Origin of the sequence: Brevibacillus parabrevis, assembly GCF_003710905.1 — a bacterium.
GTDB lineage: Bacteria > Bacillota > Bacilli > Brevibacillales > Brevibacillaceae > Brevibacillus > Brevibacillus parabrevis.
In genome coordinates, this window is sequence record NZ_RHHV01000008.1 from 172,479 (window position 1) to 230,149 (window position 57,671).

The following is a 57,671-nucleotide window of genomic DNA, read 5'->3' on the forward strand; positions in this document are numbered from 1 at the left end:
CAGCAGATCAAGGCGACTTTCTTTTTGCCTGGCATGCGTGTAGCCGAGGAGCCGAATCTGGCAAAAGAAATCGCTGCGCGCGGTCATGAGGTCGAGAACAATACACTGAATCTGCTCGATCTGAGCAAGCTTCCCTATGACAAGATCAGCTCCGAGATCAAGCTGGCCAAAGATGTCATTGAGAAGAAGGCAGGGATTAAAACACGTTACGTGCGAACAAAATCGGCGACCTATACCGATGACATTTTGTTGGCCGCAGCGGGCGCAGGCCATGAAGCTGTTATCTCCACCAGCCTGTTTTTGCATAACTGGGAAAAAGAGACAGAAGAACAAAAAATGCGCTACGTCAGAAAATACATCAATCGTGGCGGGATCATAACCATGGACACCGTTGAGAGCAAGCAACTCGCCGAGAATGTTGCTCTTTTGGCGCGGGCAGCAAACGATGCCGGATATCGCTTTGTTCCTTTGAAAGACTTGATTGCAGGCAGCCAAGAGAGAAAGCCAGCTGAGCAAATTGAAGGCTATGACGCTGCGAAAATCAATTTGGATGTTCAAAATGTTACTTATCGATATGTACAAAGAGACGAGTCAGACAAGCCGCAGATCGCCCTGTCTTTTGACGACTGGGGAAGCGATGCTACTGTCACAAAAATTTTGGACACATTGGACAAGTACCAGATTAAAGCTTCGTTCTTCTTGCGGGCCGACGGGGTGGCAAAAAATCCGAACCTCGCCAGAGCGATATATGAAGCAGGACACGATGTGGCGAACCACACGTACTCTCATCCCGTTTTGACCAAAATCACAGTGGCTCAGATGCAGGAAGAAATCGTCAAAGCGCATCAGATCATTACAGGCGCGATTCAGCAAAAGCCGACCATGTACTTCCGACCACCGACCGGAGCCATTAATGACAATACATTAAAAGCTATTTCAGCGACTGGTTACCATACCATTACGAACTTTGATGTAGATCCTTCCGATTACATGAAAACAAAGACGGCGGACGAAATTGCAAACATCGTCATCGAGAAAACAAAAAATGGCAGTGTGATCCTGCTGCACATGCTCGATGACATAAAAACCGTAGACGCGTTGCCAACCATCATTGAGAAGCTGCAAGAGAAAGGCTATACGTTTGTGAAAATGTCAGAAATGTTTGGTTCGTAATCGACAATGAGAGAGGAAGAAACATCATGGATCTGTTTGACGCAATTGTAGAGCGCCAGGAAAAAATTGCTGTCGTCGGACTCGGATATGTAGGGTTACCAGTAGCAGTTGCGTTGGCAGAAAAAGTGTCTGTAATCGGTTTTGATGTCAATCGTGCAAAAGTGGATAATTACCAAAACGGGCTATGCCCGGATGGAAGCATGGACGAGGAGCGGCTGCGAGCCAGTACGATTGACTTTACGTCAGATGAAACAAGACTGTCGGAAGCGCGGTTTTTCATCGTCGCCGTGCCCACGCCGATCAAGAGCGGCAATGTGCCTGATCTGCACTACGTACAGGCGGCGACGCGGACGGTAGCGAAACACATGCCGAAAGGATCGGTTGTCGTCTTCGAATCGACCGTGTATCCGGGAGTGACCGAGGAAATATGCATCCCGATACTGGAAAGCGAATCGAACATGCGTTGTGGAGAGGATTTCACAGTCGGCTATTCGCCGGAGCGCATCAATCCGGGCGATGACGTGCACCGTTTTGAATCGATCGTGAAGATTGTATCAGGCATGGACGAACAAACATTGGATACGGTGGCACGGGTGTACGGGCTGGTTGTGGAGGCGGGCGTGTATCGGGCGGAGAGCATCAAGGTCGCCGAAGCAGCCAAGGTCATTGAAAATGCCCAGCGCGACATCAATATTGCGTTCATGAATGAGCTTGCGATGCTGTTTCATCAGATGGGCATCGATACGAAGGCTGTGCTGCAGGCTGCCCGGACGAAGTGGAACTTTTTGCCGTTCACACCCGGTCTGGTAGGAGGGCACTGTATCGGCATCGATCCGTATTACTTGACCTACAAGGCAGAAGACAGCGGGTACCATTCCAAAATCATTTTGGCGGGTCGCCACATCAATGACGGGATGGGCAAATACATCGCGGAACAAATCATCAAGTCGGTTGTACGGATGAAGCTGGACGTCAAAAACGTGAAAATCGGCATCATGGGCTTGGCCTACAAGGAAAACTGCCCGGATATTCGCAACTCGAAAGTAGTGGACATTGTTTCCGAGCTTCACGAGTACGGGATTGTGCCGCTTGTCGTCGATCCGCTGGCTGATCCCAGACTGGCGTACGAGGAATACCGGATCGAGCTTTCCCACCCGGATGCGCTGAAAGAATTGGACGTGGTGATCGTAGCGGTTCCGCACGCCTTTTTTGCCAGCATGAGCGTGGACGACTTCGATGCCATGTACGGAAGCGGTCAGACAAAAATGATTTTCGATATCAAAGGAGTTTATCAAAAAGCCGATTTTGTGAATAAGGGTTACCATTACTGGAGCTTGTAAGAGGGAGTGGAGAAGCGACAGTGATATTCAAAAAGAAAAAGAAAAATACAGATGAAGTGCTGACGGTTTCTCGAGCGGATCGGCGACTCCTCTCCAATGTTCCAGACCCAGAAAATATTCGGACACAGGCAGATCGAAGAGGACAGGCTGCGGATGTGGCTCAGGATGATCCAGCTTACCTGGACAGGTTGCGGATGCTGAGCCTGCGTTACATGGCCAATTTTGATGTCGTGGTCTACACGCGCAAGAAACAGAAAAAAAGCGCGTTCAAGGGGCGCGCAGTCGATATTTCCACAACAGGTCTTTTGTGCGAATTTGGGCCAGCTGCCCAAGAGCGGCTGTTTGTGGGAAAAACGGTTTCGATTCATTGCGATATTCCTCCAGGCACGATGCCGGAAGGATTTGAATCATCCGTCAAGTTAGAGGCGAAGGTCGTCCGAAACTTTACGAAGACCGAGGATGAGCAGGAGAAGCTGATGGTGGCGTTTGAATTTGCCAAGCCGCTGACAGAATATCTGCAAAGAAAACGATGGGGCTACGCCATTTACGGCTCCAGCGCCATGCTGTTGTTCTCGACGATTTTCATCATGCTCATGCGCGCGGAGAGCGTGATTTACTTCCAGTACAACATTCTTTTGTACATGTACAGCTTGATCGCGGCGGCCTTTTTGCTGACCCGCTACTTTTTTGGCGCCCTGTACCGGGATGTGCCGATCAATCCGGACTTTACGCCGGGAGTCTCGATCATCATCCCGTGCTTTAACGAAGAGGAATGGATTCATCGCACGATTTTGAGTTGTGTCAATCAAAACTATCCGATCGACAAACTGGAAGTAATCGTGGTCGATGATCGCTCGACGGACCGCTCGGTGGAGCAGATCGAGAAGGTCATCGAGATGATCCATAACGAGGCCGACCGCTTCATGACGAGAGAAAGGGTGCGCATGCATGTCCTGCCCGAAAATGGCGGGAAGCGCGTCGCTCTCGTCAAAGGCGTGGAGATGGCGAAGCACGATCTGGTCGTGTTTGTGGACTCGGACAGCTTCCTGGAGCCGACCGCGATCCGCCATCTGGTTCAGCCTTTTCAGGACCCGAAAATGGGCGGCGTAGCCGGGCGGACAGACGTGGAGAACAAATACACGAACTCGATTACGAAGCTGCAAACGGTTCGGTATTATATCGCTTTTCGCATCATGAAAGCGGCAGAAGCCTGGTTTGACAGCGTGACGTGCTTGTCCGGGCCGCTGTCGTGCTATCGCAAAGATTTGATCACCAAGCATTCCGATGCCTGGCTGAGTCAGAAGTTTCTCGGTCAGCCTGCGACTTTTGGCGACGACCGAAGCATGACCAACTACATTTTGCAGACACATCGAACCTCTTACCAGGATTCGGCCATCTGTTCGACGATTGTGCCGTCGAAGATGAGCGTGTTCTTGAAGCAGCAAATGCGCTGGAAGCGTTCGTGGCTGCGTGAATCGCTGCGGGCCAGCATGTTCATCTGGAAAAAAGAGCCGTTCATGGCGCTGTTCTTTTACATTGGCCTGATTGTTCCGATTGCAGCACCTGTCATCGTGTTGTACAACCTCGGATACGTTCCGCTCGTCCATCACGTGTTCCCCGGAACGTTTTTGATGGGGCTTTTGCTGATGGCGATGCTGATGAGTCTGGCTCATTTGCTGTTCCGCAGGAGCAAGCTGTGGGTGTTCGGGTTTGTTTTTTGCGTGTTCTACGAATTTGTCTTGCTTTGGCAAATGCCTGTCGCCTGGGTGACGTTCTGGAAATCGACCTGGGGCACACGGGAGACACCGCAAGACATTGAGGCGAAATTGAAAAAAGAAGCCCGAAAGCAAAAAGGCAAAAAAGGATTCAGCTTGCCGTTTTAAACACAGTTGCTGCGTGGGAGATTTCGAGAGCAAGGGGGGGATGAGATGAGAGGAAAGCGTAGTGCCGCCCTGGATTACAAAAAGAAGGATCGCCGAAAAAAGATTCGCACTGTCTGGCAATTTGCGATTTTGCTGCTTGTCGGCATGATTGTCTATCAAGCCGTTTTCGATACGAAACAATACGTGCAGGCAGATACGACACAGTGGCAAAATCAAAAAGGATTCATTGCCCTTTCCTACTTTGGCGTCGGGCGCAACGGCACACCGAAGCTGATTGCCAAAGAGCTGCTGGATGAACATCTGAAGGCGCTCCGCAAGCAAGGCTACGTGACGATTTCGCAACAAGATGTTCTGGATTTTTACCAAAAAAACAAGCCGCTGCCAGACAAAGCTTTGTTTCTCGCTTTTGAAGATGGGCGAAACGACTCTCATTTGTTTGCTCAGCCGCTTCTGGAAAAGTACAACTACAAGGCAACTGCGCTGACGTACGCCAACAAGATGGGCAACAGCGACAACAAGTTTCTCCAGCCCAAAGATTTGCTGCGCATGCAGGAAAAAGGCTTCTGGGAAATGGGCACAAACGGTTATCGGCTGACCTACATCAATATTTTTGACCGGGACGGCACGTTTATCGGCGTGAGAGACGAAAACCAGCTGCCTACGAAAAACCACGTGGAGTATTACAACCATTTTTTGATGGACTTCATCCGCGATCAGGACATGATTCCGGTGGAAAATCGGACGCAGATGGAAGAACGGATTACCCACGACTATCAGTTGATGAAAGATATTTACACCGAGCAGCTCGGGTCTGTCCCGCGCGTGTACATGATCATGCACGCCAATACGCTCTATCAAGGGATGAACCGGCTCGTTTCCGATGTCAATGATGCGAACATCCGCAAGCTGTTCGCGATGCATTTCAACCGGGAAGGCAACGTGTACAATTCGCGTGACGAGAGCTTGTACAACTTGACTCGCGTGCAGCCTGCCCCTTATTGGTCGACCAATCATTTGCTGATGAAAATTCAGAAGGATACGCAGCAAAAGATGAAATTCGTGCTGGGAGACGAGAACCAGGCGAAGCAATGGGAGCGCATGAGCGGGGCGGAGGAATTTAAGGACAACCGACTGATTTTGACTTCCCCGCCGAGCGAGAACGGCCAGATTTATTTGCGCGACAGCGAAAACTACAAAGATGTGGGCTTTACAGCAAAGCTCGAAGGCAACGTCGTCGGCAAGCAAGCGATTTATTTGCGCTATGACCGCAAGAAAAACGCGTTCATTCGCCTGACTTTGGAAAACAATGAACTCAAGCTCGAAGAGAAAAAGCCCGGCAGCGCTGTAAAAGAGCTGTCCAAGACCAAGCTCGGCGAGGTACAATGGAAGCCGGAAGATTTGGCGTACGACAAGGCGACCGTCTACAGCAAGGCCCAGACGGAAGCGGGTGCTCCCAAGGAAGACGAGGGATACCCGATCAATATTCAACAATCTAGGCTGCTTGACATCACTCTCCGGGACAATCAGTTATCTGTGGCTGTGGACAAACAGGTGCTGATAGACAAACAGCAAATAGATGCTACCATGGAGAAAGGCGGCTTGGCACTGGAAGCCCAGTACAGCAAGCAAAACAAAAAAGATGACATTTACGATGCGATTTTTACGGACATGAGCGTGTTTGTTCCGACCAATGGCGAGGCGAGCGATGCTATCCTGTTCAAAAATTCGTATTCGGGCTGGGATGAAGTGGTGCACGTATCGGAGAAAGCGTTCCATGCTGCCATCGACTGGGTCATCGAAACGTTCTAACATAGAAGGAAAAGGGGAACCAGGTCAGGTGACGATGAAGAAGCGGTTCAAAAAACAGACGATTGTTCTCGCAGTATGCCTCAGTGCTATTGGGACGTTACTCGGGGGCTGCGATATCTTGGGAAGCACTTCCGATTCGTGGAAAAGTGTGGAGGCGGCAGAACAGCCGATGGAGAAGACAGCCTGGGTCACGGACTGGCAATGGATGGACGGCTCCGCGGATTTGCAAGGCATGACGAACGGTTTGACCAGTGTGCAGATGTTTGCCGCCTATTTTGACGAAGCGGATCAACTGCTGTTTACCGATATGTTCAAAGAGGGGTTGCCCAAAGTCCAGGAAATCTCGCGAAAAAGCAGTCTCGTCCATGTGGATTTGACGATCGTGAACGATCAGAAGCGCAAGAATGGCACGGACAGCCAAAAGGACCCGGCGATCGTAACGCGGCTGATGGCGACGCCGCAAAGCCGGACGAAGCACATCGACCAGATCATGGAGGCGGTAACGACGTACCAGTTCCATGGGGTGGAGATCGACTACGAACGGGTTGCGGACAAAGACTGGCAGAACATGCTGCTGTTTATCCAGGAACTGCATAAGCGCCTTCAGGCAAAAGAAAAGACCCTCCGGGTGGTGCTGGAGCCGCGGACGCCGATTGAAACACTCGCGCTGCCCAAAGGCCCCGTCTATGTGATGATGGCGTACAACCTGTACGGAACCTCGACCGGGCCAGGACCGAAAGCGGACCGGGCGTTCATCAAAGAACTGGCAACCCGCATGAAGGCCGTGCCGGGAGAAAAGGTAATTGCTATTGCGTCTGGCGGGTTTGACTGGACAGCTTCGGGCAAGGCGGTCCAGGTAACGGAGCAGCAAGCCGTGTATTTGGCGAAAGTCAATATGGCGCAACCGCAGCGTGACGAGGCGAGTGGCAGCCTTTATTTCCAGTACGTAGACGAGCAAAAACAGAAGCACACGGTTTGGTATGCCGACGAGACGACATTGCAAACCTGGTCGCAAGTCATTGCCAGTGAAGGCTACCACAAGCTCGCTTTGTGGCGCCTGGGTGATTTGAGTCCGGCAAGTGTTTCGTTCATGAATGAATAAGAAGAAGCCCCCTTCCTTTGCGGCCATTACTTCTAGGCCAGAGGGAAGGGGGCTTTTCTCTTTTCTATTAGGTCGTGCGCATACTAGATTTTCAGGATGCCGCCCATGCTCGCATTCGTTACCATCTTGGAGTAGCGTGCCAGGTAGCCTGTTTTCACTTTCGGCTCAAATTCTTTCCAGCCTTCGCGACGGCGGGCCAGTTCAGCCTCGTCAACGTTCAGGTGAATCGTGCGCTCTTCGAGATCGATCGAGATGATGTCGCCGTCTTGGACGAACGCGATAAGGCCGCCTTCAGCCGCTTCCGGGGAGACGTGCCCGATGCTGATGCCGCGGGAAGCGCCGGAGAAACGGCCGTCTGTGACGAGAGCCACTTCCTTGCCGAGTCCCATCCCGACGATTTGCGAAGTAGGAGCCAGCATTTCTGGCATGCCCGGACCGCCTTTTGGTCCCTCGTAACGGATGATGACGACGTGACCGGACTTGATTTTGCCTGCCGCGATGCCCGCCAGCGCTTCTTCCTGGGAGTCGAAGCAGATCGCTGGTCCTTCGTGCTTTTTAATAGAAGGATCGACACCGCCCGTTTTGATGATCGAGCCTTGCTCGGCGAGGTTGCCGAACAGGACGGCCAGACCGCCGGAGGCACTGTACGGGTTCTCCAGACGGCGGATCACCTGGTCGTTTTTGATTTCCGCTTCCGCGATGTTTTCCGCGAGCGTTTTGCCTGTCACGGTGATGCGGTTCGGATGGATCGCGCCTTCTTTTCGCGCAATTTCCTTGAGAACAGCGGAGACGCCGCCTGCTTCGTGGCAATCCTCGATGTGGTAGTCGGACGATGGCGCCAGTTTGCAAATGTGCGGAATGCGCTTCGCCACTTCGTTGATGCGCTCGATTGGATACTCGATGCCTGCTTCCTGAGCGATCGCCAATGTGTGCAAAACGGTATTCGTCGAGCCGCCCATCGCCATATCGAGCGCGAAGGCGTCGTCGATCGCTTCGAGGGTAACGATATCGCGCGGTTTGATATCACGCTCGATCAAATTTTTCAGTTTTTCTGCGGAGGCTTGTACCAGTTCGCGGCGCTCCGGAGAGACGGCGAGGACGGTGCCGTTGCCTGGCAGCGCCAGACCGATCGCTTCGAGCAGACAGTTCATCGAGTTGGCGGTAAACATACCGGAACAGGAACCGCAAGTCGGACATCCGTATTGCTCCAGCTCTTCCAGCTGCTTGTTGTCGATCAGACCTGCCTGGTACGCCCCGACTCCTTCGAATACGGAGGAAAGCGAGATGGAGCGGCCGTCGCTTGTCTTGCCTGCTTTCATCGGTCCGCCTGTCACGAAGACAGTCGGAATGTTGACGCGCAGAGCGCCCATGATCATTCCCGGAGTGATCTTGTCACAGTTCGGGATGCAAATCATGCCGTCGAACCAGTGCGCGGCTACGACCGTTTCCAGGCTGTCTGCGATGATCTCGCGGCTTGGGAGGGAATAGCGCATCCCGATATGGCCCATGGCGATCCCGTCATCAACCCCGATGGTATTAAACTCAAATGGAACCATGCCTGCGGCGCGAACAGCTTCTTTGACCAGCTTGCCAAACTCCTGCAAGTGCACATGGCCTGGGATAATATCAATGTAAGAGTTGCAGATGGCGATAAACGGTTTGTCGAAATCCTCGTCTTTTACGCCTGCCGCCCGGAGCAAGCTGCGGTGCGGTGCGCGGTCGAAACCTTTTTTAATCATGTCACTGCGTTGTCTAGCCAATGTATAGCTCTCCCTTCCTGCTTGAAAATGACCTGTCTTATGTTTTGCACTATCTTATCAATTTTTATTAGTAGAAACAACCGTAAAAGTCTGAACATTTGCTCAGTCTGACGCTTGCAGGCAGCTTGCCATGCCGCTTGCAGCATGGCGAAAACAAGCTTTATCAGCTACAATAAGAGAACGAATTTTAATTTTGTTGGAGTGAACAAAATGATAGAGGAATTGAAAAGTATTTGCGAGGAAGGCAGCGATGAGGAGCGCAAAATACTGGAGTTGGCGATGCAGGCTATCCGGCAAAAGCGCGAGCGCAAAAGTGCCTATCTTTCAGGCTTTCTCGGCTTGAAGGGAGAGTTTATCGACGAAAAGAAGCAGTCGTATCGCTTCGAACTGCCGCTCACGGTGTTCATGCACAATTCGGGAGGCGCGGTACATGGAGGGATTCTCGCCACGCTGATCGACTCGGCCATGGGCTCGTTGATCAACCGTTCCCTGCCCCCGGAGCAGTACGCGGTCACGACCGAGTTGAAGCTCAACTACTTGCGTCCGGGAATAGGGGAACGGCTGCGCGCTGAAGCGACATTTTTGCATCGGGGACAGACGCTGGTCGTTATGGAAGGCAGCGTTTACGACGAGCGTAACCATCGGATCGCGCACGGCACGGGTTCGTTTATCGTTTTAAATCGAAAATTTTTTACCTGAACTTCACCGGATCACAACAAGTCCGCTGTATTGTGAAATATAGGTCAGCATCTTGCCGGAGAGGGGCACGATAAATTCCATGTTTTCTTTCTCCACGATGCCGGAACGAGAGACGATCCGCGCCCATTTGACGCCGATTTTGTAGTATTGGGAGCCAAAGGTCGTGTGGACGGTTTCTCTGTTCAGCCGAAACGACATCGGCGCCGTATCGAGCGTATGCGGCACCATGCTGACGATATCGTGCAAAAACAGGTGGTAGGTCAGGTGCGGCTTGAAAAACACGAGTTCTTTTGTCGTGACCGTAAAGCCGTAGCTATTGTTCATCTGGGTGAATTTCAGCTCACCCTCCATATTTTTCAGACGAATGAAGTCGCTGTTCATGTTTTTCCCCTCCTAAAAAGCGTCGGGCTGTATGCGCCAAAGCCTGGCTTTGCGCCCGCTCGCCTGCGCTGCGTCTTTTGTCTTTTTCGCGATGGGTGTCATTCTATCATAGTGATGTGCGCATGAGGAATGCAAGGGAAAACAATGGACAAACGACCCAATGAAGGAGCGAAAAGCCGATGCTGGAAATTGCCAAGGAAGCAGCAAGTGTGGCAGGAGCCTTTTTGAAGGAGCGTTTTCTGGAGCAGCTCACCCCTGACGAGGAGCTGCATAACGATGTGAAACTGCCGGAGGACAAAGGCAGCGAGCAGCGCATCATTGAAGTGCTGCACCGTCACTTCCCGACGCATACGATTTTTTCCGAAGAGATCGGGATGGTCAGCCGCGACGAGGAGTATTTGTGGATTGTCGATCCGCTGGACGGCACGAACAATTATTTTATCGGCCATCCGTATTTTAGTATATCGATTGCCTTGCAGCACAAAGGCGAACTCGCCCTTGGCGTCGTGTACAATCCGGTAGCAGGTCAAATGTTCTGGGCGGAAAAAGGGCAAGGAGCGTTCCTGAACGGCAAACGCATCTCGATCAACAACCGGACAGACTTGACGCGGGCAGCAGGGACGTACATTCGCGGACGCGAAACCGTGACCAGGCAGGAGGAGCTTGCTGTTACAGAGCCGTTCATGCTCCAGACGAAGCGTCTGTTGCGCAACGTGGCTCCGGCACTCGATTGGTGCCTGCTCGCCAATGGCTGGCTCGACTACATCGTCATGCAGCGTTCGGGGATCATGGACGTGGCTGCCGGAATCGTGATCGCGAGTGAAGCGGGCGCTACCATAACCGATTGGCAAGGTGAGCCTTACCGACACGAGCCGTTTTTCCAGGATCAGACGCGTTCGCTCGTAGCGACAAACGGTCAGCTGCACGATACGATCCGCGCGATGACAGTGGAGCAGCACGTGGCGAATGTGCAGCGGTAGGCTTGGAAGCCACATACAAACAGCGCGACCATTTTCACAAACGCTCTTTTCTAAGAAATTGTTGCTTTTAGAAAAGCCGTGAGTTGCTTGATATTTATAGTACCAAGCGAAGCGTGCATTCACGGTAAATGGAAATCCTATAGACTTCCTGATTTTCATTATAGAACACACGTTTCCACAACAGCAATAGCAACAAAATTTGCGAAAAGAGCCTTCACAAAAATGGCCAAGGCTGGGGCAGGAGGCAGGACTCTTGCACCAGCTTTTCCCTTTTTAGCCGAATTTCGTGTTTTTTCGGCAACCATTTGTTCCGCGATGCGTATAAATTGGTGCTATCTTGAAAAGGGCATCATTTTACTGAGAAATGGGGTGACAGCATGGCTAGACTGGAATATCGTCTGCTGGACGAGGCGAACGGGTACCCTGTCCTGTTTTATTACGATCGCATCGACAAGGACGAGGTGTCGCTGCGCTTTGCCTGCGACTATTTGGTGAAGGGGCATGTCGTCTACGAGAAGACTTCTTGCGCCATCGAGGGCGGGACATATGTGATCTACGTCCGCCACTCGTCCGAGGAGACGGCGGTGGACTATGCCGAAAGACCGTCCGTGCGCTGGGGGAGCATCCAGATCGAGATGCGCGAATACAGGGAGAACACACGTCTCTACCCGCTCGTGCACACGTTTTCGTTCAAAGATGACGACGATGCTCTCCTGCATTTGCAAAGCGACTATTTGTATTTGAATGGCCGCGAATGGGAAAAAACCTCGGCTGAGGTGGATGAGGATCGTCAGGTGTACATTTACTACGCACAGCCGGCAGGGTAGGAGGGAAAAAGCATGGCACTGACAAAATCGGCAAAGGTGGTCGGTCTGTTTGTGGCGGCAACGCTGGCTATCAGCGGATGCTCGTCTGATTATGATGACGATTGCTACGACGATGACAATGACGGATATTGCGACGACGGCGGGAGCAGTTCGCGCGGATCGTCCGGCTACTACGGCGGCAGTTCGTCCAAAAGCAAGTCGTCAGGAGTATCCAGCGGCATTAGCCCCAGCAGCTCCAAAGGTGGAATCGGCAGCTCGGGCGTGTCCAGCTCGGGGTGATGGAAGTGGATAACAAGAACCGAAGAGAAGCGCTGTACGGCCCTTTGCGCGAGGAAGGAATTTTCCTGTGGGATTGGATGTACGGGGAAGAGTACGCGCTGGCGGATATCCACCTCATCTCCGAATCGTTTCGGGAGGAGCTTGCGACAGCAACGGCAAAGCTCGGCAGCATTTTTACGAAAGTGACGCCTGTCTTGCAACGCGCGGACGATGCGCTTCTGCTTGAGTTGGGCGTTCCGGCGCAAGCGTTGCAAACCGTGCGAACCGCTGTCCTGCAAGATTTGCCTACAGCGATCGGCCGCTTTGACTTCGCCAGCACGAGCGAAGGGCTGAAGATGCTGGAATGCAACAGCGATACCCCGACAGGGATTGTGGAAGCTTTTCACGTCAACGAACACGCGTGTCGCTACTTCGGGGTGAAAAACCCGAATGCCGGGATGGACGCGCAGCTGCAACGCGCTTTTGCCAGGCTGATGCAAGCTTACAGCGACAAGGGCTATCCGGTTGAGCACGTCTGGTTCAGCTCGCTGGACTGGCACGAGGAAGACAAGGGAACGACCTTGTATCTGATGGAAAAGTCGGGAATCGACGCCCGATTTGCGCCGCTGGAAAAGCTTCGCGTCTGGGAAGACGGACTGTACGTCGAAGCAGAGGGCAGCTTGCTTCCCGTCGATGTGCTGTATCGGCTGCACGCCTTGGAAAAGCTGGCCGAAGAGCGGGACGAAGACGGCTATCCCACAGGGGAGCACGTGCTTTCCCTGATCGCTGCGAAAAAACTGGCGATTATCAATCCGCCGTCTGCGTTTTTGATCCAGACGAAAGCGCTCCAGGCGCTGATCTGGAACTTGCACGAGGCAGGCGAATTTTTCCAGGAAGAAGAACACGCGATCATCGAGACGTACATGCTTCCAACGTACTTCGAAAATCGGTTTGCAGGAGCGAATGACTATGTCACCAAGCCGATTTTCGGCAGAGAGGGTGGCGGTGTCGCGCTGTTTGCAGCCGATGGGACACTGGTCGAAAAAGATCAGGAGGAATTTTACTGGGAGCAGCCGATGATTTATCAAAAGCGGGTGGAATTGCCCGAGATTACGGTACAGACGCTGTCAGGCCCGTATCAAGGCAGGCTGTTGTGGGGCTCCTTCTGGATTGGCGGAGAAGCGTCTGCGGTCGTGGCCCGTGTCGGCGGCCCGATCACCAACAACTTGTCCTATTACTTGCCGGTCGGCATGAAAGGGTAACGAAAAGGAGAGGAGTGCGGCATGATTACACAATGGAGTTACATACTCAATTTTTTGGCCTATTTGGCCGTGACTATTCCGATATTGGCAGTCGGCATTTTCGTTTTTACGTTTACGACTCCGTATAAGGAATTTGCGTTGATCAAAGACGGGGCACAGACAGACGACCCGAAAAAAATGGCGGCGGCGAAAGCAGCGGCACACGATTTGGGCGGAAAAATTATCGGTCTGGCGATCGTGCTTGCATCCGCTGTCTATCACTCCGTCAACCTGTTGGATCTGGTCGTGTGGGGATTGGTTGGCATGGTGTTTCAAGTCGTTATTTTTTATTTGTTCGAGTGGATCACGCCGTTCAAAGTGGTGTCGGAAATCCCGAACGGCAACGTTTCTGTCGGCATTTTCGCCTCCCGGCTGAGCATTGCGGCAGGCTTGCTGATGGCGGCTCTCATCAGCTACTAAGATATAGAAAAGCGGGATCGGTCCTCGGGAGGAGTCCTTCGTGTTTTGGCGCGTCATGTATGAGATATTCGTCATCATGCTAGTAATTACGTATGCAATTTTGCTTTTTGCTGATTTCTCGAACCACCCGCTGCTGACAGACGAATTGATGCATTGGGTCGACAACGGGCTTATCGTCATGCTCATCGCAGAATATATGGTTCGCTTGTGGAAGGCAAAAAACAAGCGGCAGTTTGTCATCTCCAACTGGTTCGATCTGGTGGCGATGATTCCCTTGGACCAGTATTTGTATTTGGCCCGGTTCATGCGTGTCCTGCGTTTGGTGCGCATTGTGCGGGCTTCTCCGTTTTTGCTTGGCGTCATCCGCTCCGGCCCTATGCGGCAAGTTCTCGGGGTCGTTACGATTATCATGCTCTGGAGCTCGACAGCGATTTATTTGCTGGAATACGGCGTGAACGAAAATATCAAGAGCTTCACCGATGCGCTTTGGTGGTCGATCGTGACGACGACGACGGTAGGGTACGGGGATATTTCCCCTGTGACGTCAGGCGGGCGGATCATGGCGACGATTTTGATGGTGACAGGGATTGGCATGATCGGTGCGCTGACAGCCAACTTTGCGACCCATTGGACGGAGACGCACGATGCCAAAAGCGACTCCGAAACCGACCGACTGACAGAAGAAATCCGGAAGCAGACGATTTCCTACATCCAGCAAATCGAGAGCTTGCGGGAAGAAGAGTACGAGACGTTAAAAGAAAGTCTGGACTTATTGTATCGTCGAACGAGAAAGAAACACGAAGAAGAGTGAGCTGTCGGTGCGCCGGCAGCTTTTTTTCATGACTTTTCGGGGGAAAATACAGAAAAGAAGCTATTTTCGTGAAGATTATACCGAAGAAATACGAATTGATTGTTGACGCGGAAAAGCAACCCATTTATAATTCCGAGTAAACACATATGATTTACTAAATAAGTTTGGATGAGGGGTATATCCGATGGCAAAAACTGCGGCTTTGGTAATCGCTCACGGTTCTCCCGATCCCGACTGGCTGAATCTGGTTGAATCAGCAGTCAGGCAGTGCCAGAGCGAGCTGCCGACCCGGGTCGCCTATCTGGGGGGAGTAGAAGGGCGCAGCATCAGCGACGAGTGGAAGCGTCTGGAGGCATCCGGAGCGAAGCGGATTGTCGTGGTTCCTCTGTTTGCCTCGGCGGGCAGCAATCATGTGACAGAGATACGGGCGATGCTGGGGCTTACGCCTTGGCCCACCTGGGAGACGGAGCAGGTGCGCATTCCTGTTCGGGCGAGGATTTTATGGTGTCCGCCGTTGGAAGATCATTCGCTGGTGGAGCAGATCGTCGGACAGCGCGCCATGGAGCTGGCAAAAGATCCTCGCAAGGAAGCGTTGTTGCTCGTCGGTCACGGCAGCGACTGGCCGGGATGCCAGGAGCGGTGGGAAAAGCTGCTGCGCCGCATGACGTTTCGCCTGCAAAACCGCTATGCCTTTGCTGCAGCCGGATATGCGACGCTTCGGCCAGACACGCTGCGGGAACAAGTCGTGGCGCTCTCGGAAAAAGGGGAGGTCATCGTGCTCCCTCTGTTTGTCAGTCAAGGGTATTTCACCCGCAAGGCGATTCCGGCACGGCTGGCAGAGTTGTCGTATCGGTATAACGGCAGCGCGTATTTGCCCCATCCGCTGATTGCTGATTGGATTGCCCAATCGATTCGCATGGCACTTGTAACAGACCTTTTTACGCAAAGGAGCGTGTATGAGCATGGCAGAGAGAAAACAGTGGAAGTGGGCAGATGATCCGTCCCTGAACAAAATGGAATTTACCAAGCTGGAAAAGGACGGACTGGATGTCATCGAGACAATCGTCAACACTTATTCCAAAGAAGGCTTCGAATCGATCGAATCTTCTGATATGGACCGCTTCAAGTGGGCCGGTGTCTATCAGCAACGCCCGAAAGACGGCCACTTCATGATGCGTGTGCGCATACCTGGCGGGATCATGAGCAGCGAGCAAGCGAGAGTGCTTGCCAAAATCGCCCAGGATTACGGCCGCGATCTGGTCGACGTAACGACGCGCCAGGCTGTCCAGTTTCACTGGCTGACCGTAGAGTCGCTCGCAGACATTTTTGATCGGCTCGGTGCCGCTGGCATGTCGTCCTTCGAAGCTTGCGGAGACTGTCCGCGGCAGATCATGGGCAATCCGCTCGCAGGAATCGATCCGCATGAAGTGCTGGATACGCGCCCGATCGTAGCCGAGCTGGAGCAGTTTTTCCTGCTTAACCGCGACTTCTCCAACCTGCCGCGCAAATACAAAATGTCCGTATCTGCGAACATTTACAACGCTGCCCATGCGCAAATCAACGATCTCGCCTTTACTCCGGCAAAAAAAGTCATCGCTGGCGAAGAAGTCATCGGCTTTCACGTCTGGGTGGGCGGAGGCTTGTCGGCAAAGCCGTATTTGGCGAAAAAGCTCGATATTTTCGTCCGTCCGGAAGAAGTCGTCAAAGTGGCGGCAGGCGTCACGACGCTGTTCCGCGACTTCGGCTATCGGCAAAAGCGCACGCATGCCCGCCTGAAATTTTTGGTGGCGGACTGGGGACCGGAGAAGTTCAAGGAAGAGCTTGTCCAACTGGTAGGCGAGCTGGAAGCTGGCGGAGAGGATTTGACGAAAGGCTGGAACGGCGGTTACTTCTACGGTCTGCACGAGCAGCGCCAGCCAGGATTGTACTACGCAGGGCTGTCTGTCCCCGTCGGGCGCATGAACGCGGAGGAGCTGATCGAACTGGCTCGTCTGGCAGACGAATACGGGGATGGCACGATCGGAGCCTGCAACACGCAAAATATCCTGATCCGCAATATTGCGAAAGAAAAAGTGGCGGCGTTCCGCCAAGAACCGCTGATTGTCAACCGTTTCAAACTAAAGCCGAATACGTTTGTCGGATATGCCGTCTCCTGCACAGGCATCGAGTATTGCAATCTGGCTATCGTCGAGACAAAAGAAAGAATGCGCGGGCTGGCGCAATATTTGGATGATGCGGTTTCGCTCGACACACCGCTGCGCATCCACATGATCGGCTGCCCGAACTCGTGCGGACAACGCCAGATTGCCGACATCGGTCTGCAAGGCGCGCTGGTGAAGACGCCAGCCGGGATGGTCGAAGCTTTTGATGTCCACGTAGGCGGAACGCTGGAAGAGCCGCAATTCAACCGCAAGCTGAACGCGCGCGTCACCGTAGACAGGCTGGGGGCTTTCCTGGCGCAGCTGATCGCGCTTTACAAGGAAGAGCGGCTGGAGGGCGAGGAATACTGGCGCTACGTCGAACGGGTCGGGCTTGCCCGGATTCAGGAGCAAGTCGACAGCATTTTGCAAACCGCATAACCAAGCCGAGCGAAAAACGCAATCTGAGGAAATGAGGGAGTGCCATGGCAGAGGAACAAGCCGAGAGCTATTTGTACAAATTGGAGGCTGTGCTGGAAGAAGGCCAGTTGCTGACCGTGGTCGTGATTGCGAAATCGGATGAGCGTGCCTTTTCCACTGCGGAAAACAACCTGCTTCGGCACACGATTGTCCCGCCGAAGGTCAAGGAGCTGAGCCTGGTCGAGAAAAAGCCGCTCGGCCGTCAGGGAGTCGGCTACGTCGTGGAGACATCCCGGTTCAGCTAACCGGATGTGAAACAGGCAGCTTTGCTTTTCATGCTAGGAAGGCGTCAAGGAGGAGTGATCAACAATGAATGCTGGCAGAGTCGTCTTTGTAGGGGCAGGCCCCGGCGATCCGAAACTGCTTACCATCCGCGGGATGGAGGCGCTGCAAAATGCGGATGTCGTCGTCTACGACCGTCTGGCTAGTCCGTTGCTCCTCTCCCATGTCAAAAGGGAAGCCAGACTCATTTACTGCGGCAAGGAAAGAGACAGCCATACGCTGCCGCAGGAAGAGATCAACCTCCTGCTGATACGAGAAGCCAAACAGGGGAATAACGTCGTGCGCCTGAAAGGCGGGGACCCGAGCATGTTCGGCCGGGTCGGCGAAGAGGCGCAAATGTGCGTGGAGCATGGCGTGGCGTATGAGATCGTGCCGGGGATTACCTCCGGCATGGCTGCGCCGCTCTATGCGGGCATTCCGTTGACCCATCGCCAGTTCAGCTCCTCCGTCGCTTTTGTCACCGGACATCTCTGCGAGCAAAATGCCGACAAGCAAGCGGATTGGCAGGCATTGTCCCGAGTGGAGACGCTCGTGATTTACATGGGCGTGAAAAATTTGCCGCACATTCAAGAGCAACTGCTTGCGTGCGGAAAAGCGGGAAATACCCCAGTCGCCCTGGTCAGATGGGGCACGGTTGGCGAGCAGCAAACATTGGTCGGCAGGCTTGCGACGATCGATCAGGATGTAGCCAAAGCAGGTTTTGCGGCACCTGCGATCATCATTGTCGGCGAAGTGGTGCAGCTTCGCGAGCAATTGAACTGGTACGAGTCTCGGCCACTGTTCGGACAGCGGGTGGCCGTGGCAACCGGGACAGGATCAGGCAGCCAACTGCTGGCGAACCGCCTGGAGCAGCTCGGGGCAGAAGTGGTCCCCCTGCCGCTTGCGGAGCGACCCTTGCTGGCAGCGGAATGCTTGGGCGTGCCAAAAGACATGGCGGCATACAGCTGGGTGCTGCTCGACGACGAGCGGCAAGCGAGGGCGTTTCTCGCGGAGCTTGGCAGGCGCCGCTTTGACCTGCGAAAGCTGACGTGCAAGCTCGCCGTGCGCGGGGAGCGTACAGCCCTGTTTCTGGCGGACAGAGGATTGTATCCGGAGCGGGTCTTTGCCGAGTCGCTCGCTTCGTCGGCTTTGATCGAGGAGCTTGTGCAAAAGAACGGGGAACAGCGGGTTTTGCATCTGCGCTCAAAAGGCGTGGCAGCGCTTGCCCATCCGGCGGCAGATGTCATCCATCTCACAGCAGGGGGAGTCCTGGAGTGGGAGGAGACGCATCCGATTGTTTCCTGGATAAAAAAGCGGCCGTTTGACTGGTTTGCAGCCGATGACGGCGAGGTTTTGCCTGCCTTGGCGGATTTTGCAGGGGCTGGCTGGGAGAATGTGCCACTCTTTTGCGCCAACCAGCGTACACAGCAGGTGGCGAAAAAAATGGGGTGGCGCATCGTCATCGACGATAGCCTGGAAAGCTTTGCCCAAGGAATCCATCCGCATGAGCAAATCGCCAGTGTAACGAATCCGGCGCCCCTGCTTTTTTGGAAAAACAGATTGGCATGACAGGAGGTAGGGCTGCTCGTGGATTGGAGTTACGTCGCCATCGCCATCGCTTTGTTTTTTGCAATGAATATCGGCGCAAGCGGGACTGCTGCTTCGATGGGTGCAGCATACGGCAGCGGAGCGGTTAAAAGCAAGCTGCTTGCGATGATTCTCGTCGCCATCGCGGCTCTGCTTGGAGCTGTGCTTGGCGGCGGCGAGGTCGTCAAGACGATTAGCGGAGGAATTATTCCGACGAATTTGCTCAGCATCGAGGTCGTCGTGATCATCCTTGCTTCCGCCACACTGACGCTTTTCGGCGCCAACCTGCTCGGGATTCCGCTCTCGACCAGCGAAGTGACGGTGGGCTCGATTGTCGGGGTAGGGCTTGCTTATCAGTCGCTGTTTGTGGGGCACATTCTCGTCATTCTGTTCTTTTGGATCGTGGTGCCAATCGCGGCTTTTATCGGAGCCTACGTCGCCGGGAGGGTCATTTCCCGTGTGGAGCGGCGCTGGCCAGACTTGCAAAAACCAGGCTCCAAAGGAGAGCGCTGGCTGACGATCTTGCTCGTTTTGTGTGGGGTATACGAAGCGTTTTCAGCCGGAATGAACAACGTAGCGAATGCGGTTGGCCCGTTAGTGGGAGCAGGCTTGATGTCGACCGACTCCGGCGTGTGGCTCGGCGGTTTGGCCGTCGCTGCCGGGTGCCTGTTGCTGGGCGGAAAAGTGCTGGAAACGAACGGCAAGAAAATTACGTCGCTGTCGCTTTTACAAGGGAGTGCCGTATCGGCAACGGGTGGGACATTGGTGATCGTCGCGTCTTTGTTCGGGATTCCCGTGCCTCTGACGCAGGCGACTACTTGCGCGATTTTGGGTGTCGGGACGTCTGAGCGAGGTTTTGTTTTGTGGCAAAAAGGGATTATCAAGCAAATTCTCATGGTCTGGATTGTCTCGCCTGTTTCCTCGCTGGTCGTTTCCTTCGCGTTTGTCCATCTCTTTTTGCGCTCGGATTTGTACACGCTCGTCGTGCTCGTGAGCGTATTCGTAGCGACATTGGGCTTCGTAGGACTGATCCGGCTGATTCGCAGGGAAAACAGTTCCATCAACGATCAAGGAGGGGGCATATGAGCCGTTTACATTACGACACGGCAACAGCCGAGCAGCTTGCCGCGATCAACAAAACGCTGGCAAAGGGAGATACCGTCGATGTCATCAAGTGGGCCTACGAGACGTTTGGCGATGATCTGATCTATTCATGCAGCTTCGGGGCAGAAGCCATGGTGCTCATCGACATGATCAGCGATGTGAAAAAAGACGCCCGCGTCACGTTTTTGGATACCCATCTGCACTTTGCCCAGACGTATGAGCTGATTGAAAAAGTGCGCGCCCGCTATCCTGCGCTGCAATTGACGATCAAGGAGCCGCAGCTGTCGCTTGCCCAGCAGGCAGCAGAGCACGGCGACGAACTGTGGATTGCGAAGCCGGATCTGTGTTGCCACTTGCGCAAAGTGCAGCCGATGGAAAGCGTGTTGAAGGGCACTGTGGCCTGGATGTCAGGACTGCGCCGCGAACAGTCTGCGACAAGAGCAGACGTCCAGTTTGTCAATCGCGACGAGAAGTTTCAGTCGCTGAAAATTTGCCCGCTGATTCACTGGAAGGCAGAAGAGGTGTGGCAGTACATTCGTGTGTTCGAGCTGCCGTACAATGCTTTGCACGACCAAAGCTATCCGAGCATCGGCTGCGCGCCATGCACGCGTCCGGTCAGAGCGGGCGAAGACGAACGCGCTGGTCGCTGGTCGCATCTGGGCAAGACAGAGTGCGGGCTGCATCTCGCCAAGTGAGTGTGAAGATAGAGAAAACGGATATGGATGAGGAGGGCTTGAAAGTGAGTGGTAGCATTCCGCATGGCAACGTACTGGTAAACCGTTTTGATCCGACCGCGGACCTGTCCCGTGCGACAGCAGAGGTCGAACTGGATGCTTTTGCCCTGTCAGATTTGGAGCTGATCGCGATCGGAGGATACAGTCCGATTGCCGGATTTTTGGATCGGCACGACTATACATCTGTCGTGGAACGCATGAGGCTGGCCGATGGATCGGTCTGGAGCATTCCGATCACGCTTCCCGTTTCAGCAGCTGTGGCAGGAAGTCTGCAAGCAGGAGACGCGGTGCGCCTGGTCTATCAGGGCGAGGTGTACGGCCTGTTGGAAATTTCCGACATTTATTCCCCGGATAAGCGGCAGGAAGCGCGCCTCATATACGGCACGGACGACGAGAACCATCCCGGCGTGAAAAAGCTGCTGGAACGTCCTGATGTGTATCTCGGCGGGCCGATTACGTTGGTGCGGCGAGCTGATAAAGGGGCGTTTGCCGCTCACCATTTCGACCCGGTGGAAACGAGAGCGGCGTTTGCCGCCAAAGGCTGGAAAACGGTCGTCGGCTTCCAGACGCGCAACCCTGTGCATCGGGCGCATGAGTACATCCAGAAATCGGCATTGGAAACCGTCGATGGCCTGTTTCTCAATCCGCTCGTGGGCGAGACGAAATCCGATGATATTCCGGCCGAAGTGCGGATGAAAAGCTATCGGGTGCTCCTGGACAAATACTACCCGGCTGAGCGGGTCGAACTGGCCGTGTTTCCTGCCGCGATGCGCTACGCCGGGCCGCGCGAAGCCATTTTCCACGCGCTGGTGCGCAAAAACTACGGCTGCACTCATTTTATCGTAGGCAGGGACCATGCGGGTGTCGGCAACTACTACGGTACATATGACGCCCAGCATATTTTCCGCCAGTTCCAGCCTGAGGAACTGGGCATCACGCCTCTGTTTTTCGAGAACAGCTTCTACTGCAAGACATGCGGCAATATGGCATCTGCGAAGACGTGCCCGCACAGCGCTGAACACCATGTCGCCTTGTCGGGAACGAAGGTGCGGGAAATGCTGTCTCGCGGCGAAGCTCCGCCAGCGGAATTTAGCCGTCCGGAAGTGGCGCAAGTGCTGATCGAGGGGTTGCGGCCGATCTCCGTATGACCAGGCAAGCAGCTTTTTGGCAAGGAAGGGAAGAAAGGGGAACGACTATGGCGAACGACAGTGCTGCGAATATTGTGTGGCACCCGACAACGGTGACGAAAGAACAGCGGCAGCAGCGCGCTGGACATAAAAGCGCTGTTCTCTGGTTCACGGGCTTGTCCGGGGCGGGCAAGTCGACATTGGCCAACGCGGTCGAGCACGAGCTGAATCAGCGCGGCTTGGCGAGCTATGTGCTGGATGGCGACAATATCCGTCACGGCTTGAACAAGGGACTGGGATTCGGGGAAGAGGACCGAAAAGAGAACATTCGCCGCATCGGCGAGGTTGCCAAATTGTTTGTGGATGCAGGCGTGATTGTCCTGACCGCGTTTATTTCGCCGTATCGCTCGGATCGCGAGCTGGCGCGCAGTTTGGTAGCGGCAGGGGAATTTATCGAAGTCTACGTCCAATGTCCGCTGGAAGAATGCGAACGGCGAGACGTGAAAGGGCTATATCAAAAGGCGCGGCGCGGGGAGATCGGCCAGTTCACCGGAATTTCTGCGCCCTACGAGGAGCCGGATCAGCCAGAGCTTGTCGTCGCCAGCAGCGAGCAGTCGATTGAGGAGTCGGTTGCTGCGGTCCTGGCCTATCTGGAGCAGGCGGGCATCCTCGCCTACGAAAAAAAGCACGACGCGTAAATGCGCCGTGCTTTTTTTGTACAAGTGCAGCTAAGGCTGCTGTTAAGGAGTAGCCGGAGTTACTTCTTCAGCCCACTCCGCTTCCAGTTCTTTTTGCCATTTCAGATCGTCCACCAGGCTTTGTGCAAAGTGGCGCATGAAGCCTTTGTCGCTGAAGTTGTTGATCGCTTTTTCGTCTTTGTAAAGGTCTTCCGCTGTCAGGTAAGCGTCTTTTGCAGGGATTTCGAACTTGGTTGCTTTTCCGAAGTTGAACGCGTATTGATCAGCAAACAGACCGACTGTCAAAGGCTCTTTCATTTCTGGCGCCTGGAACGTTACGCTCAGGTCGCTCTTTTGGTGAACAGGCATTTTGTTTTTGTCTACGTAGAAGTCGAGGTTCCAAGCCAGCTTGTGGAAGCCTTCTTTTTTCATTTCTTCTACGATTTTTTCAGGTGTGTATGTTTTGCCTGTCTCTTCCAGCCATTGTTTTGCTTCTTTCAAGCCTTCGTTGATGGTAGCTTCGGCATTGGCACGTTTTTCTGCCTCTGTCGTTTTGCCCATTTCCGGATACATTTCTTCTGTCAGGGAATTGGTCAGCACCAGCATGTCGATTGCGAACGTTTTGACGTCTTGGCTTGCTACCGCATCGTTAGCAGTGAAGAAGAACATTTTTACCAGTTCTTTGGCATCGATCTTCACGTTTACGTGAGTCGCTTCCACTTTTTCGCCGTTTGGCAAGGTTACGGTTTCTGTGCCGAGGTTTTTCGCATCAGCCAGTTTGTAGCCGTATTTGCCTACGTATTTTTTGATGAAGTCAAGCGTCAGCTTGTTCATTTTGTCTTGGTATTCTTTGAGTTTCGCCGGGTTTGCCTTGTCGTTTCCGCTTACGCCAGTGAAAGCGCCGGAAGTGTTTGCATCCACAGCCAAGTATTTGTTGTCGAGCGGAGATTTCACGAATACTTTGTCGTCGCTTACGAGCAGCTCAACAGACGCTTTTTTGTCGCCAGTCCAGAGCTTGTTGTCGCGCAGCAGTTTGTCGTCGTTTACTTCCAGTTGAACTTTTGCGTTTTTCAAGTCAAGCTGGGAGCCTTTTACTGTTACCCCTGCTTTCAAAGCGGACAAAATGGCTTGTCCTTCTTTGTCAGGATTGGTTTCCCCAAATGCCTGAGGCAATTTGTCTACGTCTCCGGTCAATTTCACAGTGCCTTGGAAGTCGTAGTTTGGTTTATCGATGGATGCCACGATCGAATCGCGCACCAGTGAAGCCTCACCAGCACATCCAGTGAGTACCAGCATACCTGCGAGCAGTAGGGCACTTCCTTTTTTCCACATGCTGTGTTCCTCCCCTATGTATTTGTATTTTTGTTCCTCTATGTATTACGTTTTAGTAAAGAAAAGGTTTCGCAAATACGGAAAAAAATCACAATCGGTCTAATTCGGTGCCGATTTCATGGTAAGATGAAAGGGAATAGATGGTTAGCAAAGAAAGGACGTTGCAGCATGTGGTTGTGGCTTCAAAAGCTGATGAAATTTTTTCAGGGCGAAGAGGAGCAAGATGAAGTAGTGGAAGGGCGTCCGGCAGCGAGTCCTCCTCCTGCAAGCCCGGCTCCCCGCCAGCCCCAAGCGAAGACGAAAAGCATTTACCCGAAAGAGCGGGTAAGTAGCCGGAATATAGAGGATGCGCGTCCACGCAGGGATCGTCAGTTTCGTTTTCCTGTCGTGCCAGACGATTATTTGGAGAACAAGCGAAAAGAGAGAATGAAGCAGCAGGCGACAGAAGAGGCCCAGCGAGTTCAGCCGCCCGTGCGTGAACGGCGGGAGCCAAGCGTCAGGGAGTCTTCCCGCGAGTCTTTTCGTGCTGCTCGCGAAGAATACATACCGGACAAGCCTATAGAGACGGGCGCAGACAAAAAGCCGTCTGCTACCACCGAGTACAAACGCGAGACACCGAGAAGGGAGCCTGTCAAACAGCCGGACAGCGCAGGGCGCGCGCCTTCGATTGCGGAAGGAAAGAAGGCGTACCAGCCATCGGAGATTGTGTCGCCCGTGTATGGCAAAATCACCCCAGCTACCCGTGAGGCTGAGCATCGCATCCATACGACAGGCGGTATCGTGTACCCGCGTCTGGAGCAGGAGGAGCATCTCCAGCAGCTCAAGCAGTGGGAGCAGGAAATTAGCGAGCGTTATTTCCCGGATGAGACGTGGGAGCATGTGCATTCAGCGAGCGATGCGGGTTCAGCAAGCGACCCCGCAAACGATTTTGCGAGCGATTCAACCATTGATGCCGCAAGCGCGACGAAGGCGGACAGCTGGGTCAGCGAGCAAGGTGGGGAAAAAGCTGTTCCGCTTGAGCAGGCAGCAGAGGAAATCGCGGATGCACAGGACCAGGCAGCAGCAGCGGCCTTTGTGGCTTCGCAGGCGGAAGCAGCGGTTTCGGAGCCTGGACGTATTGTTGTGGAGCCGCCAGAAATGGTTGGCGGTGAACACGGAGACGGCGAGAAGACAGAAGTCGGGCAGCTAACTGAATGGACGACTGAACCAGGGCAGACAGAGCAGCTGGACGGGGCGTATGAGTCAGGTCCAGGTCCAGAAAACATGCAAGAATGGCAGCAAAGGGCAGCGAGCGGCGCGGTTCATCAGGAAGGCGAGGCGCAAGCGGTTGTGCTCTCGACCGATCATGCGACGGCAACCGAAGCAGATGGCGAGTTGGCGGATGCGGAACGTGGCGGCGCAAGCGCAGGATTGGAGCGAGAGTCAGCGTTTGCAGCGGGACAAGCCGAGACAGAGGGAGAACTTCACGAAGCCGCGGCAACTGAGGAGATCGCGGAGGGGCAGGCACAGCCTGACGTGGAGCTTGTGGTCGTGCGAGAACAAGCGGGTGCAGGTGAAGCGGTCGAAAGCGCGGAAGCAGCGGGGGCGACGTTAACAGCGCAGGGGCGTTCGGTGACCGACGAGAGCGATATGCAGGCGCAGCAAAAGCTGATCGCAGCGCTAGGCGACGCCGTGCGCACAGGAATCGAGGAGGGCTTCGCGGCTGTTCACGGACAAGGGCAAATAGTCGATAGCGCCAAGCCTGCTGTTACGGGAAGCAACAATCATTTTGATGCGGATGTCAACCGTCTTTTGGCGCGTGCGATGCCGGAGTCGGGTGGTGAAGCTTCGTCTGTGGCGAGCGTGAAGCAGCCGGAGTCGGGTGAAGCAACGTTGACCGTGACAGGAGTGAAGCCAGAGTCGAATGAAGCAACGCTGACCGTGGCGGGAGCGAAGTCGGGGTCGGATGAAGCAACGCTGACCGTGGCGGGAGCGAAGTCAGGGGCGGATGAAGCGACAATGACCGTGGCGGGAGCGAAGTCAGGGTCGGATGAAGCAACGTCGACTGTGGTAGGAGCGAAGCTGGAGTCGGATGAAGCGACTTTGACCATATTGGGAGCGAAGCCGGAAATGGGCGAAGAAAGCTTGACCGTGGCAGGAGTGAAGCCGGAATCGGACGAGCCAACTTTGACCGTAGCAGAAGCGAAGCTGGAATCGGCCGAAGCAACCTTGACCGTAGCAGAAGCGAAGCCAGAAACAGCCGAAGCATCCCCGGCTTTAGCGGCGGATGCTGCTACAGAGAACGCCCAACCAGCACCGCAAGCACCCGTGATCCAGCTGCCAAACGCTGGACAACAGACTGGCTTCCAGACATCGCCAGCCGCCGGGGTGGCAACACCGGGTCCGAGCGCGAATCCACCTGCAAGTACGGCGCAATCAAGCACACCATCCGAGCCAAGCGAAGCGGAAATCGCGGAACCTCCGTACTGCTTGCCGACGCTTGCGCTGTTGAATCCGAGCCCGCCGCCAAGCGATGACGACGATGAGCATACGCAGCTGCAAAAGCTGCTTTTGGAAGAAACGTTGTCCAACTTCAACGTGAGCGCAACAGTCGTCGGGATCGTCAAAGGCCCTTCCGTCACGCGCTTTGAGCTGCAGCCTGCTCCTGGCGTGAAGGTAAACAAAATTACCGGCTTGGTCGACGACATCAAGCTGAATCTGGCGGCCAAAGACATTCGGATCGAAGCGCCGATCCCGGGACGCAACGCGATCGGGATCGAGGTTCCGAATTTGGCGAGCCAGCCTGTACTGATCGAGAAGATCATCGGATCGGAAAAGTTCCAGCAGCATTCGTCGCCATTGGCAGTAGCCCTCGGCATGGACATCGGCGGCGAGCCGATTATTGCGGATATCAAAAAAATGCCGCACGGCCTGATCGCAGGCTCGACCGGATCAGGGAAAAGCGTCTGCATCAACTCGATCATCGTCAGCCTGCTTTACAAAGCGACGCCAGAACAAGTACGGCTTTTGCTGATCGATCCGAAAATGGTCGAGCTGGCACCGTACAACCATTTGCCGCACCTCGTCACACCTGTTGTGACCGACGCGAAGCAGGCGACAGCCTCGCTGAAATGGGCGGTCGAGGAAATGGAAAAGCGCTATGCCCTGTTTGTCGACGCAGGTGTGCGGGATATTGATCGCTACAACCAGACGACAGACGATCAGCTGCCGTATATCGTGATTGTCATTGACGAGTTGGCAGACTTGATGATGGTCTCCCCGCAGGATGTGGAGGATTGCATCATCCGGATTGCGCAAAAAGCGCGCGCCTGCGGCATTCATTTGCTGCTCGCGACCCAGCGGCCTTCGGTGGACGTCATTACGGGCAACATCAAGGCAAACGTGCCGACGCGTTTGGCGTTTGCCGTATTCTCCCAGGTGGATTCCCGCACGATCCTCGACCAGTCGGGGGCGGAACGGTTGCTGGGACGAGGCGACATGCTGTTCCTGGAGAGCGGCACCACCCCGGTGCGTTTGCAGGGCAACTTCGTCTCTGACGATGAGATCGAGCGCATTACGCAGGCGATCAAGAAGCAGCGCAAGCCGTCGTACCTGTTCAGCAAGGAAGATTTGGAGCAGCAGGTGCAATCTTTTGATGCAGGGGATGATCCGCTGTATATGGAGGCGCTGCTGTTCGTGGCAGACCAGGGTCAGGCTTCGGCATCCGGGCTGCAACGCCGCTTCCGGGTCGGCTACAACCGCGCTGCCCGCCTGATCGAGATGATGGAGGCGGACGGCTACGTCGCTGGACAGAGCGGAGGCAAGGCGCGGGCTGTTCTCATCACCCGCGAGGACGCCCAGGCTGTAGCGGACGGCTCGACTTTGCTGTAAAAAATGTTGCAAAAGCAGAGGAGCTTGCCCAAGGTGGCAGGCTCTTTTTGCTAACCGAGGCAGGTAGGCAGATGCGTGTAAACACGCTGCTGTGGCAGCTTTTTTGCAAAACAGACAGCAGAATATATAAAAAGGCACCGCGCCCAGAGAAGGACGCTCCCGTCGTGCCAAACCCGCGCAACCTCATTTCGTTAGGGAGGTGTCCGTTGGCTTCACCGAGAAGTTTCCTGCTTGCAAGATCAGGCAAAATAAGATATAACTGAATTTAGTTAGATAATCTAATTGAATTACAGAGGTGATGTCATGGCAAAAGAAAGCACAGTGGATCAACAGTTGCCCAAATTAGGGATCGCTCCTTATTTGCAACTGATGAACAACACGATGGCAAAGGGAACGGATCGCAAATCGGCTCAGATGGGATTGCTGATGTTGTGGCTCAGTGACAATGTCCTGGATGTGATCGACGAGGATTTGTCTGCGTTCGGAATTACCGAGAGCAAGCTGGATTTGTTGCTTTTGCTTCTGCTGCATGAGGAAAGAGAACTGGTCACTCCTTCGGCCATCGCAGATCGGCTGGGGATTCGCCGGGCTTCTGTAACAGCTCTGCTCGACTGGCTGGAAAAAAGAAAATGGATTGCCCGCGAGCAAAGCGCCAAAGATCGCCGCATGATTCATGTCCGTATTACCGAAGAAGGAGTGGACTTGATTGACAATGTGCTGCCGACCTTTTGGGCGACCTGCGCTTCCTTGCTTGACGACTTGGATGCGGAGGAACGCAAGCTGTTTGAGAAAATTCTGGTTAAATTGAATGGAAGTATAGAAAAAAGGTTAGGGGTGGGCAGATAATTTTTTTGTGCATATAGTTAGATAGTCTTACTATTTTAAAAAGAAATTCAGGTGATGCGATGAAATCCCGTTCCCACCGTTATCGATTGTTTTCAGAAATGCTCCGGGAGGTGTTTTTTCAAGCAAAAGGGCAATGGAAGTTTGTTTTGGTAGCCGCTCTGTCTATCCTGGCGATTTCCGTCCTTGAATTTATCATTCCGCAGTGGACGAAAGTCGTCATTGATCAGGTCATCCCCGAGCAACAAGTTGCTGCCTTGTTTGAACTGGGAGCCGCGATCGTTGGAGCTGCGCTGCTGTTGGGAGTGTTTCGGTTTGTTAGCAGCTTCGTGATGACGATTGTCAGCCAAGGAGCGATTTCACAGCTGCGGAACAAGCTGTACCGACATACCGTGAACCTGGATTTGAACTTTTTCGATCGCAACCGCACCGGCGATCTCATGTCCAGATTGACGAGTGATGTCAACCAGTTGCAGGAACTGGTTTCTGCCGACACATTATCCATTGTGGCCGATTTCTTCACGTTTATCGCCATATGCGGTTATTTGCTGTATGTCGACTGGCAACTGGCGCTCTTGCTGATGAGCACGTTTCCTTTTCTGTTCTACACGTCGCGGTTTTTCAGCGGACGAATCAAGTCGGTCTATCGAACGGTACGACAATCCTCTGCCGAATTGAGCAATCATTTGCAGGATACGTTGTCAGGGATTCGCGTGATTAAATCATTTGCGAGCGAGAACGATGAAATCGATCGATTCGCTGGACTGACCGAGATCAATCGGGCCTCAATCGTGAAAGCTTCCCGGCTGTCCGCGTCCTTCCCGCCGATTATCGAGTGGCTGAATTACATCGGAATGACACTCGTACTGCTTTTTGGTGCGTGGCAGGCGATGCACAACCACATTACTGTAGGAGACATTGTCGCCTATTTGGCTTACTTGCGTCTGCTGCAAGGACCTGTTCGTTCCTTCAGCCGAATGGTTAGTAAAATTCAACAAGCTTCGGCTGCCTATGAACGAATCCATGAAGTGCTGGTGACGGTGCCAGCAGTGCGGAACAAAGAGAGAGCGATCATTTTACCACCCATTCAAGGAGAGATTCTGTTTGACAATGTGGATTTCGCTTATGAAAAAGGCGTGCCAGTCTTGGAAAATTTTTATTTGCAAATAGAGCCTCAACAAGTTACCGCATTGGTTGGCTCGTCTGGTTCCGGGAAGTCGACCATCGCGCACTTGATTGCCCGTCTGTACGATGTGCAAAAAGGAGCGATTTTCATCGATGGGTATCCACTAACAGATGTCACGCTTGAATCGCTCCGCACGCAAATCGGGATTGTATCACAGGATGTCATCTTGCTTAACGGAACGATTCGGGACAATATTGCCTACGGAAAGCCACAGGCCACTCGCGAAGAGATCGAGGCAGCGGCGAGAGCTGCGAATGCTCTGGCGTTTATTGAAGCTTTTCCGCAAGGGTACGATACGTTGGTCGGAGAAAGGGGCGTCAAGCTGTCTGGCGGTCAAAAACAGCGGCTGTCGATCGCGAGGGCGTTGTTGAAAAATCCGCGCCTGATCATATTGGATGAAGCGACAGCGGCGTTGGATACAGAATCGGAACAACTGATCCAAAGCGCGCTCTCCACTCTGCTTCCCGGGCGAACCTGCCTGGTGATTGCCCATCGTCTCTCCACGATTCAAAGCGCCGATCACATCGTAGTTTTGGAAAAAGGCAGGATTGTCGAAGCGGGCACGCACGAAGGACTGCTGACCCTTTCCGGTCGATACAAAACGTTATACGATAAGCAGTTTCCGCAAATGATCAAAGCGAAGGAGACGCTTCTAGCTTAGTCCATTTACGCTCCAACATTTATGAAAAGAGGTGCCTTATGTCACAAGCAGCGAGTTCAGCAGTAACGAAAAGAAACTTTTCGCTCATGGCGGCGATTTTATGCTGGTCTGGCATGGTCGTCATGTCCAGTTTGTATGTAACGATCCCTTTAATCTCCTTGTTTGCCGAGCTTTATCGCATTACGCCTACGCAGGCAGCGGCTACAGGAAGTGTTTTTTCGGTCGGCTTTGCGATTGGCTGCCTGATTTATGGCGCATTATCGGATAAATACGGGCGCAAGCAAGTCATTTTGATTGGACTTGTTGCGCTTGCGGCCATCTCTTTGCTGCTTGGCATGGTCGAAAGCTTCTCCTGGATGATTGTGCTGAGAGGGTTGCAAGGCTTTGCGGCAGCCACGTTTTCGCCAGTTGCCCTTGCTTATGCGGTAGAAATGTTTCCGGCAGACAAACGGGTGACGACGATCGGATTTATCAGCACCGGGTTTTTGGTCGCAGGCATCGTCGGGCAGGTTGTCAGTAGCCTCATCAGTGAGCAGCACGGATGGAACGCCGTATTTTATCTCCTGGCAGGGGTGTATGCCTTAACAGCGGTTCTGATTCTGCGCTTCTTGCCAAAAGGAGAGATTCAACAGCCACACGCGACTATATGGGAACCTTTGAAGCAAATCGGTAAAGTATTTTCGCAAAAAAACCTTGTTCTGTGCTATGTGGTGGCATTGGTGCTGCTCATGTCTTTTGTCAGCATGTACACGGTTTTGGGCAATTACTTGAGCGGTCCCGATTTTGGCCTGAATAAAGCAGAAGTTCTTTATGTTCGCTCTGTCGGTGTTTTGGGCATGCTGATTTCTCCTTTGTCTGGAAGAGTAGCGATGCGCTTTGGGGTTCGCGCGGTTCTGCGAGGCGGATTGCTGCTGGCGATGGCAGGCTTGGCTTCGTTGGGGCTGATTGCCAGCTTGCCTTTGCTGATTGCGATGAGTGTCATTTTTGTGGCGGGCATTGCGCTCTCCGTTCCAGCGCTCGTCTCTTTCGTCGGCCAATTGGCAGGCAAGGCGCGCGGAATTGCCGTTTCGGTCTACACGTTTGTTCTATTTGCGGGAACAAGTCTCGGCCCTATTATCTCTATCCGTTTGATGGAAAGCGGCAGCTACTTGCTGACTTTTGCGTTACTGGCGTTGATCCTCGGCATAGGTCTGCTGGCTTCGTTGCTGATTCAGCGAGAGGTGCCTGCGCCTGCGGAAAATCAGGCGTTGAAACAAACATAAGGGAAAGGCCGCTTGAACAAGAAACTTTTTGTCTATTCAACATTTTCCGACGAATTTGTTGCCGAATGATTCGGGGAGATAGTATGCTATAGGATAGATTGTGGCGATAGCTGGAAGGGGAACGAGACAATGAATCCGCTTGCAAAAAAGTATCAGCAAATTGACGAGAAGATCGTGTTGTTCAACGAGGAGTATTATCTGGGTGTGGCAAAAATCGATATTTCCGCGCTGACGCTGGAAATCAGAGAAGCGCTGTTCAATCACCTCTACGATTTCGACAGCAAAGATATGGAGCTGGAAATCGATGTATCCGAGGAGGACAAAGGGAACTGGTACCTGCAACTGCTCGTCCCGCACGTCCTCACCTTGCCAGAAGCAGCCAAAAGACGGATTGAGCAAGGCACCGAACAATTGGTTCAACACCTGTCCGAAAAGACAAGCGATCTGAACCACGTGCGTCTCATCGGTGACGAAATCTATGACTATGTGAAGCGATACAATCCGGATCTGGAGCGGATTGCCTAATAAAAAACATCTCTTCTCGCCCGGGCAAGTTCACCGGGGAGGAGGGATGTTTTTTTGTGCTGGAAAGTTAGCTTTTTGCGGTTTTGGTCGCCAGCCACGTGCAGGCGGTCTTGTTTGTCGTGGTAGCGATCCACTCGCACGGCTGCCCGTTGACAGGCGTGATCAGCCGGAGCGTGTCGCCTTTGATCCCTCCGTATTTAACCGACGAGCTGGGAGGAGTGCTGACGTAGACGATTCGCTCGTTAATCGCCACGTTGGGGAGGTAGGAAGAGTTGTCAGAGTTGTAGCCGCTCGTCAGGCTGACGGGTACGGGCACGTTTTTCATGGAAAGTGTGACTTTGTCAGCCGCTTTGTGATAAAACATTTTTCCGGTGACCTGGCTGAAATCTCCGCCGTCCACGGTGAGAAAAAGCGGGTATGAACCGGAGCCGTACAGCGCAATCACATGATCGCTGCCGGAGTAGCGGTTGTTTTCCAGATACACATTGCCGCAGCGGTTCAGGTACAGGTTTTGCTTGAGGCGGGGGTCGAACGCGCAGTTGCGGACCGTCACGATTCGTTGCGCCGGGACATCCCATGGATCAAAGCTGAGCGCGTAGCCATCGATCACGGCAGCGCTATCGGCGGCCTCGAAGCAGCAGCCGTCAAACACAAGACCGACGTTGTTGTAGTCGATAGTCAGGCCGCTGCCGATTGTTTTGGCTGCGCCTTGCGAGGTTGTATGCAGAACCCAGTTGCACTGGTGGAAAGTCATGTTCCGCATGAAGTTGACCCGGTTTTTCTGCGCGGCAGCGGTATAAAAGGTAGAGGCGCTGATCGTGCCAGTCAAGCAGCTCAGGCTGAAGCTGGCAAGCGAGACGAGGTGGCTTCCCTGGACGCGAATCGGCGCTGTCGCAATCCCTTCCAGATCGAGCTGTTGGCGGCAGTGAATATTGCTCAGATTGGCGATCATCGGGAGCTTGCCGTCGTATGCTTCATTCAGCTCTACTTCAAAGCGGTCGCAGGAAACATTGACAGCGTTCAGACGCTCCAAGCCTCCGGTGACCGTGATGTCGGAGCGGGTGCGTGTCCGGTTGTCGCTCGTAAAGTCGCTGATCGACACGGAGCGGACGTAGCAGTTCGCTTCTCCGGCGAAGTAAAAATGATCGGCTACGGCATCGGTGCACCATATGTGACTCAGCAGCACGTAGTTGATATAGCTTCCAGGTCCGTCGCCGCGAATGTAGAAGTCGGCGGAGTGCTCATAGGCATATGGTTCTGGCGGAACGGGATTTTCGCGCGCATTGGAGTCGATTTTCAGATTGGACACGACAAACGAATCAGCGTCTCCGCCCACTGAGGTGATCGAAAACAGCCACCTCCAGTCCTCGGCGGTAGAATTGGCTTTTCGTTTCAAAACGGAAAAAGGACCGGCACCCTGCAGCACCAGGCTTTTGCCTTTCCCTAGTGTGACAGCCAGTCTTTTCGGTTCAATGATATAGGTTCCCGGGGGAAAATACAGCGGAATTTGCTGGTTGACCGCGGCTGCCAGCGCGGCGGATATCGCCTGCGTATCATCTGTCACCCCATCTCCTCGCGCCCCGTAGGACTTTACATCAAGCATCATGCATCAATCTCCTCCACTTTGAAAAAATAGTCAGACAAGATTAGATTGTCTTCTTTCATTTCATTCAAAAAACGAAAAAAGTTGACAACCATTTTGCAAAACAGGCAAGAGCTTGTTTGCCTGGCAAAAGTGTCCTAGTCTTCCTGAACCGTTCCTGGCCGTCCTCATCCTACTGGCATATTTGTCCTAGAACCTCCGTATGAATAAGCAAAGAGGTGGAATGTATGTCGATTTTGGTGACAGGAACTGCTGGATTCATTGGATTTCACGTAGCGAAAAGACTTTTGGAAGGAGGGGAAGTCGTATGGGGGGTGGATAATTGCAACGAGTATTACGATCCCCGCTTGAAGGCAAAAAGACTGTCGATGCTGCAAGAGTTCGAACAGTTCCACTTCTATCAAGCAGATATAGCCGATCAGACGACAATGGACGAGTTGTTCCGCAAAATGCAACCGGAGCGGGTCATCCATCTGGCGGCGCAGGCTGGAGTCAGGTATAGCCTGGAAAACCCTCACGTATACACGTCCTCCAACATCACGGGATTTTTGCATATATTGGAAGGCTGCCGGCACACAGGGGTCAAGCACCTGCTCTACGCTTCTTCCAGCTCCGTCTACGGCGGGAACAAGAAACTCCCCTTTTCCGAGGGCGACCGGGTCGATGAGCCGAACAGCCTGTACGCCGCCACGAAAAAAGCGAACGAGCTGATGGCGTACACGTACAGCCATCTGTACAACATTCCGGCGACCGGGCTGCGGTTTTTTACCGTCTACGGGCCGTGGGGCCGCCCGGACATGGCGCTCTATGCGTTCACCAAGGCGATTTTGGCAGGGGAGCCAGTGAGCATTTTCAACTACGGAAAAATGATCCGGGACTTTACTTACATTGATGATGTGGTCGAGGGCATCTTGCGACTCATGGATCGTTTGCCTGAACCAAAAGACGGAAAGGCGCCGCACAAAGTCTTGAATATCGGGAATCATCGGCCTGTGGAGCTGCTTTCGTTCCTCGAACTGCTGGAACAGAAGCTGAAACGGCCAGCCAACCGCCAGTACATGCCGATTCAGCCAGGAGACGTGCCTGCTACTTTCGCCTCGGTCGATGCGCTGTTCGCAGAAACGGGCTTTCGGCCTGATACTCCGGTCGAGGTAGGAATTTCCCGTTTCGTCGATTGGTATCTTGATTATTACGGTGATGCCCATGCGTAAAAAAGTAGGAGTCGTAGGACTCGGGTATGTGGGCTTGCCTGTTGCGGCTGCTTTTGGGCAAAAGGTTCCGGTGATCGGCTACGACGTGGACGCTGCGCGCATTGCCGCGCTACAGACAGGGCGGGATGAGACGGGAGAGCTGACGGCTGACGAGCTGGCGCGTTCCAGCATCACGTATACGGATGATCCCGGGCTGCTTGCGGAATGCGACTTTATCATCGTGACCGTGCCTACGCCTGTGGACGACGCCAAGCGCCCTGACTTGAAGGCGTTGCTGCTCGCCTCCGAGACAGTAGGAAAGCATTTGCAGCCAGGAGCGATTGTCGTCTATGAATCGACCGTATACCCTGGCGCGACGGAGGAAACGTGCATTCCGGCGCTGGAGCGCTCATCCGGGATGCGGGCAGGCGCAGAGTTTTTTGTCGGCTATTCGCCCGAGCGGATCAATCCGGGGGACAAGGAGCGCAGACTCGCCCAGATCGTCAAGGTCGTCTCCGGGCAGGATCAGGCAACGTGTGACGAGATCGCGCAAATGTACGGGCTGGTAGTCGAAGCAGGGATTCATAAAGCGTCCTCGATTCAGGTGGCAGAGGCAGCCAAGGTGATTGAAAATACGCAGCGCGACCTGAATATTGCGTTGATCAACGAATTGGCGATCATCTTTGACCGACTGGGAATCGAAACAGCCGACGTGCTGGAGGCGGCTGGAACAAAATGGAATTTTCTGCCGTTTTCGCCAGGACTGGTCGGCGGTCACTGCATTGGAGTAGACCCTTACTATTTGACCTATCAGGCGGAGCGCGTAGGCTACCATCCGCAGGTGATTTTGGCGGGACGGCGCATCAACGACGGGATGGGAAAATTCGTCGCGACCTCCCTGGTCAAGCAGATGATCTGGCGTCATATTCCGATTCAAGGCTCACGCGTCACGATTTTGGGGATGACGTTCAAGGAAAATGTGGCGGATATTCGCAACAGCAGAGTGATCGACATCGTCCATGAGCTGCGGGAATTTGGCGTGGAAGTTCAGGTGACAGACGATTTGGCAGACCCGGAGAAGACATGGTCAGAGTACGGCATCAAGCTGAGGGAATGGCACGAATTGCAGCCTGCCGATGCGCTGGTTCTGGCTGTGCCGCACGCGAAATACGTCCATCTGAGCTGGGCTGAGCTGTCGTCTTTGCTGCACCAAAACTGCGGAGTGATTGCAGATGTGAAAAGCGTGTTGAATCAAAAAACATGCCCGTCTGATATCGTTGTCTGGCGCTTGTAGATGCAGCCACGATTGCGAATCTAGACTGCCTGGAGCGGATGAATATGAGCTACCGGAAGAGAAGATTCTGGTTAAGCTTATCGGACGCAGGAATTATCAGTTTGGCTGTTTGGCTGGCCTGCCTGGTTCGATTTGATTTTTCTTTTGCCGAAATATACGAGCATCGCCCTCTTTATTTGATCATTGGACATGTGCTGTTCGTTTTGGCGGGGATGCATCTCGCCGAGTTGTACCGACCCGTCTACCGTTACGTCAGTGCGGGCGAGCTTGCCTCGATTGTCAAGGCGACGAGTTTGTCCATCCTGATTCTCGCTTTTTTCCTGAACACGCTGGGGCATTGGCTGTGGATGCCGATCCGGTTTCCGATATCTTTGTTTTTGATTGCCTGGACGTTCGTGCTTGCCGGGATCACAGGCTCGCGTTTTCTGTGGAAATGGTGGTATGAGGAGCGCGACAAAAGGAGCCTGGATCGCAGGCGCACCTTGATTGTCGGGGCAGGCAGCGCAGGCGTGCTCGTTGCCAGGGAGATGCGGCGGTCGCCGCTGTCCGAGCAACGGCCGATCGCTTTCATTGACGACGAGCCGAGCAAGCAAAATTTGCGCGTGTACGGCTTGCCCGTAATCGGGAGCAGGGAAGACATCCCGCGCATCGTACAGCGGCACGCGATTTCCGATATTGTGATCGCCATGCCGTCTGCGTCGCGCCAAACGATCCGCGACATTTTTGACATTTGCAAGACGACGAAGGCAAGCGTCAAAATTTTGCCGCACGTCTCGGATATTCTCAGCGGGAAAATCAGCATGGGCATGATTCGCAACGTCAAGCTGGAGGACTTGCTCGGGCGCGAGACGGTGGAAATGAATCTGGAAGAAATCACGGGTTATTTGCGCCAGCAAGTCGTACTTGTTACCGGAGCCGGGGGGTCTATCGGTTCGGAGCTTTGCCGTCAGATCGCTAGATTTGGCCCAGGGAAACTGCTTTTGCTTGGAAATGAGGAAAACGGCATTTTCGAGATCAGTCTGGAGCTGAAGCGAGCATTTCCTGAATTGTCTACAGCAAGCCTCATCGCAGATATACGCGATCGGCAGCGGATTGCTGCGATCATGAGCGAGTATCGTCCTGCCGTCATCTTTCACGCCGCCGCCCACAAGCATGTGCCCCTCATGGAACAAAACCCGAGTGAAGCGTTGAAAAACAACATTTTGGGAACGAAAAATGTGGCCGAATGCGCTCTGGAAGCGCAAGCCGAGCATTTCATCCTGATTTCCACCGACAAGGCCGTCAATCCGACGAGCGTGATGGGCGCCACGAAGCGCATTGCCGAGCTTTTGATCCAGGGATATAACCGCTTTGGTCACACTCGTTTTGCGGCGGTTCGCTTTGGCAATGTTCTCGGAAGCAGAGGCAGCGTCGTGCCGATTTTTCTCGATCAAATTCGGGCGGGCGGTCCGGTGACGATCACGCATCCGGAGATGGAACGGTATTTCATGACTATTCCCGAAGCGGCCCAACTGGTCATTCAGGCTGGCGCGCTGGCGCACGGTGGCGAGATTTTCGTGCTCGACATGGGCAAACCCGTCAAAATCGTCGATATGGCGAAGGACCTGATCCGCTTGGCGGGCCTGGAGCCGGAAAAAGATATCCCGGTCGTCTACACAGGCATCCGTTCGGGTGAAAAGCTGTACGAGGAACTTTTGACGGCGGAAGAAGGGCTGACTTCGACGTGCCACGACCGCATTTTCATCGGAAAGCCGCTCGACTTTTCCTGGAGCGAGCTGTTGTCTGCAATTTCCCGTTTGGAGCAGTTGGCCAAAAAGGGCGGACTGATCGAGGATCACTCAAAAATGATTGAAATCTTGCAGGCGATCATTCCGAGCTATCAGTCTGCCTCCCAGCCTGTCGACGATGCCAAGCCAGTTCCTTTCTCGGTAGCCACAGGATGAAAGAGACGACGAGGAAAGAGCGAATCGCGCGGACAGCGAGGCAAAAGTGGGCGCGCATCCTGCTGGCAGGGGGGATTGCCTGTCTGGTTGGACTGGGAGGGTATGCGACTTACGTCTATTTTTCGATCAAACAGACCGTAAACAGCATGTACGTCCCGCTGCGGACGGAGAAGACCAAGGCGTCTTCCCTTCCTGCGCCAACCGTGAGGCAGCAAGAGCGAGCAGAAAAGCAAACCCAGCCTGCACAACCTGCTGTGCAGCCGGAGAAAGCAGAAGTGCACGAACCCGTCACCTTGCTCTTGCTCGGGATCGATGAGCGGGAAAACGACAAGGGGCGCTCGGATGTGATCCTCGTGTTGACGGTCAATCCGCAGACAAAATCGGCGCTGTTAGTCAGCATTCCACGGGACACGCGCACGCAGCTGGCCCATTCGAAAACGCTGGATAAAATTAACCACGCCTACGCATTTGGCGGACTGCAACAAGCCGTTGACACCGTCGAGCAATTTATTTCCGCGCCTGTCGATTACGTGGTGGCCGCCAACATGGAAGGCTTCGCTGGGATCATCGACACGTTGGGCGGTGTGGATGTCGAGAACAAGCTCGCTTTTACCTACGCCGATTATCACTTTCCGCTGGGGCCGATTCACCTGGATGGAAAGCAGGCGCTCGTGTATGCGCGCATGCGCTATGAAGACCCGCGGGGAGATTTGGGGAGAAACGAGCGACAGCAACTGCTTATCAAAGCGCTGATGCAAAAAAAGGGGGCTTTGGCGTCTCCCTCTACCTTGAACGGAGTCCTCGATACCATGGGGAAATACGTGAAGACGAACATGACCTTTGACGACATGAAAATGCTTGTTCAAAGCTACGGTACGGCCGTATCAAGCGTGGAGACGATTCGGATGGAAGGAAACGGCCAGCTGATCAACGGGATTTACTACTACATCGTAAGCCAGGGGGAGCGGGAAAAGTTGATCCGTCGGCTGTCTGCCTTTCGGGAGCAAGTCGTTGAGAAAGGCGCAGAGAAAGCCGGTGAGGCCAAGCCACTGCCGAATCAAGCGAGTGACAGCATGGAGGGGCGAAGGGGGGAGCAAAATGAATGAAACCGTGAATCTCCGGGAAATATTGCTGGTTTTGTCCAAACGCTGGGGCGTGATTCTCGCCATTACTTCCATTTTTACGATAGGAACGGCACTCATCAGTTTTTTTGCATTGACGCCGATCTATCAGGCAAAAACGGAAATTTTGGTGAATCGCTCGCTGGACTCGAATCTGGAGGGAGTGCTGTCGGTTGCCGAGATTGACTCCAATCTCAAGCTGATCGAGACGTACCGGGTCATTATCGAGAGTCCGCGAATCATGGAGAGAGTCGTGCAGACACTCGGGCCGGAAGCGAGCATGGATGAGCTGCTGCTGCATACGAAAGTAGAGCCGGTCAAAGATTCGCAAGTCATTTCTATTACAGTGGAAGACCCTGATCAAAAGCGAGCCGTGCTGATTGCCAACACGATTGCCACGACCTTCCAGGAAGAAGTGGTCAAAATGTTGAGCATGAACAACGTGCACATTTTGGCGGAAGCGCGCGATAACCCGGCAGCCAAGCCTGTCAGTCCGAAGCCGCTGCTCAACTCGATTATCGGCTTTGTGCTTGGGCTGGCTACTTCTGTAGGCGTTGTGTTTTTCATGGAGCATCTCGATACACGGCTGAGATCGGAAAAGGAAGTGGAGGAATATTTGGGCCTGCCTGTGCTCGCCACCATCGCCGTCATCGACAAAAAGACAAAGAAGCACTTGCGGCAAAAAAGGGCGGAGGAGGTAAGAAGCGAGTATGAGAAGGCAGAAGCCTGACGATCGTTACCAGAAGCTGATCGCCCATTGGGAGCCACTGTCTCCCCTGGTGGAAGGCTACCGCACCTTGAAGCTGAACATTTCGTTTTCCACACAGGGACAAAGGCTGCAGACGGTTTTGGTGAGCAGCCCGGGGCCGTCGGAGGGCAAGACGATTACGGCAGCCAACTTGTCGCTGATGATGGCAAAAGATCGGCGGAAGACGGTGCTGATCGATTTCGACTTGCGCAATCCGCGCATTCATTTCACGTTTGAGATGCCGAATTTGTACGGGATCAGTTCTTATATGACCGGGATGTGCCAGTTTTCCGACATCATTCAGGATGCGGGCGTTCCGAATTTGTCGATCGTGACAGCGGGGCCGATTCCCCACAATCCGGCTGAACTGTTGGGAACGCCGCGACTGGGGGAATTGCTGGAGCAGCTGCGCAACAACTTTGACATGATCGTCGTAGACAGTCCTCCGCTCATTGTGAGCGATGCGATGGTGCTGGCGAGAGAGACGGACGGGTGCATTCTCGTCGTGGACGCGAGCAAAACAAAGCGGGATTCGGCCGTTCGCGCTGTCGAGCAGCTGAAGACGGCCGGGGCCAACCTGCTCGGGGTTGTTCTCAACAACAAAAAGCTCGGGAAGAGAGAAGGCTATTACGGTTATGGGTATATGGAATAGTCAAGTCAGAAGCGGGGGCGAGTAATGGATGAATGCCCTCAAAGTTGTTTGGCAGCAGCAGTTGGCCAAAGTCCGCAACAATCGGGACGTTCATGAAGTATTGCACGGTTCAGCGATTACGTTTCTGTTCCGGCTTTTCGGGTTTGTTCTGCTCTATTCGTTGCAGCTGTTTATTGCCAGGGAGTACGGGGCAGGCAATCTGGGCATTTACTCGCTGACGATCACGCTGCTCAACATCGGGATGGTGCTGGCGCTGTTTGGCACCGACACGGCGATCATCCGCTTGCTGGCCGAGTATCGGGCGCAGGGGGCGTCCCAGCGGATTCGGCAGTTGTTCAACAAGGTTGCGGTCTGGACATTCGTGCCCTCTCTCCTGCTTTCGGGACTGTTCTATTTGTTTGCCGAGCCGATCTCCAGCTATGTGTTTGCCAACGAGCTGCCTGCGCAAACGCTGCGGGTGATGGCCTGGATGCTGCCGTTTGTCTCGCTTGCTAGACTGTACGCTTCGGCTTTCCGCGCCTTGCATCGCGTGACGGCGTCCGTGATCGTCGATACGGTGGGCATGCGCTTCCTCCATCTGCTGTTTCTCGTGATCGCGCTGCCCTTGCTTGCTCCGACTTCCAATCTGTTGATCGGCTTGCTCGCAGTCGCTGTCATTTTGAACACGCTGATCGGCATGGGGAAGTGGCATGTTGTGTCGCGAAGCATGAACGCGGGCATTCAGCCGCGCGAGATGGAGGAAGGCCAGGCCATCGGCTTTCGCACGCTTTGCGCCATGGCGATTCCGATGTACCTGAGCGCCTCGATGGAGCTGATCATGAGCTGGACAGACACGATCATGCTGGGGATTTTTACAGACGCGGAAACAGTCGGAGTGTACAGCGTCGTCATTCGTCTCTCGATGGTGACCAGCTTTGCGCTCATCTCCATCAACACGATTCTCTCCCCGAAATTTTCCGAGATGTACGCCCGTGGGGATATGGACGGGCTGAGAAAAATGATTGCGTTTGCCAATCGGCTCATTTTTTTCGCATCTGCTCCGATCAATTTGCTGGTCGCCATTTTTGCCGCCCCGTTGCTTACCTTGTTCGGCGAAGAGTTCGCTGGCAGCAGTCTCGTCCTCGTCATTCTTTGTCTGGGGCAGTTTATCAACTTTTCTTCCGGCAGCGTCATTCCGCTTTTGACGATGACGGGCCGCCAGAAAACGTCGCGCAACATCCTCGTTTTTTCAGCCTTGCTCAACATTTGCGGCAACTGCCTGTTGATTCCCTGGCTTGGCATTACAGGAGCAGCAATCGCCACCGCTATCAGCCTGAGCTGTCGAGATATCTGTGCTTCGTATTGGGCATACCGATATTTCGGTTTCCGCACGTGGTATATCCCGTTCTTCTCTGAAAAAAATTCCGTCTTGATACGAAGACGAGGTAATGAAGAAGGTGGCTTACGGTGAAGGAAGACTTGTATCCGAACATGTTTTGGGACAGCGAGAAGATTCGAGATTGCCGGATTCAGGTGCAAAAGCCATGGGTTCGCGAGGAGTTTTGGTCGTACTATTTCTCCAGGCGCATCTCGATTTACTTGAGTCTGTTTTTGGCAAAAAGAAAAGGGGTTTCTCCGAATGCCATCACGATCGCGGGAATCGCTGCCGGGCTGATCGCCGCCGCAGCTTTCATGTACGGATCGGCCGCGGCCTTTTTGATCGGGTGTTTTTTCTACCAAATGTGCTACCTCGCTGACTGCGTCGACGGAGAAGTCGCCCGGATCAAAAACCAGAACAGCGCAGGGGGCGTCTGGCTCGATATCGGATTGAACTACTCGCTGTACCTCGTCTCGTTCAGCGTCATCTACGGCGTCGCCAGCAGCCAGCCGACGCTCGGGCCGTACTTGATCTACCTGATCCTGTTTACGATTTTTACGGAAATATTGGCGACGAACGGTTCGGATCTCGCTTTTGGTCAAGGGAAAATCTCGCACGAAACTGTATCCATGCGCAAGCGCAGCAGATGGCTAGATGCCGGAGTGTTTCTGTTCCTGACCCAGACAGGCTTCCAGAGTGGCGTGCTGATCGCCGCGCTCATGTGGGCATTTAGCGGACAGCATCAGTTTCTCGATTTATGGACGGGGTATCATCTGCTAGTGGGACTCCTCAGAGCGCTATACAAGCTGAAACTGAACATCAAGTATGTCACTTCATCGAGACAAGAGGGAGGGGAAGCACATGAAGGCTCTGCTCATGGCGGCAGGACTCGGATCAAGGATCAGCGGGCAAATTGACGGCAGCCCGAAATGCACGATCGATATCGGCAACCAGGCGTTGATCGAAAATACGATTTTGGAGTTGAAGCGAAAAGGGATTCACGAGATTGCCATGGTCGTCGGATACCGTGCTCACGTGATTACCAGTCTGCTTGGCGGCGAAAACATCCGCTTTTTTCACAACCCGTTTTACGATCGCACCAACAGCATCGCCTCCATGTGGTTTGCCCGCGATTTTCTGACGGACAGCGACTGCCTCTTGCTCAACGCGGATGTGTATTTTGAAGAGCAAGTATTGGATGTCGTGCTCCAGGAGACGAGGAGTCCGGTCATGTTCGCCGACCCTTCCCGCAGGGCGGAAGGCGATTACAAATTCGGCTACGAAAACGGCCTTTTGCAAAAGCACGGCAAAGAACTCCCCCTGGAGGAGACGACAGGGGAATACGTCGGAATTGCCCGGCTGCACCGCGAGTTTGTCCCGATCTTTCAGGAGCGGCTGCAAAGTCTGATTTTGCAGCGGCAGCACGATTTGTGGTGGGAAAATGTTCTGTATTCGTTTTTGGGAGAAAGAGACGTGCATGTGGCGCAAATACCGCCGGGGCTGTTCTGGGCAGAGGTAGATACATGGGAGGACTACAAGCGGATTCTTCATTTTACGAATCATTTGGCACATATGTAGGCGATGGCTAAAGCAAAGCTCTCGCTGGACAAAGTTCTGCTGTTTCTCTATGTACTGCTGAAGCCCTTCTACTTCTTCCCGAGCGGAAATCCGCAAATTGCCGATTTTGTCATGATGCTTCTCATCGCGTATACGTTTTTGTTTCAGCTGAAATGGCTGGAACGCAAATACCGTTTTTTCGTCGTGATTACGCTGTTATTTTTATACGATATTTTGCTGGTGAACGGGATTTGGGCGATCGCTTTGGGCGGCGTCATGGAAGTGTTTGAGTCGACGAAATGGTATTTGTACAACGGAGCGGTCATGCTGACCATCATCGTGCTGGGCCAGCGTGATCCCCGCGGCTATGCGAAATGGCTGTTTTGGGCGGTCGCCTGTTCGCTTGCTGTGCAGACACTTGCGCTGCTCTTTGGACTTGCCCCGGGGGAGCATGACTTCCGTCAGGCGCTGTTTTTCAACAACCCGAATCAGCTCGGCTACTACGGCTTGCTTTGTCTCGGGATTTGCCTGTTTTGCGCCCGCTTTTTTCCTGTCAAATCGCTCTACCTGTTCCTCGTTATCGGCTGCTCGCTGAGCGTGATTGCCGCCTCGTTGTCCAAAGCAGCGATCTTGAGTGCCGTGCTGATGTACCTCGTGTTTCTGTTCGTCTCGTCAAAAGAGCGGACAGGGCTTTTTTGGCAAAATGCGTTGTGTGTGCTCGCTCTCTTTTTTCTGCTGTTTTGCGTATCGCTGTACACGAATGAAAACGTATTGCACGATGCGACCATTTACACACAAGTAAAAGAGCGGATGGAAACATTGGGGGAGGACTCGGACGACAATTTGGCATCCAGAGGCTACGACAGGATCGCCAATCATCCGCAGTACGTGTTTTTCGGTGCCGGAGAAGGGCAGTATGAGCGGTTTGAGAGCACGATTACGCTCGAACTGCACTCGACGATTGCCAATCTGTTCTTTTCGTACGGCATTGTGGGCACGTTGCTGTTTTTGCTGCTTTTGTACGCTGGCGTGAGAGGGCATCGGCTGTACTCCTGGTATCCGCTCTTTTTTCAAATTGTGTACGGCTTGACGCACAACGGCATCCGCGAAACGTTTTTCTGGATCTTGCTGGCGCTCTATTGTGTGACAGCCGGACTGAGTCTTGGCTCAATCAAAAATGGCGGTGACCTGCATGGGAAAAATCTTGCAAATTTGCGCAATTGACCGATCAGTGGAAAGCTTGCTGCTGCCGCTGATCGAAAAGCTGACGGACGAAGGCCACGAAGTGCATACCGCTTGCACGGATACCGGACGGTTCGCGTCGCTGCGGGCTATGGGCCACGTCCTTTGGCATATCCCGATCAAACGTAAAATCGCCCCCGTCTCCAATTGCCGTTCCATCCACGCCCTGTATCGGCTGATGAAGCAGGAGCAGTACGATGCGGTGCACGTTCACACGCCGATAGCGGCGGTTCTCGGGCGGGTGGCAGCGAAGCTCGCAGGTGTCCATCCGGTCATTTATACGGCGCACGGCTATTACTTTCACGACGGAATGAGCAGGGGCGAGTACCAGTTTTACTACGGGCTGGAAAAGTGGTTCGCCAAGCACCTGACAGACTACTTGCTCTTGCAAAGCAGGGAGGATTACGAATTGAGCGTGCAGGAAGGTTTTGCCCCTCCGGAGCGGATCGTGCACCTCGGAAACGGGGTGGATGTGGAACGCCGCTTCCATCCGCAGGCAGTCACGAGCGAGGAGGCTGCGCAAGTGCGCGCTGCTCTCGGCATCGGCCAGGAAGAGCTGGTCATCGCGTACGTGGGCCGGATGGTGAGCGAAAAAGGGATATTCGAGCTGCTGGAGGCGTTTCACAGGCTGGCGAGAGAATCGCCGCGCGTGCGTCTTTTGCTGGTGGGGGAAGTATTGGCGAGCGAGCGGGACCAGCGCGGACAAGATTTGCAGCAGCTTTGCCTGTCGCATCCGCAAATCGTCCTGACCGGATTTCGCTCGGACATCCCCCAGCTGCTTGCGGCAAGCGACATCTTCGTCCTGCCTTCCCACCGCGAAGGCTTGCCCCGGTCGATCATCGAAGCGATGGCGATGGGCAAGCCGATCGTCGCCACGAACATTCGCGGCTGCCGGGAAGAAGTGACGGACGGCGTGAATGGACTTTTGGTAGAGCCGAAGCATAGCGAATATTTGTACAAGGCTCTGAAAAAGCTCGCTTTGGACGCCAGGCTTCGCGAAGCGTACGGACAAAACAGCCGCTACCTTGCGGAGGAGCATTTCAACGAGCGACATGTCCTCGACAGGCAAGCCCGCCTGTTCGCCGAGTTGATCGCCGCCAAAACAAAGCCGCCGCGCACGGAAAAGGAGGTTGACGAACGGATTGGGCACAACAGGAGCGTTGGTCATATCCCTTGATTTTGAACTGTACTGGGGCGTGCGCGACAAAAGAGCGCTGTCTTCCTGCCAGGAAAATTTGCACGGAACTCGCCAGGTCATTCCCGCCATTTTGGAGCTTTTTCAAAAATACGAGATTCACGCTACCTGGGCTACGGTCGGCTTTTTGTTCTGCGAGTCGCGCGAGGAACTGATGAGCACGCTTCCCGGACTGTTGCCAGACTATGCAGACGCCAACTTGTCGCCTTACCGTTACTTGCAGTCGGGAACGGTGGGAGAACGCGAGCAGGCCGATCCGTATCACTACGCTCCGTCCCTCATTCGACTGATCTCCTCCTACCCGCACCAGTTCATCGGCAGCCACACGCACTCCCACTACTATTGCCTGGAGCCGGGACAGACCGCCCAGACGTTTGCAGCAGATTTGGCCGCCTGCAAAAAAGTGGCGTGCAAGAAAGGACATTCCCCGACGAGCATCGTTTTTCCGCGCAATCAGCTCCAGCCTGCCTATTTGGCGCTCTGCAAAAAGCACGGCTTCACTTCGTACCGCGGAAACGAGCCAGCGTGGATGTACCGCGCCGGGCCGGGAGCGGAAGACTCGCTGTTCAAACGGGCTTTGCGGCTTGCCGACTCGTACGTCAATTTGAGCGGACATCACGCTTACGACAAGCTGTTCACGAGTCGGGAAGGGCTTGTCAACGTCCCTTCCAGCCGTTTTTTGCGGCCTTATTCGCCCAAGCTTCGCTGGCTGGAAGATCTCCGGTATGCACGGCTCAGGCGCGACTTGCTGTTTGCCGCGAAACATCAGCGACTGTATCACTTGTGGTGGCACCCGGAAAACTTCGGCAGCTATCCGGCGGAAAATGTGCGTTTTCTGGAGCGGCTTCTCGCCTATTTTGCCGATTTGCGCCGCCAGTACGGGATGCAGAGTCTCAGCATGGAGGAGGCGGCAGCGGACTGGAACAAGCAAAAGGAGGGGCGGCATGAAGCTTTTGTTTGATCGGCTGGTCGCTTTGTCGCTGTTAATCGCGGTTTCGCCTCTGCTGCTCGTGTTGTCCGTGTTGATTCGCTGCAAGCTCGGTGCCCCGGTCTTTTTCGTCCAGGAGCGCCCGGGCCGCTACGGAAAGCCCTTTTTCATCTATAAATTTCGCACGATGACCGACCAGCGGGACACGTCCGGCGAGTTGCTATCAGACGCCCAGAGGCTGACGCCATTCGGCATGATGCTCAGGAAATACAGCCTGGATGAGCTGCCGCAGTTGTGGAATGTGTTGAAGGGCGAGCTGAGTCTCGTCGGGCCGAGGCCGCTGCTCATGGAGTATCTCCCGCTGTATACCCCCCGGCAAATGAAACGGCACGATGTGCTGCCGGGCATTACCGGATGGGCGCAAGTCAACGGACGAAACGCGATTACATGGGAGCAAAAATTCGAACTGGATGTCTGGTACGTGGAAAATCGCAGCTTTCTCCTCGACATGAAAATATTGCTGTTGACCGTCAAGCGGGTCTTGCAAAAAACCGGAATCAGTCACGAAGGCTGCGTCACGATGGAAAAATTCACGGGAAGCAAACAGGCAGAGCAGGCTAGGAGGGACTTGCGTGAGTTTGATCGTGCTTACGAATCAGGATGACTGGACGTGCTGTATGCGCGAGGTGGCGCATTTGGACATTTCCTACACAAAAGAGTACGTAAGCCTGTACGCCGAGCGAGAAGGGGGAGTGCCGGAAGCGGTGTTCTTCTCAGAGGGAGAGGAGCGGATTTTTTATCCGTATGTGGTGCGCTCCCTCGACTCGTTCCTCCCGGGCTATTCGGATATCGTATCGATCGGGTACGGCGGCCCGTCGCTGTGTTCCAAGCAAAGCGTGGTCCAGTCGTTTTCCGCGCAGTTTCACGCCTATTGCCAGAGCAAAAAGTACGTAACAGAAACGGTGCGTTTTCACCCGCTTTTGAACAACGCCGAACTGTTTCGCGATCAGATGCAGCTTGATCTCGTGCGCGAAACGATTGCTGTCGATGTGCGGCCCTCGCTCGCCCAGATTCAGGCGCAGTACAGTCAAAATGTCAGGCGCAATATGAAAAAGGCCAAAGACCATGCGGTGAGAATAGTGGAAGGAAAAAGCAATCATGACCTCGCGGCTTTCATTTCGTTGTATCGCGAGACGATGGAGCGCAATCACGCTGGCGCTTCCTATTATTATGACAATCCGTTTTTTGCCGGACTGTTGCAGGAAACGGCGCTGTGCAAGCCGCGACTGTTGCTGGCGATTCACGATGACATCGCGGTAGCGGGCGCGATCATGCTGTGCGGCAGCCGTTATGCCCATTTCCATCTGGGAGCATCGCACACGGAGGACATGCCGCTCGGGATCAATCATTTGCTGTTCGATGCGATGATTTCGCTGGCGAAGGAGGACGGACTGGATTACTTGCTGCTCGGGGGAGGAAATCAGGAGCAAGACGGTCTGTTTCGCTTCAAGGCATCGTTTACAAAAGATGCGCCTTATCCTTACTGGATGGGCAAGCGTGTGCACGACGAAGAGGTGTACCAGGTGCTATGCGAACAAAATCGGGCGGATGACGCGGGAAGTTCGACTTTTTTTCCCGCCTACCGCGCATGGGGGAAATGAATATGGGGGAACAATCGCGCATTTTTTTGTCGCCGCCGCACATGGGAACAGAGGAGCAGGAGCTTGTTGCCCACGCCTTCGCCTCCAACTGGATTGCGCCGCTCGGGGAGCATGTCGATGCGTTTGAGCACGAAGTCGCCCGGTATGTCGGGACAAAAGGAGCGCTTGCCGTCTCGTCAGGCACGGCGGCCATCCATCTGGGGCTGCGCTTGGCCGGGGTCGGGCCGGGCGATCTCGTGTTTTGCTCCAGTCTGACTTTTGTGGCGAGCGCCAATCCGATCTTGTACTTGGGAGCCACTCCCGTCTTTATCGATTCCGATGAAGCGACCTGGAACATGTCGGAGGCGGCGCTTGCGAGAGCGCTGCGAGAAGCAAACGAGCTAGGGCAATTGCCCAAGGCTGTCGTCATCGTTCACTTGTACGGGCAAAGCGCCGACATGGGGCCGCTCATTGCGCTGTGCGAGCAATACAAGGTCGCGGTCGTGGAAGACGCGGCAGAGTCGCTGGGCGCCGACTACAAAGGGAGAATGAGCGGCTCCTTGGGGCATTTCGGCATTTTTTCGTTCAACGGCAACAAAATCATTACGACCTCCGGCGGGGGCATGCTCGTCTCGGACGATCTCGAAGCTTTGGAGCGAGCGCGCTTTTGGGCGATGCAGGCCCGCGAGCGGGAACGCCATTATGAACATGTGCAGATGGGCTACAACTATCGGTTGAGCAATTTGCTGGCGGCTGTCGGCAGAGGGCAATTGCGCGTGCTGGAGGAGCGGGTGGCGGCGAGAAGGCGAATCTATCAACGCTATGCAGCGGCGCTTCAGCCGTATGCTGGCATCACCTTCATGCCGGAATCTCCGACAGGGAGAGCGACGCGCTGGCTGACGGCGCTGACGGTTGACCCCGAGCAGGCCGGAATTACCGCAACGCAACTGATTGATGCATTGGAAAAGGCAAACATCGAGGCGCGGCCCGTGTGGAAGCCGATGCACCGCCAGCCGCTGTTTGCAGGGTGCCGCTACTACCCGCACGAGCTGGGGTACAGCGTGTCTGACGAGCTGTACGCGCGTGGCGTCTGCCTTCCTTCCGGCTCCAGTCTGGGCGACGAACAGCAGGAGCGGGTCATTTCCGTGATCAGGAGTTGCCTGTCGGGACGCGCGAAGGAGGTCGGTCATGTACACTTATGAGCAGCTTGCCGAGTGGCGAAAGCTTTGTCAATCTTCGTTTTTCCTGCTGGATACGGCCAGGCTCCGCGACAACTACCGACGGTTTTACGAAGCGTTTGCCAGTCGCTATGAGCAGGTGAGCGTTGCCTACTCGTACAAGACGAACTACGTGCCGTATGTCTGCCAATCTTTGCACCAGCTCGGGGCGCAGGCGGAGGTCGTGTCCAGGCTGGAGTACGATCTCGCCCGGAAGCTTGGTGTCGAGCCTGCTGCCATCGTTTTCAACGGGCCGCTGAAAACGGCAGAAGATATTCAGCTGGCTTTGGAGCTGGGCAGCCTGGTCAATCTGGATTCGTTTTCGGAGATTGCCCCTGTGCTCACCTACGCAAGACAGCACCCTGAACAGACGGTCCGCGTCGGCTTGCGCGTCAATTTCGATTTGACGCGCGGCGGCGTCAGTCCGCTGCAAAACGGCTATGAAGTGAGCCGCTTCGGCTTTTGCGTGGAAAACGGCAGCTTTGCCCAAGCGCTGGCGCTGTTGTCTGCTGTGCCGAATGTGCGGGTCACGGGCTTGCACGGGCATTTTTCCACGAACCGCAGCGTGGGGGTGTATCGGCAAATTGCCCGCGAGCTGTGCCGACTGGGCAAAGCGCATCTCGGAGAGCGGCTTGAATTTATCGACATCGGGGGCGGATTTTACGGCGAGCTGCCCGTTACGTTCGGGATGGTCGGCGTTCCGAGCTTTGACGATTACGCTGCAGCGATCACTTCTGTACTCAAGGACGAACTGGCGGAGGCGGCACGCTTGCCGCAGTTGATTCTGGAACCGGGCATCTCGCTTGTGGCCGATGCGGTCGAGTTCGTCTGCCAGGTCGTGGATGTCAAGGTGAACCGCGGCGATCGCTTTGTGCTTGTAGACGGCAGTGTCCACAATATCAAGCCGACCATGCACGCACATCGGCTTCCCGTCACCGTCGTGACACAGAGCAGCGAGGCAAGGGAAGGGACGTACCATGTCGTAGGCTATACGTGCATGGAAAAAGACTATTTGCTGCAAGGCTTTCGCGGCAAAGTGCCGGAACCGGGAGATTTTCTCGTGTTCGGGCACACGGGGGCGTACACGCTCGTGTTCAATCCGCCGTTTATTCGCGAGCGGCCGCCTGTCCTGGCTATCGCAGGCGGCGATGTCGTCGTCGCCAGGCGCAAAGAGACGCTGGCGGAGTTTTTCCCGGAGTCGCTCTATGAATTTCCGGCTGGTCAGGCTGGCAAAACAGGAGGATACGCCCAATGAATGTGCTCATGACGAGCGTAGGCCGCAGGGTCAAGCTGATCGAGTATTTCGTCCAAGAGTGGGGCAGTGATGGCAAAATTATCGCGGTGGACTGCGATCCTACGGCTCCCGCGCTGTTCGCCGCCCATCACAGGCAGATCGTCCCGCGCATCGACGACCCGGATTACGTACAGGCATTGGAGCAAATTTGCCTGCGCTATGACATCAGGGCGGTGCTTTCCTTGATCGATCCCGAGCTTGGCGTGCTCGCCGCCCATGCCGAGCAATTTTCGCGGCTTGGCGTGCAGGCCGTCGTCTCTCGGACGGACGTGGTGGACTTGTGCCTCGATAAAAAGGCGACCTGCGATTTTTTGCGCGACCACGGGCTTCCGTGCATTCCTACTTACACGCTGGAAGAGGCGCGAGCGGCGCTTGCCTGCGGAGAGCTTGCCTATCCGCTATTGGCGAAGCCGCGCAAAGGCAGCGCCAGCCTGGGCCTGGTCCGTATCGAGAGCGGGGCGGAGCTTGCCGCACTCGCGCAAAAGACAGAGGAGCTGATTGTCCAGCCGTTTTTGCAGGCGGAGGAATACGGCGTGGACGGCTACGCCGATCTCGTCACGGGTGAACTGACGACGCTTTTTACGCGCAAAAAAATTCGCATGCGGGCAGGCGAGACAGACCGCTCGCTGGCGATCCGGGACGAGCGGCTGACGTCGCTGGCCGCGTCGCTCGTCTCTGTCTTGCCGCTTCGCGGACCGTTCGACATCGACTGCTTTTTGCTCGGGGACCAGTACGTGATCTCCGAGATCAATCCGCGGTTTGGCGGCGGCTATCCTCATGCACACGAAAGCGGCGTGAACGCCGTCGCTGCTCTGTTCCGCAATTTGCGAAAAGAGGCGAGCAAGCCGAACGTAGGCGACTACGAAGCAGGGACGATCATGCTGAAATACGATCAGGTCATGCTCGTCCACAGCAGTCGCCTGGCGGGGGAGGAGATGTAAAAAAGCGCGGCGGTCTTGGGCGATCTGTTGTACAATGCAAGGTACGGGGGAGAAATGCCCCCCGTGAGCATTTTGACAGGAGTGTCGTCCACTATGACTATGAGTCCCCAATTCATGCGTTATCGGTAAGAAAAGGTACAGTCTAGCCTGATCCCGCTCGTTTTTTCAAAAGGAGAGCCGGGGTTTATTTGACTGTGCCTTTTTTCATTCACCGATTTCGAATGAATGGGGTGCTTTTTTTATGCTTCCAACCAAAAAAGAGCGGCAGGCCGAACTGCTGGCCCGGCATAGCGAGATGCTTAGATGCCCGGTTTGCCACGGGGCGCTGACGCTCATCCATACAGCCAGCCTTGTATGCGCCAACCGCCATTGCTTTGATGTGTCGAGACACGGCTATGTGCATCTGGCGAATGCGGGCTACCGATCGAAGTACGAGCAAGAAATGTTTTTGGCGAGAAGAACGATTTGCGAGCAAGGCTTTTTTTCTCCGCTGCACGCTGCTGTCAGTCAAAAGCTGGCGGAGTACGCAGCGACCAGCGGCGAACCGCTGTACGTGCTGGATGCCGGGTGCGGCGAAGGTTCGCACCTGGCCCGCATTCGCGAAGAGGTGATAGCGCGACAGTCAGTCGATGTCGTCGGCGCGGGTGTCGATCTGTCCAAAGCGGGCATCGCCCTCGCAGCCAAGGCGCACCCCGAGCTGATCTGGTGCGTCGGCGATCTGGCGAATGCTCCGTTTGCCGACAATCGCTTTGCGGCCATCCTCAACGTGCTGTCGCCGTCCAATACGCGGGAGTTTGCGCGAATGCTGAAAAAAGACGGGTTCGTCATCAAGGTCGTGCCGGGCGAGCGATATTTGCTGGAACTGCGCGAGCGCCTTTATGCCCAGCCTGTAAAGCAGGTGTATTCCAATGCAGCGACGATCCAGCGCTTCGCCGCCAGCTTTTCGCTGATCGACTGCGAGCGGGTGGCGTATTCGTTTCGGCTGGACCAGCCGAGCCTGGCCGCGCTGGTCCAGATGACGCCGCTGACGTGGGGGGCCGCGCCACAGCAGTTGGCACAGGCGCATGAGCTGGAGGGCGGTGAGATTTCCGTCGAGTTTACGGTTCTTGTTGGAAGAAAATGAGTGAGGGGGCAGCGCGCGCCGCGGATAGCTTGCAGCAGTAGCGCGCCTTTTTAGGCAAAACAGAATGACGGAGAGCGCCGCCTGTACCGTTTCATTCCTTTGGGAGTGAAGGTGCGGGCGGCGTTTTTTTGCTAAAGAAACCGGGATGGAAATTCGTATCGCGCAAATGCAAAGGGCGGATATCAGCCAGTGAAAGGTTCTGTCACAACCATTGGCGCAGCCAAGCTTTTTTATGCAATAGTCTCAATTTGATACAAAAAGTCTCAAAATGATCCTTCTGTCATCTCATTTTGATATGGATATTCTGTCCAGAAGGAACGGAACGGGATAAGCAAATCGCCGGGCTGCCTATCCTCATGCCTTCAACCGCCTTGGCACATTCCTTGCAATTCAAATAGTCAACCAGAGTGGCAAAAGGAGGAAACTGCCGATGTCAGCAGAAAAAACGATACGAGCAGTGGCAAACACGAAAAAGCAGCGCGGCTCGCAAGCCGAGCGCCAGGCAATCCCTGTCTTTTTGTCCGCAGAGGAAACACAGCCTGCGCGCGACTTTCACGCGTCTTGTCCCGTCTATGCGCCGACGCCGCTCGTCCCGCTGCCGCAACTCGCCCGCGAGCTGGGAGTTGGGCATTTGCTGGTGAAGGACGAATCGCTGCGCTTTGGGCTGAACGCTTTCAAAGTGTTGGGCGCGTCTTATGCGATGGCCCGGTATTTGTACGCAAAGCTGGGGCACACGCCCGAGGGGATGAGCTTCGCTGCTCTCGGCGAGGAAGAGGCGAGAAGACAGATCGGAGAAGTGACCTTTGTCACCGCGACCGACGGCAATCACGGCCGGGCGGTTGCCTGGGCAGCGCGGGAGCTGGGCCAGCGCGCAGTCGTTTACTTGCCAAAAGGCTCGACAGCAGAACGGGTGGAAGCGATCCGCTCGCTGGGGGCACAGGCGCATGTCATCAATGGCAACTACGACGAGGCTGTCCGCCTTTCGGAAAAAGTAGCCAGGGAGCGCGGCTGGCAGGTGGTGCAAGACACGGCTTGGGAGGGCTACACGACGATTCCGGGCTGGATCATGCAAGGCTATGCGACGATGGCGGCAGAAGCGCGCGAGCAGCTGGCGGCCCTTTTGCCGGACAAAAAGCCGACGCACTTGTTTTTGCAGGCGGGCGTTGGCTCGATGGCGGCGGCTGTGCTGGGACACTTCGTCGCAGAAGCTGGCGGGGAGGAGCTGGTCAGCGTCATCGTCGAGCCGCATGCGGCGAATTGCATGGTTTTGTCTGCCGAAGCAGCGGACGGAGAGCCGCAAGTGGCGCACGGGGAGCTGGCGACGATTATGGCCGGACTCGCTTGTGGCGAGCCGAATCCGGTTGCCTGGGAAATTTTGCGCGACCATGCCGACTTCTTTGTCAGTTGTCCAGATTTCATCGCGGCAAACGGGGTGAGGATGCTGGCTGCGCCAAAAGCAGGCGACCCGCAAGTCATCAGTGGCGAAAGCGGTGCTGTTGGAGTAGGGCTGTTGGCGGCGCTAATGAACAAGCCGGAGTACAGAGGACTTGCCAAGCAACTGGGGCTAAACGAAGAGTCGGTCGTCTTGTGCTTCAGCACCGAAGGAGATACGGACCAGGATTCTTATCGGCGCATTGTTTGGGAGGGCGCGTGTTCGGCTGACGACAAGTAAAAAGGAGGAAGCGACGATGAATGTCACGATCAACCGGGAAAGACTCGTTCAACTTGTGCAAGAGTTGATTCGCATCGATTCGGTCAATCCGTACCTGGACGCGGATGGAGCAGGAGAAGCCGGGATTGCTGCGTTTATTGCCGACAAGCTCAAGTCAATCGGGCTTGAGGTAGCCGTCATTCCGATCAACGAGACGGCGTGCAACGTCATCGGGATTTTGCGCGGGAGTGGAAACGGCAAGTCGCTCATGCTGAACGGGCACATGGACACGGTGAGCGCCAAGCGCATGTCGATCCCGCCTTTTGAACCGACTGTAACCGACGGCAAAATTTTCGGCAGAGGCAGCCAGGATATGAAAGGCAGTCTCGGGGCGATGCTGGCGGCAGTCGAAGCAGTTACCCAGGCGAAAGTTCCGCTTGCGGGCGATGTGATCCTGGCGTTTGTCGCCGACGAGGAGTACAAGAGCATCGGGACGGAAGCATTGGTGCAGGACTATTCCGCAGATGCCGCGATCTGCTGCGAGCCGTCTGATTTGCAAATCGGCGTTGTGCACAGAGGCTTTGCCTGGGTCAAGTGCGAGGTGTTCGGCAAGGCGGCGCACGGCAGCAGGCCACAAGAAGGAATCGATGCGATCGTTCACGCGGGCAGGGTGCTGCGCGAGCTGGAAAGCTTGTCGGAAAAGCTGGCGCAAGAGCCGCCGCACCCGATTCTCGGGACGGCATCTGTTCACGCGTCGCTGATTCAAGGCGGAACAGAACTGTCTACGTATCCCGACTATTGCCGGATCGACTGGGAGCGCAGAACTGTGCCGAACGAGACGCAAGAACAAGTGGCTCTGGAAATCGAATCGTTGCTTGCGAAGCTGCGGGCAGAGGACGCGGCATTCCGCGCGAGTGCCGAGCTGACGTTTTGGCGCGAGCCGTTTGAGGTGGCACTGGCCGAGCCGATTTTTCTCGCCCTGCAAGCGGCTTGCGAAAAGCGGCTGGGGGCAGCGCCCGGCATTTGCGGCTTTTCCGGCTGGACAGACGCCGCACTGCTGCAAGGAGCGGGGATTCCGACCGTCCTGTTCGGCCCGGTGGGAGCGGGACTGCATTCGGCAGTGGAATACGTCGAGGTGGATAGCCTCGTGGACATGAGCTATATTTTGGCCCAAACCATTTGCGAGTTTTGCCAGGAGTAGACAGGCGGTTCCTCCTGTCGCCGCGTTATAATGAGAAAAAGACAAGCAGAGGAGGAACAAGCCGATGTCCTTGCGGGAGATTCAGGAGAGCGTGCAAAAAATCGCCCAGGCAGTCGCCGCCGTGCTGCGAGTGGAAGTAGAGATTGCCGACAGCGATTTTTTGCGAATTGCAGGGACGGGCAAAACCGAATCCGGCGTGTTGCGCACGATGGCAGGCGAAGATCATATTTACCGGGCGTCGCTTGTCAATGGCGAGCCTGTCGTGATTACCCGACCGGGGCAGGATGAAAAATGCCGCCCTTGCACGCATTATGGAAGCTGTGCGGAGACGGGGGAAATATGCTGTCCGATCCGGCTGGATGGGCAAAGCGTAGGCGTGATCGGGCTGCTTGCTTTTGACGACGAACAAAGGGAGCGGTTGTTCGCCGATGTCGAGGCGATTCTCGGCTTTTTGCAAAAAATGGCCGAGCTGATTGCGGTCAAGCTCAAAGAGCACATCATGTACACCAGGCAACAGCTCATTGCCGAAAAGCTGCGTGTCGTCATGGATGAAATGGACAAGGCAATGCTTCTGATCGATCAAAAAAACCGTATCGTCGAAGCGAATCAGCGGGCGCGGCAATATTTGCAACTCGATGCAGACAACAGTCAGGCGGCAGAATGGATTGCCGCCATTCGCTTGGCCGATGGCTCGCAGCCCGCGCCCAAGCAAGTGGTGCTTTCGGTTGGCGGAAAAGCCAAAACGTTTTTGTTCGCCATCCGCCCTGTTCAGCTTGGCGACGAGATCAAGGAGTGGGTCATTACGCTCGACGATGCGCAGGAAGTCGTCGAGATGGCGCGCCGGGTCACGGCCACAGATGCAGGGGATGCTTTTGCGGCGATTTCCGGCAACAGCGCTGCGCTGCTCCAGGCCAAAACGATCGCGCGGACAGTGGCGGGCAGCGAATCGACGATTTTGCTCCAGGGAGAGAGCGGCACGGGAAAAGAGCTGTTCGCCAAAGCGATCCATCAGGCCAGTCCGCGGCGGCAACAGCCGCTGATTTCGATCAATTGCGCGGCGATTCCCGAGCATCTGATGGAAAGCGAACTGTTCGGCTATGAAGACGGCACGTTTACCGGCGCGCGAAAAGGCGGAAAGGCAGGCGTGTTTGAGGCGGCTGGCAAAGGGACGTTGTTTCTCGACGAAATCGGGGATTTGCCGATGCACTTGCAAGGCAAGCTGCTGCGGGTGTTGCAGGAAAAA

The 57,671-nt window shown here is 54.6% G+C and carries 50 protein-coding genes (2 of these 50 cut by a window edge); 46 read left to right on the forward strand and 4 right to left on the reverse strand.

Features of this window, described 5'->3' with window-relative positions; all coding sequences use genetic code 11:
* The 5 genes in view from EDM60_RS10410 to EDM60_RS10430 are tightly spaced (at most 45 nt apart) and all read left to right on the forward strand, a layout consistent with a single transcriptional unit that may run on beyond the window.
* Positions 1–1,173, forward strand: partial view of a polysaccharide deacetylase family protein gene (locus tag EDM60_RS10410; RefSeq protein WP_122963921.1) — the 3' portion only. Its footprint begins 285 nt before the window's first position; 1,173 of the gene's 1,458 nt are visible here — the last part of the coding sequence; its start codon lies beyond the left edge, outside the window; its stop codon occupies positions 1,171–1,173.
* Between the two features lie 26 nt (positions 1,174–1,199).
* Positions 1,200–2,513, forward strand: coding sequence for a nucleotide sugar dehydrogenase (locus EDM60_RS10415; protein ID WP_122963922.1), 1,314 nt, complete (start codon positions 1,200–1,202; stop codon positions 2,511–2,513).
* A 20-nt stretch (positions 2,514–2,533) separates the two neighbouring features.
* Positions 2,534–4,396: a glycosyltransferase gene (locus tag EDM60_RS10420; protein ID WP_122963923.1), complete on the forward strand. Its 1,863-nt coding sequence runs from the start codon at positions 2,534–2,536 to the stop codon at positions 4,394–4,396.
* A gap of 45 nt (positions 4,397–4,441) precedes the next feature.
* Complete coding sequence (locus EDM60_RS10425) at positions 4,442–6,205, forward strand: polysaccharide deacetylase family protein (protein ID WP_122963924.1); 1,764 nt, start codon at positions 4,442–4,444, stop codon at positions 6,203–6,205.
* A 34-nt stretch (positions 6,206–6,239) separates the two neighbouring features.
* Entirely contained in the window at positions 6,240–7,307 is a 1,068-nt protein-coding gene (locus tag EDM60_RS10430) for a glycosyl hydrolase family 18 protein (protein WP_122964070.1), read from the forward strand.
* Positions 7,308–7,390: 83 nt separating this feature from the next.
* On the opposite strand, the gene ilvD is transcribed toward EDM60_RS10430, so the two are convergent.
* A complete protein-coding gene (gene ilvD / locus EDM60_RS10435) occupies positions 7,391–9,067 on the reverse strand; it encodes a dihydroxy-acid dehydratase (RefSeq protein WP_122963925.1) in 1,677 nt (558 codons plus the stop codon).
* Positions 9,068–9,277: 210 nt separating this feature from the next.
* Between ilvD and EDM60_RS10440 the strand changes: the two genes are divergently transcribed.
* Positions 9,278–9,766 (forward strand): PaaI family thioesterase, encoded by a 489-nt coding sequence (locus EDM60_RS10440; protein ID WP_122963926.1) that lies wholly within the window; start codon positions 9,278–9,280, stop codon positions 9,764–9,766.
* A gap of 3 nt (positions 9,767–9,769) precedes the next feature.
* Here the strand turns inward: EDM60_RS10440 and EDM60_RS10445 are convergent, their stop codons facing one another.
* Positions 9,770–10,147 (reverse strand): hypothetical protein, encoded by a 378-nt coding sequence (locus tag EDM60_RS10445; protein WP_122963927.1) that lies wholly within the window; start codon positions 10,145–10,147, stop codon positions 9,770–9,772.
* 179 nt (positions 10,148–10,326) lie between these two features.
* Between EDM60_RS10445 and EDM60_RS10450 the strand changes: the two genes are divergently transcribed.
* The 14 genes from EDM60_RS10450 to cysC all read left to right on the forward strand — a co-directional run bounded on the left by EDM60_RS10450 (position 10,327) and on the right by cysC (position 22,873).
* Positions 10,327–11,127 carry an inositol monophosphatase family protein gene (locus EDM60_RS10450; RefSeq protein ID WP_122963928.1) on the forward strand — a complete coding sequence of 267 codons (801 nt, stop codon included), beginning with the start codon at positions 10,327–10,329 and terminating at the stop codon, positions 11,125–11,127.
* Positions 11,128–11,504: 377 nt separating this feature from the next.
* Positions 11,505–11,954, forward strand: coding sequence for a hypothetical protein (locus EDM60_RS10455; protein ID WP_122963929.1), 450 nt, complete (start codon positions 11,505–11,507; stop codon positions 11,952–11,954).
* A gap of 12 nt (positions 11,955–11,966) precedes the next feature.
* A complete protein-coding gene (locus tag EDM60_RS10460) occupies positions 11,967–12,233 on the forward strand; it encodes a hypothetical protein (RefSeq protein ID WP_122963930.1) in 267 nt (88 codons plus the stop codon).
* A complete protein-coding gene (locus EDM60_RS10465; protein WP_122963931.1) occupies positions 12,233–13,474 on the forward strand; it encodes a glutathionylspermidine synthase family protein in 1,242 nt (413 codons plus the stop codon). Before EDM60_RS10460 ends, EDM60_RS10465 begins: the two co-directional genes overlap by 1 nt.
* A 21-nt stretch (positions 13,475–13,495) precedes the next feature.
* Positions 13,496–13,933: a DUF350 domain-containing protein gene (locus tag EDM60_RS10470; protein ID WP_063228032.1), complete on the forward strand. Its 438-nt coding sequence runs from the start codon at positions 13,496–13,498 to the stop codon at positions 13,931–13,933.
* A 40-nt stretch (positions 13,934–13,973) separates the two neighbouring features.
* Positions 13,974–14,744, forward strand: coding sequence for a potassium channel family protein (locus EDM60_RS10475; protein ID WP_122963932.1), 771 nt, complete (start codon positions 13,974–13,976; stop codon positions 14,742–14,744).
* Positions 14,745–14,928: 184 nt separating this feature from the next.
* Positions 14,929–15,741, forward strand: coding sequence for a sirohydrochlorin chelatase (locus tag EDM60_RS10480; protein WP_122963933.1), 813 nt, complete (start codon positions 14,929–14,931; stop codon positions 15,739–15,741).
* Positions 15,707–17,323, forward strand: coding sequence for a nitrite/sulfite reductase (locus EDM60_RS10485; RefSeq protein ID WP_122963934.1), 1,617 nt, complete (start codon positions 15,707–15,709; stop codon positions 17,321–17,323). The genes EDM60_RS10480 and EDM60_RS10485 overlap by 35 nt, the downstream gene beginning before the upstream one ends.
* 44 nt (positions 17,324–17,367) lie before the next feature.
* A complete protein-coding gene (locus EDM60_RS10490; protein ID WP_063228036.1) occupies positions 17,368–17,607 on the forward strand; it encodes a DUF3906 family protein in 240 nt (79 codons plus the stop codon).
* A 64-nt stretch (positions 17,608–17,671) separates the two neighbouring features.
* A complete protein-coding gene (gene cobA, locus EDM60_RS10495; protein WP_122963935.1) occupies positions 17,672–19,192 on the forward strand; it encodes a uroporphyrinogen-III C-methyltransferase in 1,521 nt (506 codons plus the stop codon).
* 18 nt (positions 19,193–19,210) lie between these two features.
* A complete protein-coding gene (locus EDM60_RS10500) occupies positions 19,211–20,296 on the forward strand; it encodes an inorganic phosphate transporter (protein WP_122963936.1) in 1,086 nt (361 codons plus the stop codon).
* On the forward strand, positions 20,293–21,009 hold the full coding sequence (locus EDM60_RS10505; RefSeq protein ID WP_122963937.1) for a phosphoadenylyl-sulfate reductase: 717 nt from the start codon (positions 20,293–20,295) through the stop codon (positions 21,007–21,009). Before EDM60_RS10500 ends, EDM60_RS10505 begins: the two co-directional genes overlap by 4 nt.
* 44 nt (positions 21,010–21,053) lie before the next feature.
* Positions 21,054–22,196 carry a sulfate adenylyltransferase gene (gene sat, locus EDM60_RS10510; RefSeq protein ID WP_122963938.1) on the forward strand — a complete coding sequence of 381 codons (1,143 nt, stop codon included), beginning with the start codon at positions 21,054–21,056 and terminating at the stop codon, positions 22,194–22,196.
* A 47-nt stretch (positions 22,197–22,243) separates the two neighbouring features.
* Positions 22,244–22,873 carry an adenylyl-sulfate kinase gene (gene cysC / locus EDM60_RS10515; RefSeq protein WP_122963939.1) on the forward strand — a complete coding sequence of 210 codons (630 nt, stop codon included), beginning with the start codon at positions 22,244–22,246 and terminating at the stop codon, positions 22,871–22,873.
* A 42-nt stretch (positions 22,874–22,915) separates the two neighbouring features.
* On the opposite strand, the gene EDM60_RS10520 is transcribed toward cysC, so the two are convergent.
* Positions 22,916–24,184, reverse strand: a complete 1,269-nt coding sequence (locus EDM60_RS10520) for a hypothetical protein (RefSeq protein WP_122963940.1) — start codon at positions 24,182–24,184, stop codon at positions 22,916–22,918.
* A 168-nt stretch (positions 24,185–24,352) separates the two neighbouring features.
* On the opposite strand from EDM60_RS10520, the gene EDM60_RS10525 reads away from it, so the two are divergent.
* The 5 genes from EDM60_RS10525 to EDM60_RS10545 all read left to right on the forward strand — a co-directional run bounded on the left by EDM60_RS10525 (position 24,353) and on the right by EDM60_RS10545 (position 32,531).
* Positions 24,353–28,054, forward strand: coding sequence for a DNA translocase FtsK (locus EDM60_RS10525; protein ID WP_122963941.1), 3,702 nt, complete (start codon positions 24,353–24,355; stop codon positions 28,052–28,054).
* 303 nt (positions 28,055–28,357) lie between these two features.
* Complete coding sequence (locus tag EDM60_RS10530) at positions 28,358–28,900, forward strand: MarR family winged helix-turn-helix transcriptional regulator (protein ID WP_122963942.1); 543 nt, start codon at positions 28,358–28,360, stop codon at positions 28,898–28,900.
* Positions 28,901–28,959: 59 nt separating this feature from the next.
* A complete protein-coding gene (locus EDM60_RS10535; protein WP_122963943.1) occupies positions 28,960–30,744 on the forward strand; it encodes an ABC transporter ATP-binding protein in 1,785 nt (594 codons plus the stop codon).
* 38 nt (positions 30,745–30,782) lie between these two features.
* Positions 30,783–32,006, forward strand: coding sequence for an MFS transporter (locus tag EDM60_RS10540; RefSeq protein WP_122963944.1), 1,224 nt, complete (start codon positions 30,783–30,785; stop codon positions 32,004–32,006).
* A 129-nt stretch (positions 32,007–32,135) separates the two neighbouring features.
* Complete coding sequence (locus EDM60_RS10545) at positions 32,136–32,531, forward strand: hypothetical protein (RefSeq protein WP_122963945.1); 396 nt, start codon at positions 32,136–32,138, stop codon at positions 32,529–32,531.
* Between the two features lie 67 nt (positions 32,532–32,598).
* Here the strand turns inward: EDM60_RS10545 and EDM60_RS10550 are convergent, their stop codons facing one another.
* Complete coding sequence (locus tag EDM60_RS10550; protein WP_122963946.1) at positions 32,599–34,137, reverse strand: glycosyl hydrolase family 28-related protein; 1,539 nt, start codon at positions 34,135–34,137, stop codon at positions 32,599–32,601.
* Positions 34,138–34,361: 224 nt separating this feature from the next.
* Between EDM60_RS10550 and EDM60_RS10555 the strand changes: the two genes are divergently transcribed.
* The 21 genes from EDM60_RS10555 to EDM60_RS10655 all read left to right on the forward strand — a co-directional run.
* Complete coding sequence (locus tag EDM60_RS10555; RefSeq protein ID WP_122963947.1) at positions 34,362–35,345, forward strand: NAD-dependent epimerase/dehydratase family protein; 984 nt, start codon at positions 34,362–34,364, stop codon at positions 35,343–35,345.
* Positions 35,338–36,618 carry a nucleotide sugar dehydrogenase gene (locus tag EDM60_RS10560; protein ID WP_122963948.1) on the forward strand — a complete coding sequence of 427 codons (1,281 nt, stop codon included), beginning with the start codon at positions 35,338–35,340 and terminating at the stop codon, positions 36,616–36,618. The genes EDM60_RS10555 and EDM60_RS10560 overlap by 8 nt, the downstream gene beginning before the upstream one ends.
* 44 nt (positions 36,619–36,662) lie before the next feature.
* Positions 36,663–38,561: a polysaccharide biosynthesis protein gene (locus EDM60_RS10565; RefSeq protein WP_122963949.1), complete on the forward strand. Its 1,899-nt coding sequence runs from the start codon at positions 36,663–36,665 to the stop codon at positions 38,559–38,561.
* Positions 38,558–39,667 carry an LCP family glycopolymer transferase gene (locus EDM60_RS10570; protein WP_122963950.1) on the forward strand — a complete coding sequence of 370 codons (1,110 nt, stop codon included), beginning with the start codon at positions 38,558–38,560 and terminating at the stop codon, positions 39,665–39,667. Before EDM60_RS10565 ends, EDM60_RS10570 begins: the two co-directional genes overlap by 4 nt.
* Positions 39,660–40,412 carry a YveK family protein gene (locus EDM60_RS10575; protein WP_122963951.1) on the forward strand — a complete coding sequence of 251 codons (753 nt, stop codon included), beginning with the start codon at positions 39,660–39,662 and terminating at the stop codon, positions 40,410–40,412. The genes EDM60_RS10570 and EDM60_RS10575 overlap by 8 nt, the downstream gene beginning before the upstream one ends.
* A complete protein-coding gene (locus EDM60_RS10580; protein ID WP_063228054.1) occupies positions 40,393–41,082 on the forward strand; it encodes a CpsD/CapB family tyrosine-protein kinase in 690 nt (229 codons plus the stop codon). The genes EDM60_RS10575 and EDM60_RS10580 overlap by 20 nt, the downstream gene beginning before the upstream one ends.
* Before the next feature lie 28 nt (positions 41,083–41,110).
* On the forward strand, positions 41,111–42,532 hold the full coding sequence (locus tag EDM60_RS10585; protein ID WP_122963952.1) for a flippase: 1,422 nt from the start codon (positions 41,111–41,113) through the stop codon (positions 42,530–42,532).
* A complete protein-coding gene (locus tag EDM60_RS10590) occupies positions 42,529–43,356 on the forward strand; it encodes a CDP-alcohol phosphatidyltransferase family protein (protein WP_122963953.1) in 828 nt (275 codons plus the stop codon). Before EDM60_RS10585 ends, EDM60_RS10590 begins: the two co-directional genes overlap by 4 nt.
* Positions 43,301–44,017, forward strand: coding sequence for a phosphocholine cytidylyltransferase family protein (locus tag EDM60_RS10595; RefSeq protein WP_122963954.1), 717 nt, complete (start codon positions 43,301–43,303; stop codon positions 44,015–44,017). Before EDM60_RS10590 ends, EDM60_RS10595 begins: the two co-directional genes overlap by 56 nt.
* Positions 44,018–44,020: 3 nt before the next feature.
* Positions 44,021–45,220, forward strand: coding sequence for an O-antigen ligase family protein (locus EDM60_RS10600; RefSeq protein WP_122963955.1), 1,200 nt, complete (start codon positions 44,021–44,023; stop codon positions 45,218–45,220).
* Positions 45,189–46,415 carry a glycosyltransferase family 4 protein gene (locus EDM60_RS10605; protein ID WP_122963956.1) on the forward strand — a complete coding sequence of 409 codons (1,227 nt, stop codon included), beginning with the start codon at positions 45,189–45,191 and terminating at the stop codon, positions 46,413–46,415. Before EDM60_RS10600 ends, EDM60_RS10605 begins: the two co-directional genes overlap by 32 nt.
* On the forward strand, positions 46,381–47,394 hold the full coding sequence (locus EDM60_RS10610) for a polysaccharide deacetylase family protein (RefSeq protein ID WP_122963957.1): 1,014 nt from the start codon (positions 46,381–46,383) through the stop codon (positions 47,392–47,394). The genes EDM60_RS10605 and EDM60_RS10610 overlap by 35 nt, the downstream gene beginning before the upstream one ends.
* Positions 47,378–48,025, forward strand: a complete 648-nt coding sequence (locus EDM60_RS10615) for a sugar transferase (protein ID WP_122963958.1) — start codon at positions 47,378–47,380, stop codon at positions 48,023–48,025. The genes EDM60_RS10610 and EDM60_RS10615 overlap by 17 nt, the downstream gene beginning before the upstream one ends.
* Positions 47,994–49,022 carry a GNAT family N-acetyltransferase gene (locus EDM60_RS10620; protein ID WP_122963959.1) on the forward strand — a complete coding sequence of 343 codons (1,029 nt, stop codon included), beginning with the start codon at positions 47,994–47,996 and terminating at the stop codon, positions 49,020–49,022. Before EDM60_RS10615 ends, EDM60_RS10620 begins: the two co-directional genes overlap by 32 nt.
* A 2-nt stretch (positions 49,023–49,024) precedes the next feature.
* A complete protein-coding gene (locus EDM60_RS10625; RefSeq protein WP_122963960.1) occupies positions 49,025–50,203 on the forward strand; it encodes a DegT/DnrJ/EryC1/StrS family aminotransferase in 1,179 nt (392 codons plus the stop codon).
* Complete coding sequence (locus EDM60_RS10630; protein WP_122963961.1) at positions 50,190–51,473, forward strand: type III PLP-dependent enzyme domain-containing protein; 1,284 nt, start codon at positions 50,190–50,192, stop codon at positions 51,471–51,473. The genes EDM60_RS10625 and EDM60_RS10630 overlap by 14 nt, the downstream gene beginning before the upstream one ends.
* Entirely contained in the window at positions 51,470–52,453 is a 984-nt protein-coding gene (locus tag EDM60_RS10635) for an ATP-grasp domain-containing protein (protein ID WP_122963962.1), read from the forward strand. The genes EDM60_RS10630 and EDM60_RS10635 overlap by 4 nt, the downstream gene beginning before the upstream one ends.
* Before the next feature lie 241 nt (positions 52,454–52,694).
* Positions 52,695–53,576, forward strand: coding sequence for a putative RNA methyltransferase (locus EDM60_RS10640; RefSeq protein ID WP_122963963.1), 882 nt, complete (start codon positions 52,695–52,697; stop codon positions 53,574–53,576).
* A 430-nt stretch (positions 53,577–54,006) separates the two neighbouring features.
* Positions 54,007–55,248, forward strand: a complete 1,242-nt coding sequence (gene dpaL, locus EDM60_RS10645; RefSeq protein ID WP_122963964.1) for a diaminopropionate ammonia-lyase — start codon at positions 54,007–54,009, stop codon at positions 55,246–55,248.
* Between the two features lie 16 nt (positions 55,249–55,264).
* Positions 55,265–56,428 (forward strand): ArgE/DapE family deacylase, encoded by a 1,164-nt coding sequence (locus EDM60_RS10650; RefSeq protein WP_122963965.1) that lies wholly within the window; start codon positions 55,265–55,267, stop codon positions 56,426–56,428.
* 64 nt (positions 56,429–56,492) lie between these two features.
* Positions 56,493–57,671, forward strand: the 5' portion of a protein-coding gene (locus EDM60_RS10655) for a sigma-54-dependent Fis family transcriptional regulator (RefSeq protein WP_122963966.1). The gene runs 597 nt beyond the window's last position; 1,179 of the gene's 1,776 nt are visible here — the first part of the coding sequence; the start codon lies at positions 56,493–56,495; the stop codon falls past the right edge of the window.

Bases quoted from the DNA above. Each gene is read 5' to 3' on its own strand.
- EDM60_RS10630 (WP_122963961.1), top strand. From the start codon at position 50,190: ATGTACACTTATGAGCAGCTTGCCGAGTGGCGAAAGCTTTGTCAATCT.
- cobA (WP_122963935.1), top strand. From the start codon at position 17,672: ATGAATGCTGGCAGAGTCGTCTTTGTAGGGGCAGGCCCCGGCGATCCG.
- EDM60_RS10580 (WP_063228054.1), top strand. From the start codon at position 40,393: ATGAGAAGGCAGAAGCCTGACGATCGTTACCAGAAGCTGATCGCCCAT.
- EDM60_RS10525 (WP_122963941.1), top strand. From the start codon at position 24,353: ATGTGGTTGTGGCTTCAAAAGCTGATGAAATTTTTTCAGGGCGAAGAG.
- EDM60_RS10595 (WP_122963954.1), top strand. From the start codon at position 43,301: ATGAAGGCTCTGCTCATGGCGGCAGGACTCGGATCAAGGATCAGCGGG.
- EDM60_RS10520 (WP_122963940.1), bottom strand. From the start codon at position 24,184: ATGTGGAAAAAAGGAAGTGCCCTACTGCTCGCAGGTATGCTGGTACTC.
- EDM60_RS10465 (WP_122963931.1), top strand. From the start codon at position 12,233: ATGGAAGTGGATAACAAGAACCGAAGAGAAGCGCTGTACGGCCCTTTG.
- cysC (WP_122963939.1), top strand. From the start codon at position 22,244: ATGGCGAACGACAGTGCTGCGAATATTGTGTGGCACCCGACAACGGTG.
- EDM60_RS10640 (WP_122963963.1), top strand. From the start codon at position 52,695: ATGCTTCCAACCAAAAAAGAGCGGCAGGCCGAACTGCTGGCCCGGCAT.
- EDM60_RS10600 (WP_122963955.1), top strand. From the start codon at position 44,021: ATGGCTAAAGCAAAGCTCTCGCTGGACAAAGTTCTGCTGTTTCTCTAT.
- EDM60_RS10505 (WP_122963937.1), top strand. From the start codon at position 20,293: ATGAGCCGTTTACATTACGACACGGCAACAGCCGAGCAGCTTGCCGCG.
- EDM60_RS10450 (WP_122963928.1), top strand. From the start codon at position 10,327: ATGCTGGAAATTGCCAAGGAAGCAGCAAGTGTGGCAGGAGCCTTTTTG.
- EDM60_RS10455 (WP_122963929.1), top strand. From the start codon at position 11,505: ATGGCTAGACTGGAATATCGTCTGCTGGACGAGGCGAACGGGTACCCT.
- EDM60_RS10445 (WP_122963927.1), bottom strand. From the start codon at position 10,147: ATGAACAGCGACTTCATTCGTCTGAAAAATATGGAGGGTGAGCTGAAA.
- EDM60_RS10565 (WP_122963949.1), top strand. From the start codon at position 36,663: ATGAGCTACCGGAAGAGAAGATTCTGGTTAAGCTTATCGGACGCAGGA.
- EDM60_RS10545 (WP_122963945.1), top strand. From the start codon at position 32,136: ATGAATCCGCTTGCAAAAAAGTATCAGCAAATTGACGAGAAGATCGTG.
- EDM60_RS10485 (WP_122963934.1), top strand. From the start codon at position 15,707: ATGGCAGAGAGAAAACAGTGGAAGTGGGCAGATGATCCGTCCCTGAAC.
- EDM60_RS10555 (WP_122963947.1), top strand. From the start codon at position 34,362: ATGTCGATTTTGGTGACAGGAACTGCTGGATTCATTGGATTTCACGTA.
- EDM60_RS10490 (WP_063228036.1), top strand. From the start codon at position 17,368: ATGGCAGAGGAACAAGCCGAGAGCTATTTGTACAAATTGGAGGCTGTG.
- EDM60_RS10425 (WP_122963924.1), top strand. From the start codon at position 4,442: ATGAGAGGAAAGCGTAGTGCCGCCCTGGATTACAAAAAGAAGGATCGC.
- EDM60_RS10615 (WP_122963958.1), top strand. From the start codon at position 47,378: ATGAAGCTTTTGTTTGATCGGCTGGTCGCTTTGTCGCTGTTAATCGCG.
- EDM60_RS10625 (WP_122963960.1), top strand. From the start codon at position 49,025: ATGGGGGAACAATCGCGCATTTTTTTGTCGCCGCCGCACATGGGAACA.
- EDM60_RS10530 (WP_122963942.1), top strand. From the start codon at position 28,358: ATGGCAAAAGAAAGCACAGTGGATCAACAGTTGCCCAAATTAGGGATC.
- EDM60_RS10650 (WP_122963965.1), top strand. From the start codon at position 55,265: ATGAATGTCACGATCAACCGGGAAAGACTCGTTCAACTTGTGCAAGAG.
- EDM60_RS10415 (WP_122963922.1), top strand. From the start codon at position 1,200: ATGGATCTGTTTGACGCAATTGTAGAGCGCCAGGAAAAAATTGCTGTC.
- EDM60_RS10540 (WP_122963944.1), top strand. From the start codon at position 30,783: ATGTCACAAGCAGCGAGTTCAGCAGTAACGAAAAGAAACTTTTCGCTC.
- dpaL (WP_122963964.1), top strand. From the start codon at position 54,007: ATGTCAGCAGAAAAAACGATACGAGCAGTGGCAAACACGAAAAAGCAG.
- EDM60_RS10635 (WP_122963962.1), top strand. From the start codon at position 51,470: ATGAATGTGCTCATGACGAGCGTAGGCCGCAGGGTCAAGCTGATCGAG.
- EDM60_RS10605 (WP_122963956.1), top strand. From the start codon at position 45,189: ATGGGAAAAATCTTGCAAATTTGCGCAATTGACCGATCAGTGGAAAGC.
- EDM60_RS10585 (WP_122963952.1), top strand. From the start codon at position 41,111: ATGAATGCCCTCAAAGTTGTTTGGCAGCAGCAGTTGGCCAAAGTCCGC.
- EDM60_RS10570 (WP_122963950.1), top strand. From the start codon at position 38,558: ATGAAAGAGACGACGAGGAAAGAGCGAATCGCGCGGACAGCGAGGCAA.
- EDM60_RS10430 (WP_122964070.1), top strand. From the start codon at position 6,240: ATGAAGAAGCGGTTCAAAAAACAGACGATTGTTCTCGCAGTATGCCTC.
- EDM60_RS10560 (WP_122963948.1), top strand. From the start codon at position 35,338: ATGCGTAAAAAAGTAGGAGTCGTAGGACTCGGGTATGTGGGCTTGCCT.
- EDM60_RS10575 (WP_122963951.1), top strand. From the start codon at position 39,660: ATGAATGAAACCGTGAATCTCCGGGAAATATTGCTGGTTTTGTCCAAA.
- EDM60_RS10535 (WP_122963943.1), top strand. From the start codon at position 28,960: ATGAAATCCCGTTCCCACCGTTATCGATTGTTTTCAGAAATGCTCCGG.
- EDM60_RS10440 (WP_122963926.1), top strand. From the start codon at position 9,278: ATGATAGAGGAATTGAAAAGTATTTGCGAGGAAGGCAGCGATGAGGAG.
- EDM60_RS10470 (WP_063228032.1), top strand. From the start codon at position 13,496: ATGATTACACAATGGAGTTACATACTCAATTTTTTGGCCTATTTGGCC.
- EDM60_RS10480 (WP_122963933.1), top strand. From the start codon at position 14,929: ATGGCAAAAACTGCGGCTTTGGTAATCGCTCACGGTTCTCCCGATCCC.
- EDM60_RS10550 (WP_122963946.1), bottom strand. From the start codon at position 34,137: ATGATGCTTGATGTAAAGTCCTACGGGGCGCGAGGAGATGGGGTGACA.
- EDM60_RS10460 (WP_122963930.1), top strand. From the start codon at position 11,967: ATGGCACTGACAAAATCGGCAAAGGTGGTCGGTCTGTTTGTGGCGGCA.